The 57,230-nt window shown below is 66.1% G+C and carries 51 protein-coding genes, 1 tRNA gene and 2 pseudogenes (1 of these 54 running past the window's edge); 19 read left to right on the plus strand and 35 right to left on the minus strand.

What is annotated here, in order from left to right:
- The 3 genes and pseudogenes from AC5RVB_RS10950 to AC5RVB_RS10960 all read right to left on the minus strand — a co-directional run.
- Positions 1–958: pseudogene (locus tag AC5RVB_RS10950) on the minus strand (hypothetical protein); the annotation flags it as partial.
- Positions 955–4,575, minus strand: a complete 3,621-nt coding sequence (locus AC5RVB_RS10955) for a glycosyltransferase (RefSeq protein ID WP_494142717.1) — start codon at positions 4,573–4,575, stop codon at positions 955–957. The pseudogene AC5RVB_RS10950 and the gene AC5RVB_RS10955, both read right to left, overlap by 4 nt.
- Positions 4,575–5,117 (minus strand): WhiB family transcriptional regulator, encoded by a 543-nt coding sequence (locus tag AC5RVB_RS10960; protein WP_231709980.1) that lies wholly within the window; start codon positions 5,115–5,117, stop codon positions 4,575–4,577. The genes AC5RVB_RS10955 and AC5RVB_RS10960 overlap by 1 nt, the downstream gene beginning before the upstream one ends.
- A 365-nt stretch (positions 5,118–5,482) precedes the next feature.
- Between AC5RVB_RS10960 and AC5RVB_RS10965 the strand changes: the two genes are divergently transcribed.
- The gene (locus tag AC5RVB_RS10965; RefSeq protein WP_227904231.1) at positions 5,483–6,205 is read left to right on the plus strand and encodes a TIGR03089 family protein; all 723 of its coding nucleotides are present in this window, start codon (positions 5,483–5,485) and stop codon (positions 6,203–6,205) included.
- 130 nt (positions 6,206–6,335) lie between these two features.
- On the opposite strand, the pseudogene AC5RVB_RS10970 reads toward AC5RVB_RS10965, so the two are convergent.
- Positions 6,336–6,902: pseudogene (locus tag AC5RVB_RS10970) on the minus strand (GtrA family protein); the annotation flags it as partial.
- 229 nt (positions 6,903–7,131) lie between these two features.
- Here AC5RVB_RS10970 and AC5RVB_RS10975 point away from each other — a divergent pair.
- Genes AC5RVB_RS10975 through manA form a run of 4 tightly spaced genes read left to right on the plus strand, consistent with a single transcriptional unit; the run spans position 7,132 to position 11,805 of the window.
- Entirely contained in the window at positions 7,132–8,250 is a 1,119-nt protein-coding gene (locus AC5RVB_RS10975) for a 5-(carboxyamino)imidazole ribonucleotide synthase (RefSeq protein ID WP_494142718.1), read from the plus strand.
- Between the two features lie 3 nt (positions 8,251–8,253).
- Positions 8,254–8,784, plus strand: a complete 531-nt coding sequence (gene purE, locus AC5RVB_RS10980) for a 5-(carboxyamino)imidazole ribonucleotide mutase (RefSeq protein WP_227904229.1) — start codon at positions 8,254–8,256, stop codon at positions 8,782–8,784.
- Between the two features lie 9 nt (positions 8,785–8,793).
- On the plus strand, positions 8,794–10,443 hold the full coding sequence (locus AC5RVB_RS10985; protein ID WP_494142697.1) for an LCP family protein: 1,650 nt from the start codon (positions 8,794–8,796) through the stop codon (positions 10,441–10,443).
- A gap of 48 nt (positions 10,444–10,491) precedes the next feature.
- Complete coding sequence (gene manA / locus AC5RVB_RS10990; RefSeq protein ID WP_494142698.1) at positions 10,492–11,805, plus strand: mannose-6-phosphate isomerase, class I; 1,314 nt, start codon at positions 10,492–10,494, stop codon at positions 11,803–11,805.
- A 78-nt stretch (positions 11,806–11,883) separates the two neighbouring features.
- On the opposite strand, the gene AC5RVB_RS10995 is transcribed toward manA, so the two are convergent.
- Entirely contained in the window at positions 11,884–12,912 is a 1,029-nt protein-coding gene (locus AC5RVB_RS10995; protein WP_227928891.1) for a lipid II:glycine glycyltransferase FemX, read from the minus strand.
- Between the two features lie 98 nt (positions 12,913–13,010).
- Between AC5RVB_RS10995 and AC5RVB_RS11000 the strand changes: the two genes are divergently transcribed.
- Complete coding sequence (locus AC5RVB_RS11000; RefSeq protein WP_227904225.1) at positions 13,011–13,862, plus strand: TspO-related membrane protein; 852 nt, start codon at positions 13,011–13,013, stop codon at positions 13,860–13,862.
- A gap of 58 nt (positions 13,863–13,920) precedes the next feature.
- On the opposite strand, the gene glpX is transcribed toward AC5RVB_RS11000, so the two are convergent.
- Positions 13,921–14,961, minus strand: coding sequence for a class II fructose-bisphosphatase (gene glpX, locus AC5RVB_RS11005; RefSeq protein WP_227904224.1), 1,041 nt, complete (start codon positions 14,959–14,961; stop codon positions 13,921–13,923).
- 164 nt (positions 14,962–15,125) lie between these two features.
- Between glpX and AC5RVB_RS11010 the strand changes: the two genes are divergently transcribed.
- The 5 genes from AC5RVB_RS11010 (at position 15,126) to AC5RVB_RS11030 (ending at position 20,534) form a co-directional block, all read left to right on the plus strand.
- A complete protein-coding gene (locus AC5RVB_RS11010) occupies positions 15,126–15,734 on the plus strand; it encodes a DUF4245 domain-containing protein (protein ID WP_494142699.1) in 609 nt (202 codons plus the stop codon).
- 52 nt (positions 15,735–15,786) lie between these two features.
- Positions 15,787–16,449: a carbonic anhydrase gene (locus AC5RVB_RS11015; RefSeq protein WP_227904222.1), complete on the plus strand. Its 663-nt coding sequence runs from the start codon at positions 15,787–15,789 to the stop codon at positions 16,447–16,449.
- 53 nt (positions 16,450–16,502) lie between these two features.
- Positions 16,503–17,924 (plus strand): class II fumarate hydratase, encoded by a 1,422-nt coding sequence (locus AC5RVB_RS11020; RefSeq protein ID WP_227928890.1) that lies wholly within the window; start codon positions 16,503–16,505, stop codon positions 17,922–17,924.
- 112 nt (positions 17,925–18,036) lie between these two features.
- Complete coding sequence (locus AC5RVB_RS11025) at positions 18,037–18,765, plus strand: TetR/AcrR family transcriptional regulator (protein ID WP_227904220.1); 729 nt, start codon at positions 18,037–18,039, stop codon at positions 18,763–18,765.
- A complete protein-coding gene (locus tag AC5RVB_RS11030; RefSeq protein ID WP_494142700.1) occupies positions 18,762–20,534 on the plus strand; it encodes an MDR family MFS transporter in 1,773 nt (590 codons plus the stop codon). Before AC5RVB_RS11025 ends, AC5RVB_RS11030 begins: the two co-directional genes overlap by 4 nt.
- Positions 20,535–20,634: 100 nt before the next feature.
- Here AC5RVB_RS11030 and AC5RVB_RS11035 read toward each other — a convergent pair whose 3' ends face one another.
- The 4 genes from AC5RVB_RS11035 to AC5RVB_RS11050 form a co-directional block, all read right to left on the minus strand.
- Entirely contained in the window at positions 20,635–21,117 is a 483-nt protein-coding gene (locus AC5RVB_RS11035) for an NUDIX hydrolase (protein ID WP_494142701.1), read from the minus strand.
- A gap of 5 nt (positions 21,118–21,122) precedes the next feature.
- Positions 21,123–21,644 (minus strand): prepilin peptidase, encoded by a 522-nt coding sequence (locus AC5RVB_RS11040; protein WP_494142702.1) that lies wholly within the window; start codon positions 21,642–21,644, stop codon positions 21,123–21,125.
- Between the two features lie 73 nt (positions 21,645–21,717).
- Positions 21,718–23,028, minus strand: a complete 1,311-nt coding sequence (gene phoH2 / locus AC5RVB_RS11045) for an RNA 5'-3' helicase PhoH2 (RefSeq protein ID WP_227904564.1) — start codon at positions 23,026–23,028, stop codon at positions 21,718–21,720.
- A 240-nt stretch (positions 23,029–23,268) separates the two neighbouring features.
- Positions 23,269–24,030 carry an isoprenyl transferase gene (locus AC5RVB_RS11050; RefSeq protein WP_227904216.1) on the minus strand — a complete coding sequence of 254 codons (762 nt, stop codon included), beginning with the start codon at positions 24,028–24,030 and terminating at the stop codon, positions 23,269–23,271.
- Between the two features lie 287 nt (positions 24,031–24,317).
- On the opposite strand from AC5RVB_RS11050, the gene trhA reads away from it, so the two are divergent.
- Positions 24,318–24,968 carry a PAQR family membrane homeostasis protein TrhA gene (gene trhA, locus AC5RVB_RS11055; RefSeq protein WP_494142719.1) on the plus strand — a complete coding sequence of 217 codons (651 nt, stop codon included), beginning with the start codon at positions 24,318–24,320 and terminating at the stop codon, positions 24,966–24,968.
- A gap of 57 nt (positions 24,969–25,025) precedes the next feature.
- Here the strand turns inward: trhA and AC5RVB_RS11060 are convergent, their stop codons facing one another.
- Genes AC5RVB_RS11060 through mca form a run of 3 tightly spaced genes read right to left on the minus strand, consistent with a single transcriptional unit; the run spans position 25,026 to position 28,565 of the window.
- On the minus strand, positions 25,026–27,251 hold the full coding sequence (locus AC5RVB_RS11060; protein WP_494142703.1) for a thioredoxin domain-containing protein: 2,226 nt from the start codon (positions 27,249–27,251) through the stop codon (positions 25,026–25,028).
- Between the two features lie 10 nt (positions 27,252–27,261).
- Positions 27,262–27,603, minus strand: a complete 342-nt coding sequence (locus AC5RVB_RS11065) for a hypothetical protein (protein WP_227928886.1) — start codon at positions 27,601–27,603, stop codon at positions 27,262–27,264.
- A gap of 50 nt (positions 27,604–27,653) precedes the next feature.
- Positions 27,654–28,565, minus strand: a complete 912-nt coding sequence (gene mca, locus AC5RVB_RS11070; protein WP_227904213.1) for a mycothiol conjugate amidase Mca — start codon at positions 28,563–28,565, stop codon at positions 27,654–27,656.
- 56 nt (positions 28,566–28,621) lie between these two features.
- Here mca and AC5RVB_RS11075 point away from each other — a divergent pair, with 56 nt between their 5' ends.
- Both AC5RVB_RS11075 and greA read left to right on the plus strand, forming a co-directional pair.
- Positions 28,622–29,086 (plus strand): DUF4307 domain-containing protein, encoded by a 465-nt coding sequence (locus AC5RVB_RS11075; protein WP_494142704.1) that lies wholly within the window; start codon positions 28,622–28,624, stop codon positions 29,084–29,086.
- A gap of 217 nt (positions 29,087–29,303) precedes the next feature.
- Positions 29,304–29,840: a transcription elongation factor GreA gene (gene greA, locus AC5RVB_RS11080; RefSeq protein WP_290245443.1), complete on the plus strand. Its 537-nt coding sequence runs from the start codon at positions 29,304–29,306 to the stop codon at positions 29,838–29,840.
- 30 nt (positions 29,841–29,870) lie between these two features.
- Here the strand turns inward: greA and AC5RVB_RS11085 are convergent, their stop codons facing one another.
- The 6 genes from AC5RVB_RS11085 to AC5RVB_RS11110 form a co-directional block, all read right to left on the minus strand.
- Positions 29,871–30,464, minus strand: coding sequence for a rhomboid family intramembrane serine protease (locus tag AC5RVB_RS11085; RefSeq protein ID WP_494142705.1), 594 nt, complete (start codon positions 30,462–30,464; stop codon positions 29,871–29,873).
- Positions 30,457–31,698 (minus strand): threonine ammonia-lyase, encoded by a 1,242-nt coding sequence (gene ilvA / locus AC5RVB_RS11090; protein WP_227904209.1) that lies wholly within the window; start codon positions 31,696–31,698, stop codon positions 30,457–30,459. Before ilvA ends, AC5RVB_RS11085 begins: the two co-directional genes overlap by 8 nt.
- On the minus strand, positions 31,695–32,993 hold the full coding sequence (locus AC5RVB_RS11095) for an AI-2E family transporter (protein WP_227904208.1): 1,299 nt from the start codon (positions 32,991–32,993) through the stop codon (positions 31,695–31,697). Before AC5RVB_RS11095 ends, ilvA begins: the two co-directional genes overlap by 4 nt.
- Positions 32,994–33,041: 48 nt before the next feature.
- Positions 33,042–33,998, minus strand: coding sequence for an aldose 1-epimerase family protein (locus tag AC5RVB_RS11100; protein WP_227904207.1), 957 nt, complete (start codon positions 33,996–33,998; stop codon positions 33,042–33,044).
- Between the two features lie 30 nt (positions 33,999–34,028).
- Positions 34,029–34,736 carry a GAF and ANTAR domain-containing protein gene (locus tag AC5RVB_RS11105; RefSeq protein ID WP_290245446.1) on the minus strand — a complete coding sequence of 236 codons (708 nt, stop codon included), beginning with the start codon at positions 34,734–34,736 and terminating at the stop codon, positions 34,029–34,031.
- A 277-nt stretch (positions 34,737–35,013) separates the two neighbouring features.
- On the minus strand, positions 35,014–35,850 hold the full coding sequence (locus AC5RVB_RS11110) for a Bax inhibitor-1/YccA family protein (RefSeq protein ID WP_227904205.1): 837 nt from the start codon (positions 35,848–35,850) through the stop codon (positions 35,014–35,016).
- Between the two features lie 348 nt (positions 35,851–36,198).
- Here AC5RVB_RS11110 and AC5RVB_RS11115 point away from each other — a divergent pair, with 348 nt between their 5' ends.
- From AC5RVB_RS11115 to AC5RVB_RS11130, 4 genes are all read left to right on the plus strand, one after another.
- Positions 36,199–37,506, plus strand: a complete 1,308-nt coding sequence (locus AC5RVB_RS11115; RefSeq protein WP_227904559.1) for a branched-chain amino acid ABC transporter permease — start codon at positions 36,199–36,201, stop codon at positions 37,504–37,506.
- Between the two features lie 13 nt (positions 37,507–37,519).
- Entirely contained in the window at positions 37,520–38,500 is a 981-nt protein-coding gene (locus tag AC5RVB_RS11120) for a branched-chain amino acid ABC transporter permease (RefSeq protein ID WP_227904204.1), read from the plus strand.
- 119 nt (positions 38,501–38,619) lie between these two features.
- Positions 38,620–39,567 carry an ABC transporter ATP-binding protein gene (locus AC5RVB_RS11125; protein WP_227904556.1) on the plus strand — a complete coding sequence of 316 codons (948 nt, stop codon included), beginning with the start codon at positions 38,620–38,622 and terminating at the stop codon, positions 39,565–39,567.
- Complete coding sequence (locus tag AC5RVB_RS11130; protein ID WP_227904203.1) at positions 39,564–40,310, plus strand: ABC transporter ATP-binding protein; 747 nt, start codon at positions 39,564–39,566, stop codon at positions 40,308–40,310. Before AC5RVB_RS11125 ends, AC5RVB_RS11130 begins: the two co-directional genes overlap by 4 nt.
- Before the next feature lie 199 nt (positions 40,311–40,509).
- On the opposite strand, the gene AC5RVB_RS11135 is transcribed toward AC5RVB_RS11130, so the two are convergent.
- A complete protein-coding gene (locus AC5RVB_RS11135; protein ID WP_227904202.1) occupies positions 40,510–41,907 on the minus strand; it encodes an ABC transporter substrate-binding protein in 1,398 nt (465 codons plus the stop codon).
- A gap of 210 nt (positions 41,908–42,117) precedes the next feature.
- On the opposite strand from AC5RVB_RS11135, the gene AC5RVB_RS11140 reads away from it, so the two are divergent.
- Entirely contained in the window at positions 42,118–42,657 is a 540-nt protein-coding gene (locus AC5RVB_RS11140; protein ID WP_494142706.1) for a hypothetical protein, read from the plus strand.
- 119 nt (positions 42,658–42,776) lie between these two features.
- Here AC5RVB_RS11140 and AC5RVB_RS11145 read toward each other — a convergent pair.
- The 15 genes from AC5RVB_RS11145 to AC5RVB_RS11215 all read right to left on the minus strand — a co-directional run.
- Positions 42,777–42,850, minus strand: a tRNA-Leu gene (locus AC5RVB_RS11145).
- 113 nt (positions 42,851–42,963) lie between these two features.
- The gene (locus tag AC5RVB_RS11150) at positions 42,964–44,349 is read right to left on the minus strand and encodes an NAD(P)/FAD-dependent oxidoreductase (RefSeq protein WP_227904200.1); all 1,386 of its coding nucleotides are present in this window, start codon (positions 44,347–44,349) and stop codon (positions 42,964–42,966) included.
- Between the two features lie 65 nt (positions 44,350–44,414).
- Complete coding sequence (locus AC5RVB_RS11155; RefSeq protein ID WP_494142707.1) at positions 44,415–45,824, minus strand: S8 family serine peptidase; 1,410 nt, start codon at positions 45,822–45,824, stop codon at positions 44,415–44,417.
- The gene (locus tag AC5RVB_RS11160; RefSeq protein WP_227928878.1) at positions 45,821–46,804 is read right to left on the minus strand and encodes a Ppx/GppA phosphatase family protein; all 984 of its coding nucleotides are present in this window, start codon (positions 46,802–46,804) and stop codon (positions 45,821–45,823) included. The genes AC5RVB_RS11155 and AC5RVB_RS11160 overlap by 4 nt, the downstream gene beginning before the upstream one ends.
- Complete coding sequence (locus tag AC5RVB_RS11165) at positions 46,801–47,484, minus strand: DUF501 domain-containing protein (RefSeq protein ID WP_227928877.1); 684 nt, start codon at positions 47,482–47,484, stop codon at positions 46,801–46,803. Before AC5RVB_RS11165 ends, AC5RVB_RS11160 begins: the two co-directional genes overlap by 4 nt.
- A 63-nt stretch (positions 47,485–47,547) precedes the next feature.
- The gene (locus AC5RVB_RS11170) at positions 47,548–48,261 is read right to left on the minus strand and encodes an FtsB family cell division protein (protein WP_494142708.1); all 714 of its coding nucleotides are present in this window, start codon (positions 48,259–48,261) and stop codon (positions 47,548–47,550) included.
- A 160-nt stretch (positions 48,262–48,421) separates the two neighbouring features.
- Positions 48,422–49,702 carry a phosphopyruvate hydratase gene (eno, locus tag AC5RVB_RS11175; RefSeq protein ID WP_494142709.1) on the minus strand — a complete coding sequence of 427 codons (1,281 nt, stop codon included), beginning with the start codon at positions 49,700–49,702 and terminating at the stop codon, positions 48,422–48,424.
- A 145-nt stretch (positions 49,703–49,847) separates the two neighbouring features.
- Positions 49,848–50,552, minus strand: a complete 705-nt coding sequence (locus AC5RVB_RS11180) for a MazG nucleotide pyrophosphohydrolase domain-containing protein (RefSeq protein ID WP_494142710.1) — start codon at positions 50,550–50,552, stop codon at positions 49,848–49,850.
- Entirely contained in the window at positions 50,545–51,693 is a 1,149-nt protein-coding gene (locus AC5RVB_RS11185; protein ID WP_227904194.1) for an adenosine deaminase, read from the minus strand. Before AC5RVB_RS11185 ends, AC5RVB_RS11180 begins: the two co-directional genes overlap by 8 nt.
- A 19-nt stretch (positions 51,694–51,712) precedes the next feature.
- Positions 51,713–52,378 (minus strand): DedA family protein, encoded by a 666-nt coding sequence (locus tag AC5RVB_RS11190; RefSeq protein ID WP_494142720.1) that lies wholly within the window; start codon positions 52,376–52,378, stop codon positions 51,713–51,715.
- A 136-nt stretch (positions 52,379–52,514) separates the two neighbouring features.
- Entirely contained in the window at positions 52,515–53,804 is a 1,290-nt protein-coding gene (locus AC5RVB_RS11195; protein WP_494142711.1) for a thymidine phosphorylase, read from the minus strand.
- Positions 53,805–53,810: 6 nt separating this feature from the next.
- On the minus strand, positions 53,811–54,215 hold the full coding sequence (locus AC5RVB_RS11200) for a cytidine deaminase (protein ID WP_227904183.1): 405 nt from the start codon (positions 54,213–54,215) through the stop codon (positions 53,811–53,813).
- A 91-nt stretch (positions 54,216–54,306) separates the two neighbouring features.
- Positions 54,307–55,596: an ABC transporter permease gene (locus AC5RVB_RS11205; RefSeq protein ID WP_227904182.1), complete on the minus strand. Its 1,290-nt coding sequence runs from the start codon at positions 55,594–55,596 to the stop codon at positions 54,307–54,309.
- Positions 55,593–56,942 carry an ABC transporter permease gene (locus tag AC5RVB_RS11210; protein ID WP_423723763.1) on the minus strand — a complete coding sequence of 450 codons (1,350 nt, stop codon included), beginning with the start codon at positions 56,940–56,942 and terminating at the stop codon, positions 55,593–55,595. The genes AC5RVB_RS11205 and AC5RVB_RS11210 overlap by 4 nt, the downstream gene beginning before the upstream one ends.
- Positions 56,939–57,230 carry the final stretch of an ABC transporter ATP-binding protein gene (locus tag AC5RVB_RS11215; RefSeq protein ID WP_227904181.1) on the minus strand. Its footprint extends 1,268 nt past the window's final position, so 292 of the gene's 1,560 nt are visible here — the last part of the coding sequence; its start codon lies off the right edge, out of view; the stop codon is at positions 56,939–56,941. Before AC5RVB_RS11215 ends, AC5RVB_RS11210 begins: the two co-directional genes overlap by 4 nt.

Genomic DNA, 57,230 nt, shown 5'->3' on the forward strand with positions numbered 1-57,230 from the left:
CTGCCAGCGGCGGCGTATCCGACGTCCCCGCGGACAGTTCGGCCAGCGAGGCACCGTCAGCAACCTTGGCCAAACCGGCAGCGGGCAGCTGCGTTCCGGCCGCCGCGAGCACAGCCGCGTTGACAACGCTGCGGGCAGACGTGGACTCAGCACTGAATTCGGCATCGGTACCCGCAACGTTGCCCGAAAGCAGGCGCAACGGTTCAGGACAGACACCGGTCAGTGGTCCGGCGGGGACCTCAGCGAACGGCACTTCAACGCTTTGGGCTGACGCGCCGATACCGGCAACCCCGGCCCCTGCCGCCACTGCGCCGGTGCAGGCGAGCAGGAGGATCCCGGCGGCCCATCTTCCGGTGCTGCGCCGTGCGGAGCCGCGTTTCCGTTCCCGGGACCCTACGGCCCCGGACGCAGATGCGGGGCCGGCAGCCGGCGCGGGACCGGAGGCCGGCGCGGGCCCTTCCGCCCGGTCCGCCTTACCGGCCGCAGCTATCGGCGGGTCTGCCGGTTTGTCCTGCGTCTTTTCCGGTCCATCAGCTGCGGCGGAACTGCCTGTGGCAGCGGTATTCTCCGGCGAGGCAGGCTCACCGGACGGTGCAGGCTCACCGGATGGTGCAGGCTCACTGTCCGAAGCACGACCCTCGGTAGATGCAGGCTCACCGGCCGAAGCACGACCCTCGGTAGATGCAGGCTCACCGGCCGACTCGGAGTCACCGGGTGATGCGGTATTTCCGGTCGCTGCCGACTCACCGGCCGCAGCAGGCACCCCGGTTGACGCAGTGTCGCCGGGAGCATCGGTCGGAACAGACTCCCGGGCTGATGCGGTGTCACCGGCCGGTGCGGTGTCTTCGGCCGGTGCGGTGTCTTCGGTCGAAGCAGTATCTGCCGCGGTGCGGTCGGCGGCGTCCTTCTCCCGCTGCCGGGCCGCCCGGCGGCCGCCTCCGAAACTCTCGGTACTCATGGCTTGCTTCCTTCCGAGGCACGCTGTTCCGGGTGGGGGGCGGCTCCGGAGTGGACCGGCGCCCGGTTGGTGGACTCAGGGGCGGAGGCCACCGTCTGTTCGGACGAAGCCGGCGTCGTGCTGCCGGAAGCGGAAACCACCGCCATATGGCTGGCGGGCGGCTGCGGCAGTGCGCCCGCAGAAGCACCGCCCGTTTCCGGCGGCCCTTCCCGGCGCTGCGGCGCGTCGCGCCTGCCCGGCAGCCGCACGGTGCGGCCGGCGGCCGGCGTGGGCAGTGCCAGCAGCACCGTCAGGCCAATCACCAGCAGCTGCAGTGCTTCCACCCAGGGTTCCCACGGACTGGAGTAGGCCACCTCCAGCTCGCCGCCGTCGGCCGGCAGTTCGAAGGCCTGGGCCCACTCACTGTCCACGGCCGTCAGCTGCCTGCCGTCAAGGCTCGCATGCCAACCGGCGTCTGCGCGTTCGGCGAGCACCAGCTGCCGTCCCTCCCCACCGGCAGGAATGGACGCCCGGACGCCCTCGGTACCGGACGGGACCGCTGCAGCCGTGCTGCCGTCTGCGTTGAGGATGCGTACCCGTGAGCCCACGCCGGACTGCGTTTCAGTACCCGCGTCATTCAATGGTTCGGTAACCCGCCAGAGCCAACCGGATTCGGTCTGGCCAACGGCAGCGAGGCCGGGAACGGAGTCCATGCGGCCCGCCAGCAGCTCCGCCGCCGTATCCGATTCCTGCAACACCACAAAGGCAACGCCAAGGCGGGCCAGGTCCGGACGCGGGTCCACCCCGGTACCGGCGGTAATCACCGCCACCGCCCGCCGGAGGTCAGCCGTGGCGGGGTCATCTTCGGCCGGTACCCCCGGCATGCCCTCCAGGGTGCGGGCAGCATAAATGGTGGAGAACTGTTCCAGAGTTGTGCCTCCGCCGCGCATCAGGGCCGCAGTGACATTACCCTGTTCATCTGCCCGCAGGACCAGGCTGCGTGACTGCGCTTCACCATTGCCTGCGTCCGCAGCGGTAGCCGGCAGGCTGCGCGCCGGAGCACCGTCAATGTCGGTGGTGAATCCGGGGAGGATACCGGCTGCGCCGGCTTCAGCTTCGGTGGCGTTCCCGGTAAACCCGCTGCCGGTGAACTGTGGAACAGCCCACAGGGCCAGGCTCGCGGCGGGGCCGGCCGCCAGCACCGTACCCAGCACCAGGGCCAGGGCCCGGCGCGGACGGCGTGCAGCCGGAGCAGTTGCGCCCTCCGGAGCGCGCGCCCGGGAGACGGACCGGGCAGGACGGCCCAGCAGGTCCCCCGCCGCCGCCAGAGCGGCGCAGAGCAACAGCAGCACCGCGGCGGAGACCAGTGGCCCGGTAAAGGGTGTAACTACGGCCTCGGGAGCCGCAGCGGTGCCCACATACGAGGCAGCCAGGTTCAGGAGGAGCGCCAGCAGAACCAGCAGCCAGGTCAGCCGCCCCAACGGAGCAGTGGCCGAGCGGAAGAGGGACACGACCGCCAGCAACACCACCGGGGCTCCGATAACCAGCGCCAGCAGCAGGTGCCAGGGACCCTGGGGAAGCAGTCCGCCGAGGGTTCCCTCGACGTCGAAGGCCACCGGATAGCCCAGCAGCTGCTGCCACGGTTCGGCGCGGTCGAACGCGAGCGGAAGCCCTGGATCCGCAAGGAGGCTGCGGAGATTCGGCGCAGCCGAAAGAACCTGCGGCAGGAGCATGGCAATCGGTGGCAGCAAGGCCCACCAGAGCGTTCGCGCCCTGCCCCGCAGGGCGAGAGTCAGCAGGAAGACGGCAAAAACCGCAAGGGCAAACGTCAAAGGTGCGGCGGCGGTGAGCACAGCCAGGAGCAGGCCGGCAACGGCCGCGGCGGTCCAGGACGGGGCACCGGCCGGCCGGGTTTTCCCGCCTGCCTGTCCCCGTATCGCGGCTCCGGCCGGTCCGGCGGCAGTCTCCGGGTTGCTTCCCAACCGGGCAGCGGAGCCGGCGCCCACGGCCCGGGCAACGGACAGCACCGTCAGGGGCAGCAGGATATGCACCAGGATGGCGCCCAGTCTGCCTTCGCCCAGGGCAATCTGGAAGGCGGGGACTGCAGCCCAGAACATGGCCGCCCAGAAACGGAGTCCGCGGTGCGCGGTGAACGCTCCGGCGGTAAACCATGCGCTCAGCCCTGCCAGCGGCAGGGCAAGCATCACAAGTACCAGCACGGCGGCGCTGCCGTTGCCGAAGCCGGCCAGGGCAAGCAGGGCCAGAACGTAGGTGAACGGATCGGCATGGGCGGGATATCCGGACCCGATCTGCGCCCACCAGCCGGTTGCTGCGGTCCAGACCGTGCCAACACCCTGGCCAAGGGGCGCGAGGGCTCCCCCGGCAAGGGCCGAGGCGCCCAGGAAACGGTGCAGGGCGGCGAGCGAGGCACCGGTCAGGAGCAAGGCAGCCGTCAGCGCGCCGATGCCAACCCAGCTGCGGCCGGGGCCTTCAAGAGCGGCAAAGTCATCATTGGCGTCACCGCTGGGAACATACTCCTGGCCACCGGTTGACGCGGTTTCCGGCGCCAGCGCAGCGGCCCGGGCTTCGGTCAGGGACCGCCGGTGCTCACGGACCTCGCGGGGACCGCTTCGGAGGGCATTCACCGCGTTGCGCGGACGACGCCGGGTTGCCGCGGCCTGTTTGCGTGAACGGTACAAGTCCACGGGCCTGAAGACGGCGGCGGTGCTGGTCAGCAGCGCCGCCGCGGCATAACCGGGGTCCTTGGCCAGCATCCCGAGGAAGAAACGTCCGATCCCGCCCAGGACGGCGCCAACCATCAGGAAGGGAACCTGCCAGAGCGGGGCGTGCTTGAGCCGCAGGAAAATTTCCGCCCGGCGGGCAGTCGAGGCGGCGCCTGCTGGGTTGGGACGGTTACCGGCATGGCGGACGCGGGCGGCGGGGACCACCACAACGCGGTTTCCGGCCAGCCGGTTCCGCCAGCACAGGTCAATGTCGTCGCCGCTGCCAGGCAGGGCAGGATCGAATCCGCCCAGCTGGTCCCAAACATCACGGCGGATCAGCATCCCGGCCGAATTCACGGCAAAGGTGTCACTGCGGAAGTCATACTGGCCCTGGTCCAGCTCATCCGCGTCAACCATGGTCAGCCGCTCGGCCCACCGGTTGACCGTGATGCCCACGTCCACGAGCCGGCGTTCGTTATCCCACTCCACCTGCTTGGTGCCGGCAATAGTGACGGACGGCGCCCGCTCCACTGCCAGGAGAAGCTCGTCGAGCGCGCCGGGATCCGGGGCGGAATCGTCATGCAGCAGCCAGATCCACTCGTGCTCCGGATCGGGATCCGCTGCGCCTTCGGTGTTCGCTCCGGCGCCGGCGGCACGGCGGTGTTCAGGGAGCTCCGCCAGGCCGGCCTTCACTGCCGCACCGAAACCGCTGCGGGCCGGTGCGGCAATGACCGGGCTTCCTACCGGCAGGCCGAGCTGGAGCACGGAGGCGCTGGCGTCGGTTGATCCGGCGTCGACGCCGATAAAGAAGTCCGGCTGCCGCGTTTGTGCGGTGAGGGCGGACAGTGTTTCAGGAAGATATTGGGCGCCATTGTGGGCTACGACAATGGCGCAGACATGGACTTGCGAAAGAATTAGACTGCCTGCTTCCGAAGCCGGCGGCGTTCACGCTCGGACAGTCCGCCCCAGATGCCGAACCGCTCATCGTTGGCGAGTGCGTATTCCAGGCACTGCGAGCGCACATTGCAGGCTGCGCAGACCTTCTTGGCATCCCGCGTGGAACCGCCCTTTTCGGGGAAAAAGGCTTCAGGGTCCGTCTGCGCACACAGTGCATCGGCCTGCCACCCGAGTTCGCCTTCATCGGCGTAGTCCTGGCCCAGACCGGGCAACCCGATCCACACCGGGCGGTCTTCGGCGGGAGGACCGGAAAAGAGGGAGACCGGCGGATCCAGTACCGGTTCGGTTTCCTCGGGAACGTCCGCCAGTGCCTCATGGGCGGCCAGGAAAGCCGTGGCCTGGTCATCCAGCGATCCCGCCGCCTCGCGGCGGTACCTCTCTGCGGCTCCCGGGTCCGCAGGATCCACGTACCAGTCAACTGGTACGCCTCTGGAACCGTAGCTCGCCGACGCCTGTTCGGCTATGACGCTGCTGTCCCGGTTGTGTTCTGCTTGCCCCATGGAGTCCTCCCGGTGTTATTGCCCCAGCAGCGGCTGTGTGGCGGGACCGCAGGCATAACCCGCGGGTCCTCCCTTGTGGCTGGAGCAAATCCGATACCTAATTACACGTGTGTAATACGGCTCCGTCAAGCTGTTCAGGCATCCTATAGAGTTCAATCGGCAGATGCGGGGAACGCCACGCCCGGGATTTTCTTCATTTTCCCGGCGCGTCGGACTTTACACCCGGCACGCCGGCAGCCGGAACTTTTTCGGCTGCCCCGGACTTTTCCCGGGCGGCCACGTGCAATGGCCTTCGCTGAAGCCCGGCAGCCCGCAGTACGGCACTTCGAGAGCAGTACGGCACTTAGAGAAAGAGGCTCCACCGAATGACGACGTCCGCAGTAAGCACCCTCCTGTCCAACCTGCGCACCCGGCAGGCCACCTCCCCTGCGCTGATCTGGTACGGCGACGCCGGGGAGCGGATCGAGCTGTCGGGGAAAGTCCTGGACAACTGGGTTGCCAAAACCTCGAATTTCCTGATGGATGAACTGGATGCCGAGCCCGGCATGCGCGTCCGGTTGGATCTGCCCGTGCATTGGAAGACCCTGGTGTGGGTGCTGGCAGTCTGGCAGACCGGCGGCACCGCGGTGCTGGGTGATGGCGGCACGGCGGCAGAAGTGACGGTGACCGATTCACCTGAACCCGATGCGCAGGGCACGGTGGTCGCAGTGGCTCCGGGGGCACTGGACCTCTCGTTCCCGGGGGACCTGCCTGCCGGCGTGGTGGATTATGCCGCCGAGATCCGGTCCTACGCGGACACCTACGTATCAGAAGGAGCACCGGAGGCGGCCGGGGCGGCCCTGGAGGTGCACGCCGCAACGGCGTCGGCGGAACTCAGCGGAACCGTAACCTATGCTGCACTGCCCGTGAAGGCGGAGGATGGATCGGCCGAGGTCCTGCTGGCAGCCTCAGCTGACTTGCCCCTGGTCCTGGCCGAAGCGCTGCGGATCTGGGCGGCGGGCGGCTCCGTGGTGCTTACCCCGGCCGGCACGGAGCCCGGCGAACGGCTGCTCGCTTCCGAGCGGGTGACTAGGCGTTTGGAGGCCTGACAGGGTTCCCGGTCCGGGTGTTTTCCGGAGCCGGGGACTCGGCAGAGGCGTTGTTGAGGGCACCGGTGTTCAGCGCGCCCGTGTTGACCACTCCGGCGTCGACGGTGCCGCGGTTGCCCGTGCCGGCTTCGGGCCCCGGCGCCGGGCTGTCTACGGTGCGGGGAACGCCGACGGCGCGGGCGCCGCGTGCTGGGCGCTTGGCTGCCGGCTCTTCCAGGAGTTCGTAGTCCTGCTCGAATCCGGGTTCCTGGTCCAGTTCGGCGTTGAAGACCCAGAACCGGTAGGCGAAGAAGCGCAGCACGGTGGCCACGCAAATGCCGAGTACACCGGCCAGGAACAGCAGGTTCTTGTCCTGGATTCCCATCGGGTACCGGGCCACCCAGGTAAAGCCGGTGGAAATCAGGATGCCCACACCGTTGATGAGGACAAACAGCCCCAGTTCGCGGGCAACTTTGTTCTGGTTCCGGCGGCGCCGGAAGGTCCAGTAACGGTTGGCAACCCAGGAGAACAGGGTGGCGGTCACCGCACCGACGAAACGGGCCTTGACCTCGCTGCCGGACATCGGCCCGTGCATCAGGAAAAGGGTCAGGCCGTTATCGATGACGAAGGCCATCGCACCTACGGTTCCGAACTTGGCAACTTCCCGCCAAAACAGGGAAACAAGGCCCCGAAGACGGGATTGCAGCGATGTAAACATGACCCTCCGAGGCCGATCGGTGACAGCGGCCGGTAGAGACGGCGACTGCCCATAGCCGTCGCGCGGACGCACGGCGGTCAAGAGGCGATCTTACCGCTCCTTGGTGGGTGTTTGCTTGGTAACGCCAAGGACAGCGGCGTAGCAGAGCGGGATCTGCAGGCCTTTTCGGTACCCTTAAGGCGTGGATTTTCCAATTATCGGTGTGATAGGCGGCGGCCAGCTCGCCCGGATGATGGCCCCGGTGGCCACAGAACTCGGATTTGAGCTGCGTGTGCTCGCCGAGGCTCCCGACGTGTCGGCCGTTGCCGCAGTGGCGAATGCCACAGTCGGTGACTACCGCGATCTGGCAGTTCTTGCCGACTTCGCCGCCGGCGTGGACGTGCTCACCTTCGACCATGAGCATGTGCCCGGAGAACACCTGCACGCCCTCGTGGAGAAGGGGATCAACGTGCAGCCCGGTCCGAACGCGCTCCTGCATGCCCAGGACAAACTCGTGATGCGTTCGGCCGTGGACCGGCTCGGCCTGCCCAATCCCCGCTGGGCGGAAGTGTCCGACGTCCGGGCCCTCACCGCGTTCGGTGACACCACAGGCTGGCCCGTGGTCCTGAAAACCCCCCGCGGCGGGTATGACGGCAAAGGCGTCCGGATTGTGGAGGATGCATCCGCGGCCCTGGACTGCACCGACTGGTTCGGCAACGGCCCGCTGCTGGTTGAAGAAAAGGTCCCGTTCAGCCGGGAGCTGTCCGCGCTGGTTGCCCGCACCCCCGGCGGCAGCAGCAGGGCCTGGCCCGTAGTGCACTCGATCCAGGTGGACGGCGTCTGTGACGAAGTGATCGCTCCCGCCCAGGACCTGGACCCGGAGATAGCGGCCGCGGCGGCAGCAGCAGCCCTGCGCCTGGCCGAAGAGCTGAACGTTACCGGCGTCATGGCCGTGGAGCTCTTCGAAACACCCGGCCGTGGCTGCGGGTTCCTGATCAATGAACTGGCCATGCGCCCGCACAACTCCGGCCACTGGACCATGGACGGCTCGGTGACGGGCCAGTTCGAGCAGCATCTGCGGGCGGTCCTGAACCTGCCTCTGGGTGACACAGCTCTGACAAGTGGTGCGGCCGTGATGAAGAATTTCCTCGGCGGGGAGAACAGCGACCTGTTTTCCGCCTATCCCCTCGCGCTGGCGGCGGAACCCGCCGTCAAGGTACACACTTACGGCAAATCAGTGCGTCCGGGACGTAAGATCGGCCACGTTAATGTCATCGGCAGCACCGACGAGCTTCCCGCTCTTCGGCGCAGTGCCGGCCGGGCAGCGGCCATTATCCGTGACGGCCGCGACCCCATGAAGGAGAACTGAAGCATGCCCCACCGTGCAACCACGCCGCTGGTCGGCCTAGTGATGGGGTCCGATTCCGACTGGCCCGTGATGGACGCAGCGGCGGCGGCACTGGCTGAGTTCGACATTCCCTACGAAGCAGACGTGGTGTCCGCGCACCGTATGCCCGAGGACATGCTTGATTACGGACGGAACGCGCACCGGCGCGGGCTGCGCGTCCTTATTGCCGGCGCCGGCGGCGCAGCGCACCTGCCGGGCATGCTGGCCTCGGTAACGCCTCTTCCGGTGATCGGCGTACCCGTGCCGCTGAAGTACCTGGACGGCATGGATTCCCTGCTTTCGATTGTCCAGATGCCGGCCGGGGTTCCCGTGGCAACCGTCTCGATCGGCGGGGCACGCAATGCCGGCCTGCTGGCAGTCCGGATGCTCGCCGCGGGAACCGACCCGCTGGCCGCACGGCTGCAGGAACAGCTCATCGATTTTGCCGGTGCCCTTCGCCAGACCGCCATGGCCAAAGGTGCCGCACTGCGGGCGTCACTGACCGGCACGGACTAGGCGCCGGCAGTGAACGAGCATTCTGCGGCACCCGGTGCGGGCACCTACACCGACCCTGTCCGTTACCCCCAGTCCGCGCCCCCCGCCGTACGCACCAAGCGGGCCTTCATCCTTTTGCTCCTGACCCTGGTGCTTCCCGGTGCCGCGCAGGTGGTGGCCGGTAACCGGAGGCTCGGCCGGCGTGCCCTCCGGGTGACCTTCACTGTCTGGGCGCTGGTCATCGCGGCGGTCATTGTCGCCCTGGTCAACCGGGCACTAGTCATCGACGTCCTCACCCACGGCTGGGCGTCCTTCCTGATCATGATGGTCCTGGCCCTCCTGGCGGTGGGCTGGGCACTGCTGTTCCTCAACACGCTGCGCATCATCCGCCCTCCCCTGCTGCAGCGTGGTGCACGGCCCATGGTTGCCGCAGCCCTCGTAGCCCTGATGGTCCTGACCAGCGGCAGCCTCGCCTACGGCGCATACCTGCTCAACGTCAGCCGACAGACCTTCGGATCGATTTTCGCCTCCGGTCCGTCCCTTGATCCCGTTGACGGACGCTACAACTTCCTGCTCATGGGCGGGGACGCCGGCGAGGACCGCACCGGGCTCCGGCCGGACAGTATCTCCATGATCAGCGTTGATGCCAAAACCGGCCAGCCTGTCACCTTCAGCATTCCCCGCAACTTCCAGAACGCCCTGTTCCCGACCGACTCCCCGCTGCACGAAATTTACCCGGACGGGTACAACTGCGGCGACGATTGCATCATCAACAGCCTGTACCAGACCGTGGCCGAGAACTATGCGGATCTCTACCCGGGCTCCGCCGACCCGGGTGCAGAAGCCATGATGGACGCCGTCAGCGGCATCCTGGGACTTGATGTCCAGGGCTACGTCATCGTGGACATGGATGGTTTCTCCACGCTCATTGACGCAATGGGCGGCATCACCATCAACGCCGGAGGCTGGGTACCCATCACCGCCGGGGAAATCCCGGGCACCAACCGGCACTACCCGCCGGACGGCTGGATCCCGCCGGGCACGCAGACCATGGACGGCTACCACGCACTCTGGTACGCCCGCTCACGTGAATTCGTTACCGATTACCACCGCATCTCGCGGCAGCAGTGCGTCCAGCAGGCCATGGTGGCACAGATGGACCCTGCCACGCTGCTGACCCGGTTCCAGGCCATTGCCTCGGCGGGCGAGCAGATCGTCAGGACCGACCTGCCGCAGGACCAGCTCGGCAGCTTCGTTGACCTGGCGCTCAAGGCGAAGAACCGGACCATGGAGCGGATGACCATCGGTCCCCCGGACTTCGGAAGCGCAGCGGACAATTTTGTTACGTATCCGGACTTCAACCTGATTCACGCCCGGGTCCAGGAAAAGCTGGCCGCCTCCAATCAGCCTGCCGCACCCGCCGAAGAACCGGCTCCTCCCGCCGGGGAGGCCGCACCGCAGGAAGCCGCACCGCAGGACGGCTCCGATGCGGGGATTGACTCCGGCGCGGACTCCGGGGGAACAGACGGCGAGGCCGCTGACGGCACAGCCATTGTGGAACCCCCGCAGGCCGAAGAGCCGGCGATCACCGTCGAATACCTCCAGTACCTGGCGGAAATCCAGGACGACGCAACCCTGGGTGCACTCCTGAACAACAACGGCGAGTGCAGCCCGGGGTAACCCGCACCCTGCGAGCATCCCATTCCATCCAGCAGCCGAAAGAGACCCATGTACCTGCTCCGGAATACCATTCGACCCTACGCATGGGGATCCACCACCGCGATGGCCGGGCTTTTCGGCCGGGAGCCGTCCGGTGAGCCTGAGGCAGAGATGTGGATCGGCGCCCACTCCGGCGCACCGTCCGTTCTGGTACCTGCCGCCGAGGGCGCGCAAACCCTTGATGAGCTGATCTCTGCGGATCCCGGACCCACGCTGGGCCCGGACATCGCCGCACGCTTCGGCGGCGAACTGCCTTTCCTGGCCAAGATCCTGGCTGCCGGCTCCCCGTTGTCCCTGCAGGTCCATCCCACTCCGGACCAGGCCGCTGCCGGTTATGCCGCCGAGGAGGCCGCCGGCGTGGACCGTGGCGCCCGGGAACGCAACTACAAGGACCGCAACCACAAACCCGAAATGATTTTCGCTCTGACGCCCTTCGAGGCGCTGTGCGGCTTCCGGGACCCGGACGACGCAGCGGAGCTTTTCCGCACCCTCAGCCGGGCGATCGACGGTGCCGGACGTCAGGTTCCGGACCTGCTGGAATGGATCGTTGCCGAGCTATCCTCCGGCCATCCGGCCCCGGAGCGGCTGCGCTCGGTGTTCAGCACTTTGATTGCCGACGGCGACGAGGTGCACACTGCCGTTGAGCTGGCAGCGGCGGCAGCAGCGGTGACCGCCGATGACGGCGCCTACGCCCGGGAACTGGCCACCGTGGCAGAACTGCACGGCTTCCATCCCGGCGACCCCGGGGTTCTGATCTCGCTATTGCTCAACCGCGTATCGCTGGAGCCCGGCGACGCCGTGTATCTGCCTGCCGGCAATGTGCACGCCTATCTGAGCGGGCTGGGTGTGGAAGTCATGGCGTCCTCGGACAACGTGCTGCGCGGAGGGCTGACCTCCAAGCACGTAGACGTCCCCGAGCTGCTGAAAACCGTGGATTTCCATCCCGTGGGCATTCCCTCCGTTGCTGCGGAGCGCACCGGCGCCGGGCAGGAACTCTACCGCCCGCCGTTCGAGGAATTCCAGCTGCAGCGGCTGCAGCTGGCGTCCGGTCCGGACTCGGATGCGGCCCCCGTACCGGTGGCGCAGAACGGGCCCGCGGTCCTGATTGTGGTGCGCGGCAGCATGCTGCTCTCCTCCCCCGCGGGGAGCCTGGTCCTCGAGGCGGGCCAGAGCGCGTTCCTGCCGGCCGCGGATGCGCCCGTGACCGCTGCTCTCGCCACGGACTCCGCCCAGCACGACGACGGCGCGCTGGCGTTCGCCGTCACGGTGGGGTCAGTGGTCGGCCAGGACAGTGGCGAGCCGACGCTGGACGTGTCGGTCTAAGCGGACTCCCCCGCCGTCGGATGCCGTGCGGCTGTGGTTCGGTTCCCGGGGAACGGAGCCGCCGCCGCACGGCGATGGCTAGCGCCCGAGGCGCCCCTTTAGGCCTGCGAGGAGCGTGCGTGCCTTGCGCATCCCTGACTTGGCCAGCGGAAGCGCGGAGGAAAAGAGGGGATAGAGCGGTGACAACGGCTTGTCCCAGGTGCCTGCCAGCTGGTCCTCGTGCTTGGCCCACCCCATCTTGAACTTGGACACTCCGTCATTGAGCAGGCCGTTGAAGTCATAACGGGTGATGCCGCGTTCCTTCATGTCGGAAATGGCGTGCCATTTCAGGGCGTAGTTTGCCCGAAGCCGCTCCCCTTCCTCGGTCATGCCGCCGTAGAGCTCAAAGGAGGTGTAGCCGCTGGTGGACAGCCAGAGGAAGGCCACGACGTCCTCGCCCTTGAACGCGGCATACACCGGGGAATCTTCGCCCAGGTTGTCGAAGATGTCCAGGTAGTAGGAATCTTCGTGGATCCCGAAATTCGCCCGCTGGGCGGTGAGCTTGTAGACGGCCAGGCACTTGGCAATCTCCTCGCGGGTTACCCTCCGGTAGTCCAGGTCCTCGCGTCCGGACTTGCGGATGTACTGCCGGTGCTTTTTGCTCATGTCCCCGGAGAGCTCGTCCAGGCTCCGCCGGAGGTCCAGGATCAGGGTCCGGCCAATAAGGATGGTGTTATCGCTGCTGCGGTAGCCCAGGCCCGGCAGGCCGGCGGCCAGCGGCCCTTCAGCGTCCCAGTCGGGTTCGATGGACAGCGCGACGGCGTGATGGGTGTTCTTTACGTACCCGCCCACCGCGTCCAGGACGTCCAGTTCCCGTCCCGGCAGTCCCTGCGGGCCGCGCGGGATGTAGGCCAGGGCCCGGAAAGGGAAGGGCAGGGCGCGAAGCAGCACCTGCGCGCTGCCCAGCACAGTCCCCGCTTCATCTGTGACGAGGACCCGGTCAACGCGCCAGCCATGCTGGGCTTTGGTTTTTCCCCAGCCCCACAACTGCTGGGGGTGTCCGCTGAAGCGGTTGACGGTTTCATTCCAGGAAGCGGCATCGGAGCAGGGGGTAACGCGCAGTGTCATGCCTTCCAGCCTACTTCGCCGTGCCGCAGGGCTCCGAAACGGTATGCGGCACCTTCCAGGGGACTGCGCTCTGCAGGCCGGCTTTGTTACGGTCGACTATGAGTACTGAAGCTTCCAGCCCCCGTACAGCGCGAACCGGTTACCGTGGACCGGACCTCGCCCGCCAAATCACGGTGACGGTCTGCTTCCTGGTCTGCATCGTGGGTTCCATGATCGGAGTGGGCGTGTTCGGAGGCACACCCATCGCGGAGGCAGCCGGCGGCGCCCTCAGCGCCGACGCCACCTATCTGGCTCCGGCCAGCCCCGCATTCTCCATCTGGTCCGTCATCTACACCGGCCTGGGCCTCTACACGCTCTACCAGTGGTTCCCTTCCCAGCGCAGCTCAGACCGCCAGCGTTCGCTCGGCTGGCTGGTGGCGGCGTCCCTTCTGCTCAATGCCGCGTGGATCCTCACAGTGCAGGCCGGTGCGGTAATCCTGAGCGTGGTGGTGATTGTTTTGCTGCTGGTTGTCCTGGCGGTCTGCTTCCGCCGGTATGTCACCACACGCGCCGGCCGCAGCTGGCCGGAGTGGATTGCCGTTGACGGCACGCTGGGCCTCTACCTCGGCTGGGTGTGCGTGGCCACGGCAGCCAATACCGCCTCCGCCCTTACCTCGGAAGGATTCCGGGGATTCGGGATAGCGCCCGAGATCTGGGCCTGGGGTGTCCTGGCCGTGGCGGCCGGCATTGGAGTGGCGCTGGCTGCCGCAGGCCATGGCCGCCTTGCCCCCGCGGCCTCCCTGGCCTGGGGTTTGGCCTGGATCGCCGTCTCCCGGCTTAACGGCGGGCTTGAATCGACGTCGACGGCGGTGGCCGCCATCGCTGCCGCCGCCGTTGTGGTGCTGGCGACGGTCCTGCTGCGCGTCCGGCGGGGCGCCCGGGATTCCGGGGCGCAGCAACGAACAGCCTAAAAAAACAGCAGGCGGCCGGGGAATTCCCCCGGCCGCCTTCTGTTTGAGCCCGCGTGGATTAGTTGGAGCGGGCGTAGGACTCCCATTTGTGCGCCTGGTGTTCGCCGTCCACCACGCGGATGGTGCCGGACTTGGAGCGCATCACGATGGACTGGGTGAGCACGCGGTCCTTCTTGTAGCGCACGCCGCGCAGCAGGTCACCGTCGGTGATGCCGGTGGCCGCGAAGTAGCAGTTGTCGCTGGTGACCAGGTCATTGGTGGTCATCACACGGTCAAGGTCGTGTCCGGCGTCGATCGCCTTCTGCTTCTCATCATCGGAGGTGGGCCACAGGCGGCCCTGGATGACACCGCCCAGCGTCTTGATGGCGCAGGCGGTAATGATGCCTTCGGGGGTGCCGCCGATGCCCATGAGCGCATCAACGTCGGTACCTTCGCGTGCGGCCGCAATGCCGCCGGCAACGTCGCCGTCCATCAGCATCCGGGTGCGGGCACCGGCGTCGCGGATTTCCTGCACCAGGGGCTTGTGCCGGTCGCGTTCCAGGATCATCACGTTGAGCTGGTTGATCTTCTTGCCCTTGGCCTTGGCGATCAGGTGCAGGTTCTGCTTGACCGGCAGGCGCAGGTCAACCATGTCGGCTGCCTCGGGCCCGGTGACCAGTTTTTCCATGTAGAAGACTGCAGACGGGTCGAACATGGTGCCGCGTTCGGCCACGGCAAGCACTGCCAGGGCGTTGTTGATGCCCAGGGCGGTGAGGCGGGTGCCGTCGATCGGGTCCACCGCCACGTCGCACAGGGCGCCGGTGCCGTCACCCACGTGCTCACCGTTGTACAGCATGGGGGCTTCGTCCTTCTCGCCTTCACCGATGACTACGACGCCGTTGAAGTGGACGGTGGAGATCAGGGAGCGCATGGCGTCGACGGCAGCGCCGTCGGCTGCGTTCTTGTCACCGAAACCCACCCAGTGGCCGCCGGCAATGGCCGCGGCCTCGGTGACACGGACCAGCTCGAGGGCCAGGTTCCGGTCCGGCTCGGAGTCCCCGACAGCCAATGCGGGGGAAAGAGTTGAGTACTGGGCACCTTTGGACACGTCAAACCTCATCTTCGAAATTTCGATGTAAACCGTCTGCGGACACCGGCTAAGGAGCAGAAGGCGTTTGTCCGATCATAGTCTGCGTGTTCAAAGCCACCACCCCGGGCACGGACCGGAGCACGGCGAACAGGTGCGAAGTAGGACTTCTTACCCGTATAAGCGATCATGGAGGGGTGAGTGAAACGCAACCGGATCCAAAGCAGCAGATCAACACTTCCGAACCGGAAACAGTGACTCCGGTCCTGACCGGCAAACAGGCCAAACGTGCCAACGCCACGGTCATGGGGATGCTGATCGCCACCGGGCTCACACTGGCGCTGTGCCTGGTTCCGGTGCTGATGAACCCCGCCCCCAAAATGCAGGCGCGGGACGTTGATGTGGCAGCTGTTGCCAACCAGGCCGCCGGCGATGCCGGTTACAGCCCGCTGGCTCCGGAGCTGCCCGAAGGCTGGACAGCGAACTATGCACGCTGGAACACCGGAAGCAATGACGGCGTAGCCACCTGGGAGGTGGGATATCTCACTCCCTCGACCGAGTTCATCAAACTGGTCCAGACGGACGCCGCCAACCCCACATGGCTCTACCAGAGCACCGGCGATTCAACTGTGGCCGGTGAGCGCCCGGCCGGCGGCGTGACCTGGGAACTGCGGGACTCAAAGAACGGTGAGGCAGCCATGGTGGCCGACATCGAAGGCCAGACCCTGGTGCTGTCCGGTTCCGCTGACCTGAGCGAGTTTGATGTCCTCGCCGAGCACGTGGTCCGGGAGCTTCGCGGCAACTGACCCCGCCGTCACTTTCCCCGCCGGCCGGGTCCGGTGGAGTAACCTCGAAAACGTGGAATCAGCAACCGGAAGAACATTCACCCCCGCACAGGCCTGGCAGAAGCTGCGTGAAGGCAACGAACGCTTCGTCGCAGGTACCGCCAACCACCCGAACCAGGACGCCCCGCGGCGAAGTTCCCTGGTCAATGAACAAAACCCTTTCGCGGTCATCTTCGGCTGTTCCGACTCCCGCCTTGCTGCTGAAATCATTTTCGATCTTGGCCTTGGCGATGCCTTTGTGGTCCGCACCGCGGGCCAGGTCATTGATGACGCCGTCCTCGGATCCCTGGAATACAGCGTGGGAACCCTGGGCGTACCGCTGATCGTGGTCCTTGGACATGACAGCTGCGGCGCCGTGACCGCCGCCAAAGCCACCGTGGAAACCGGCGAAATGCCCGGCGGCTACGTCCGCTCGCTCGTGGAACGCATCACGCCGTCCGTACTGGCGGCCCAGCGCAAGGACCTGCACGACGTCAACGACATGGTGGTGGAGCACACCAAGCAGACGTCCGAGCTGCTGGTGGAAAGCTCCCGCACCATCTCCGACGCGGTGGATGAGGGCCGGGTTGCCGTCATCGGCCTGTCCTACCGGCTGGCCGAGGGACGCGCAGACCTGGTCTCCGGTTTCGGAGCCCTGGAGCACCCTGCCGTGCAGCGCTCGGCAGCGCCCAAGTAGCAGTGCGTACCGTGGTTTCAGCTGCAGCGCCCGGGCAGATTAGGCTTGGGGGCATGACTTCTGACACCTCCGATTACCGCATCGAACACGACACCATGGGTGAGGTCCGCGTCCCGGCCTCCGCCCTCTACCGCGCCCAGACCCAGCGCGCGGTGGAGAACTTCCCCATCTCCGGCACCATGCTGGAACCCTCGCACATCGAAGCGCTGGCCCGGATCAAGAAGGCCGCTGCCACTGCAAATGCTGAACTGGGTGTGCTCGACGACGAGCGTGCCCGCGCCATCGAAAAGGCCGCCGACGCCGTCGCCGCCGGCACCCACAATGGCCAGTTCCCCATCGATGTCTTCCAGACCGGTTCCGGAACGTCCTCGAACATGAACACCAACGAGGTCCTGGCCGAACTCGCCACCCGCGCACTCAAAGAGGCCGGCAGCGAGACCACCGTGCACCCGAATGACCATGTGAACGCCTCGCAGTCCTCCAACGATGTGTTCCCGACCTCGGTGCACGTTGCTGCCACCTCGGCGCTTATCAACAACCTGATCCCGGCCCTTGAGCACCTGGCCGTGTCGCTGGAGCGCAAGGCCGAGGAATTCAAGGACGTGGTCAAGTCCGGCCGCACCCACCTGATGGACGCCACCCCGGTGACCCTCGGCCAGGAGTTCGGCGGCTACGCGGCCCAGGTCCGTTACGGCATTGAACGCGTCCAGGCTTCCCTGCCCCGCGTGGCGGAAGTACCGCTGGGCGGCACCGCCGTCGGGACCGGCATCAACACCCCCGCGGGCTTCCCGCAGCGAGTGATTGAACTGCTCGCCAAGGACACCGGCCTGCCGCTGACCGAGGCCCGCGACCACTTCGAGGCACAGGCCAACCGGGACGCGCTCGTCGAGGTCTCCGGCATGCTGCGTACCATCGCCGTTTCCTTCTCCAAGATCGCCAACGATCTGCGCTGGATGGGTTCGGGCCCCAACACGGGCCTGGGCGAAATCGCCATTCCGGACCTGCAGCCGGGTTCCTCCATCATGCCGGGCAAGGTCAATCCGGTCATTTCCGAGGCTGTCCTCCAGGTCGCAGCACAGGTTGTCGGCAACGACGCCGCCGTGGCCTGGGCCGGCACCTTCGGCTACTTTGAGCTGAACGTGGGCATTCCGGTCATTGCCGCGAACCTGCTTGAGTCCATCCGCCTGCTGGCCAACTCCTCGCGTGTGATGGCTGACAAGATGATCGACGGCATCGAAGCCAACGTTGAGCGCGCCCGTTACCTTGCCGAGGCCTCCCCCTCCATCGTGACCCCGCTGAACAAGTTCATCGGCTACGAGAACGCCGCAAAGATCGCCAAGTACTCGGTCAAGGAAGGCAAGACCATCCGCCAGGCCGTGGAAGATCTCGGCTACCTTGAGCGCGGCGAACTGACCGTTGAGCAGCTGGACAAGGCACTGGACGTCCTCTCCATGACCAAGCCGCCGCAGGCCTAGTTCCATCCCGGAGGCATCCGGGAAGCAGCTTTCCCAAGTTGTTTCCCGGATGCCTTTTTTTGCGCCCGAAGATTATTTGCACTCTATGGCCCAGAGTGTAAAACTTTACCTCGTGAAGAATAGTGCAGAGATGAGCGGCGGCCTGCGGGAACGGAAACGGACCGCTACAAAACTCGCCATCATCAAGGCTGCGCGGTCCCTGACCGCCGCGCACGGGGTCAACGGCTTCACCGTCGAGGAGCTATGCACGGAAGTCGGCATTTCGCGGCGCACCTTCTTCAATTATTTCCCGGCCAAGGAGGACGCCATCCTCGGCTCGCCGGCGGATGAAATCCCCGCTGACCTGGCCGAAGCCTTCATTGCCGGCGGGCCTGCCGCCGGCAGCAGCACAGGCTCCCTTTCCGACTCCCTGCTGGCGGACTTCCTGGACTTTGCCGTCGCCCTGATGGACCGGATGACCATGTCACGGACCCAGATGACAGCACTCCAGGACGCCGTTGCCGCCGAGCCGCGGCTATTGCAGAAAATAATGCACGGCACCAGGGACGCCGAGGACACCTTCGCTGCGATCCTGTCCGCCCGCGAGAAAGTGCCGGCAACGGATCCCCGCATCCGGGCGGCGCTTGGTTTGTTCAGCTGCCTCACCCAACGGGCCGGACCGGCATTCTTCGCGCCCGGCAACACCCTGTCCTACCGGTCCCTCCTCACGGAGGAGGCTGCCACCCTGCAGGACCTGCTTGCCGGCATGACGCCGGTGACCCGGGATTCCCTTCCCGCGGGTACCTTCACCCCAACTCCCCCACCAACTCCCCCACCGCCCTCTCCCAAGGACCACCCATGACCACCACCGCAGCGCCCGCGTCCGGGCCGCTCCTGCTGACCCAGAGACGCATCTGGATCATCTTCTCCGCCCTTATTGCGGGCATGCTGTTGTCCAGCCTGGACCAGACGATTGTCTCCACTGCCATGCCCACGATCGTGGGTGAGCTCGGCGGCGTCGAGCACCAGACCTGGATCACCACCGCCTATCTGCTGGCCACCACCATCGTGATGCCCATCTACGGCAAGTTCGGTGACGTCCTGGGGCGGCGCAACCTGTTCCTCTTCGCCATCGCCCTGTTTACCGCAGCATCCGTGGGCTGTGCCTTTGCCACGGACTTCTGGGGTTTCGTGGTCTTCCGCGCCATCCAGGGCCTGGGCGGCGGCGGTCTGATGATCCTCTCGCAGGCGATCATCGCCGACATTGTGCCGGCGAACCAGCGCGGCAAGTACCTGGGCCCGCTGGGCGGCATCTTCGGCCTGTCCGCCGTCGCCGGGCCCCTGTTGGGCGGTTTCTTCGTGGACCACATGACATGGCAGTGGGCGTTCTACATCAACATCCCCATTGGCATCATTGCCTTCCTGATCGCCTTTTTCACCTTGACCCTGCCGAGCAAAAAGGCGCAGAAGCGGATCGACATCGGTGGCGTGGTTTTCCTGTCCATCGCCACCACCTGCCTGATCTTCTTCACCGACTTCGGCGGACGGGCTGACCACGGCTGGTCGGATCCGCTCACGCTCGCCTTCGGCGCCGGAATGCTGCTGGCTGCCCTGATTTTCGTCATGATCGAACGCCGGGTGGAGGACCCGATCATTCCGCTGGGCCTCTTCAGGAACCCCATCTTCGTAAACAGCACCGCCATTGGCTTCACCCTGGGCATGGGCATGTTCGCCGCGCTGGCCTTCGTCCCGACGTTCCTCCAGATGTCCACAGGCACCTCGGCGGCTGTCTCCGGCCTGCTGATGCTGCCCATGATGGTGGGCATGATGGGTACCTCCATCTACTCCGGCCTGGCGATTACCAAAACCGGGACGTACAGGAAGTACCCCATCATGGGTGCAGCGCTTGTTATTGCCGCAATGCTCTGGATGACCACGCTGTCCGCGGACACCCCGGTCTGGGTCATCTGCGCCCAGCTGTTCGTTTTCGGCGCCGGCCTGGGCTACATCATGCAGGTAGTGGTGCTGGTAGTGCAGAACTCGGTTCCCGTGGACCAGATCGGCACCGCGACTTCCAGCAACAATTACTTCCGCGAAGTCGGCGCCTCTCTGGGTGTGGCCATCTTCGGCGCGATGTTTACGTCCCGGCTCGCTGAGAACCTGAAGGAAACCTTCGCCGGGGCGGGGCTCGACGCCTCTGCTGCAGGCGAGGCAACGGCAACGCTGCAGCCGTCGGTCCTGAAAACCCTCCCCGAGCCGCTGCAGGAGGGCATTGTTACCGCCTACGCGGATTCACTGGCGCCGGTGTTCTGGTACCTGATTCCGTTCCTGGTGATTGCCCTGGTGCTGGCCCTCTTCCTCAAGCAGATTCCGCTCTCGGATGTGGCCGGCATGGTGGCCCGCGGCGAAGCAGTCGGCGGGCCCGAAGCGGACCTGCTGGAAGCCGAGCGGCTGGCCGGACTCAAGTCCGGCACAACCGGCAGCGACGCCAGTGCCGGCCGTGCCGCCCCGGACGGACCGGACGGACCGGACGGACCGGACGGACCGGACGGACCGGACACGCAGGACGCTGGCACACAGGACGCTGGCACACGGGCCCCGGATAACCCGTACCGCGATACCGGCCGCTGACCTTCATCAGCCGGACGAACGGGGGAAGTCCGGTGGCAGGGTCCGTCCGGCCGCACCTTCAGGGTGCGGCCGGACGGGCCCTGACGCCTTCCCGGGGTCTTTACCCGGCGCCCTGGCCTTCGAACACCGGTATGCCGTTGGAGGACTGCGCCAAAGCGATGAGCATCCGGTGCCGTTCACTCAGGTCCGGCAGGGCGTCGAGGGCGTACCAGCCCACGTCGGTGGACTCGTCGTCGTTTACCCGCGCCGCTCCACTGACGTACCGGCAGCTGAAGGCAAGGTTCAGGAACGAGCAGACGTCCCCGTTGGGAAAGGTGACGGGTCCGTGGGCGCCCACATGGATCAGGTGCACCAGTTCAGCGCGGACGCCGGTTTCCTCCTCGACCTCACGCAGTGCCCCCGGGCCCGGCTCCTCGCCGGGGTCCAGCATGCCGGTGATCAGCGTCCATCGTCCGTCGTCGGCACGCCGGCCCAGGAGCACCTCGTGTTCTTCGTTGAACACCACTGCGGTCACGCCGGGAAGCCAGAGCGGATCGTGTCCGATCCGCTCCCGCAGGGTCAGGACAAACTCAGGGGTAGGCATGGTTTCTACTGTAGGCCAGGGGCCAGCATGGCCACCGTAGCCCCCAGGAACAGGAACGGGCCGAAGGGCACGGCGGTCCTCCCGGTTCCACGGCGGCTGAGGATCAGTCCCGCTCCCCAGAGGCCTCCGGCGACAAAGGTGGCCACCACGCCCGCGAAGACGTGCCCTGCCCCCAGGAAACCCAGGTACAGCCCCAGCAGCCCGGCCAGCTTGACGTCCCCGAACCCCAGTCCCGCAGGGTTCAGCAGCCGGAGGGCAAAGAAACCTCCCCACAGGGCTGCAGAGCCCATCAGCAGCCAGCCCACCCGCTCCGGCTCCCCCGCAGCCAGCGATGCCCCGCCCAGGAGCAGCCCGGCGGCGGGATAGGACGGCAGGATCAGGGCATTCGGGAGCCTGCGGGTACGGATGTCCGCCAGGCTCAGGCGAACCGCCAGGACACCGAACCAGCCCAGCGCCAGGCATAGCAGCAGCGCCGCCGCCGCGCCACCGGCGCCCGCAGAGCTGTATTCCGCCAAAACCCCCAGCATGGCCATAACCTAGCCCAGCCCCGGGGGCCAGGGATCCGGGAAGCCTTTCCTGTGGACAACCGGCCGGGCCGGGCTAGCCGATCTGGCCCTCCTCAAGGAGTTCCGTAACCAGTGCGGCGATAGGCGAGCGCTCGGAACGGGTGAGGGTAATGTGCCCGAACAGGGGATGTCCCTTGAGTGTTTCCACCACCGCCGCGACACCGTCGTGCCGTCCCACCCGCAGGTTGTCGCGTTGGGCAACGTCGTGGGTCAGGACCACCTTGGAGTTCTGGCCGATTCGGGAGAGCACCGTCAGCAGCACGTTCTTCTCAAGCGACTGCGCCTCATCCACAATCACGAAGGAATCGTGGAGGGAACGGCCGCGGATGTGTGTCAGGGGCAGCACCTCCAGCATGCCGCGGTCCAGCACTTCCTCCACCACTTCGGGCGACACCAGCGCTTCGAGGGTGTCGAACACCGCCTGTCCCCAGGGTCCCATTTTCTCGGACTCCGATCCCGGGAGGTAGCCCAGTTCCTGGCCGCCCACGGCATACAGCGGCCGGAACACCACCACTTTGCGGTGTTCCCGGCGCTCCAGCACCGCCTCCAGCCCTGCACACAGGGCCAGGGCCGATTTCCCGGTCCCCGCCCGCCCGCCCAGCGAGACAATGCCTACCTCGCGGTCCATCAGCAGGTCGATGGCCAGGCGCTGCTCCGCCGACCGGCCATGCAGGCCGAAGACATCCCGGTCACCGCGCACGAGCCGCAGACGCTTGTCGGTTCCCACCCGGCCCAGGGCGGATCCCCGGCCGGCCATCAGGACGGTGCCGGTGTTCACCGGCAGCTCGGCAGCTTCCGGGACAAACACGGGCTGGTGTTCATACAGCAGCCCCATATCGGACTCGGAAATATCCAGCTCCGCCACTCCGGTCCAGCCGCTGTCCCGTACCAGTTCGTTGCGGTATTCGTCCGCGGCCAGGCCCATTGCCGAGGCCTTGAGCCGCATGGGCAGGTCCTTGGACACCACGGTGACGTTCCGGCCTTCATCGGCCATGCTTTTGGCGACGGCCAGGATCCGGCTGTCATTGTCGCTGCCCCGGATCCCGTCGGGGAGAACGTCGGTGGAAATGTGGTTCAGTTCCACCCGCAGCGTACCGCCGCTTGGACCGAGGGGAATGGGTGCGCTCAGCCCGCCGTGCTGCACCCGGAGATCATCAAGCAGCCGCAGGGCGTTGCGTGCGAAATACCCCAGCTCGGGGTCCTGCCGTTTGTTTTCGAGTTCGGTCACCACCACCAGGGGCAGAATGACCTCGTGTTCGGCGAACCTCAGGATGGCCCGGGGATCGGAAAGCAGCACCGAAGTGTCCAGGACGTAGCTGGCCCGATCCGTATCGGTGCCGGAGATGGGAGCCGGAGATGCCGCGGCCCATCCGTGGGGAATTTCTTCTGACTGCCTTCTTGCGTCCTCGTGGGGCACGTGGAACTCCCGTCAGGGGCCACCACCGGCAGCCCCGGTCGCTGGATGCAGTGCTTCCGGAGCGCACAACTCGCCCGGCAGCTGCGAACGGCCGGCACCGGGCGCGGCCGATAAGCACCAAAGTACGCCCGCAACGGCCGTCACCGCAGCAGGACACGGTCCCGAATCTCAGGAACCGAAGCGCCGCTGCCGGCTCGCGTAGTCGCGCAGGGCGCGCAGGAAGTCCACGCGACGAAAGTCCGGCCAGAGCGCCTCACAGAAGTAAAACTCGCTGTAGGCGCTCTGCCACATCAGGAAACCGGACAGGCGCTGCTCTCCGGAGGTCCTGATAACCAGTTCCGGGTCCGGCTGGCCGCGGGTGTAGAGGTATTCGGAGATCCGTTCATCACAGATTTCCTCGGTCACGTCCGCGATCCCCTTGCCCTGGGCTTCGGCGTCGCGGAGCAGTTCCTTAACCGCGTCCACGATTTCGCGGCGCCCCCCGTAGCCGATCGCCACGTTGACGTGCAGTCCCTCGGCATCGGCAGTGCTTTCCCCGAGGCCGGTGAGCTGCTTGGCCAGGTTCTGCGGCAGGATCTCCAGCGCCCCCACGGGCTGGACCCGCAGATCACCCTTTTCGGCCAGCCGGTCCATGGTGTTGCCGATGATGTTCAGCAGGGGTTCAAGCTCATCCGCGTCCCGGTTCAAGTTGTCGGTGGAGAGCATGTACAGGGTGACGGTGCGTACCCCCAGTTCCTCGCACCAGCCCAGGAACTCCAGTATCTTGTCCGCACCGGCCTGGTGTCCGTCGCTTGTGGGTGCACCCGCCAGCTTGGCCCAGCGCCTGTTTCCGTCCACCATCACGCCGATATGCTGGGGAATACGGTCTCCGCTCAGGGACCGCCTGAGCTTGCGTTCATAGAAGGCATAGACGACTCCGGGGAATCTCATAGTCTGCCTCACCTGCCTCAGGTCGGGAGCGGAACCGGAGGGGCCGCAAGGGCGGCTCCGTCTTTGTCCGAAGTGGAAAAATCTTCTCCTAGGCTACCGCTAGCTTGTCCCCTGGTTGCGCCGGGAAGGGGTGCGGCTCAGCTACCCAACCGTAAGTTACCGGATCGTAGGTTAGAATTTCCGTTATGGATTCGTCACCATCGTCCGCCCGGACTCCCGGCATTCCCGCCCAGCACGATCCGGAGTCCCGGACCACTCCCGGCCCGCTTGAAAGCGCCGTTGAAACCGTGGCTGCAGAGCTGGAAATCAAACCCCGTCTGCGCGGCTGGCTGCATGCCGGCGCGGCCCCCCTGGCATTGGCAGCGGGAATTGTCCTGGTGGTCCTCTCCCCCACCGCCGGTACCCGGATTGCCTCGGCCATCTATGCCCTGACCGGTGTCCTGCTGTTCGGCACCAGTGCTGTCTACCACCGCGGAAACTGGTCGCCGAAGGTCAAGGTGGTGCTCAAGCGGCTGGACCACACCAACATCATGCTGGTTATTGCCGGCTCCTACACACCGCTGGCATGGTCACTGCTGCCACGGGACAGCGCGGTGACCCTGCTGTGGATCATCTGGACGGGCGCGCTTCTTGGTGTCGCCTTCCGGCTCCTGTGGCTGCACGCCCCGCGCTGGCTGTACACCCCCGTCTACATTGCGCTGGGCTGCGCCGCGCTCTTTTATATTCCGGAGTTCTACGGGGTCAATCCGACCGCCGCAGTGCTGATCTGCGTGGGTGGTGCCATGTACATTACCGGCGCAGTCATCTACGCCATGAAACGGCCCAACCCCTCAGTGGAGTGGTTCGGTTTCCATGAGATCTTCCATGCCTTTACGCTGGCCGGTTTCACCGCCCACTACATTGCCATCCTGTTGGCCGTGCTCTCGGTCGGCGGCTAGGCGCCAGCCGACCGCCCCCCCAAAAAAACACACAGCTGCTCAGCACAGGGACCGGGCTCAGCGCAGGGACTGGAACTGCGCAGTGAGTTCAGCCGGGTCGGATACCGGCCGGCTGCACACCATTCCCTGGCACAGGTACGCCAGCGCCCCGCCGTCGGGTGCCTGCCGGTTCCGGAGCAGCGGCACGCGGGATTCGTCCCCGGCACCCGCGCCGAAGGCCATCACGACGCCGGGGCCTCCCGCTGCACGCCCGGCCCGCAGCAGCCGGTCAACTGCTGCTTCATCGGTTCCGCAGACGGCCAGTTCGAGGGGTCCCTCCAGCGCCTGGGCCAGGACGGACATGGCCCAGCCTCCGGCCCGCGGTGCCCGCGCCGCCACCAACTGCACATGGGCCAGAAGGGATTCTGCCAGGGCCCGGTGCCGGCTCGAGCCGGAGTACGCCGCATATGTCACCAGCACTCCGGCGAACAAGGCCGTGCCGCTGGGAGCCGGCCCGTCCAACGGGTCTGCCGCGGCGAGGGAACCCTGCGCGGCTGCGAGCTGGACTGTTGGTACGGCGGTGTCCTGCAGCACGCCGTCCACAATGAAGCGTTGTTCCGCCGCCAGGACCAGTTCCTCGGCGGCGAGATACCAGCGTTCCTCCCCCGTGGCGGCGAAAAGGGCGAAAAGACCCTCTGCCACCCCGGCATAATCCTCCAGCAGTCCTTCGAAGCCTGCCGCAGCACCATCATGGGAAACCCGCAGCAGTACGCCGTCACGGTAGTGGACGCGCAGCAAATAGCCGGCGGCGTCCCGGGCCAGGTCAAGCAGCCGGGCGGCTGCCTCGGCTCCGCCGTCCGTAGCGCCGCCGGCCATGGCACCGTTGTCTCCGCCGTCGCCGTCATCGCCCCCATCGCCGGAACCGCCGCCGGAGGAACCGGCATCGGCAATGGCCAGTGCGGCATCAGCCAGCCCCGCCACCGCTAGCCCGTTCCAGCCCGCCACCACCTTGTCATCGCGGTCGGGCTGCGGCCGGAGGTTCCGCGCAGCCCGCAGTGCCGGACGCAGCCGGAGCCAGAGACTTTCCTGCTCCGGATCCAACCGGCGGCCGAAATGCAGTGTCGAGCCTCCCTCGGGCATGGCTCCGGTCTCCAGGTCCAGGAGCGAGAGCAGGGCGTCTGCTTCCGTGTCCGGCACGGCGGCGGAAGCCAACGCCGAGCGGAGCTGATCGCCGGTCCACACGTAGGTGGCGCCTTCGCGCCGTCGGCCGTCCACTACTGTGTCAGCGTCCAGCGAGGAGGCAAAGCCGCCGCCGTCCACGCGCAGCCTCTGCGAGAGCCACCGGGCGGTATCGGTGCAGACGCGCAGCGCCAGGCTGCGCTGTTCCCCGGTGGCGGCCGTCCTGCTCCAGTGCGCATAGAGCCGCAGCAGCTGCGCATTGTCGTAGAGCATTTTCTCGAAGTGCGGGACGGCCCAGGCCCGATCCACGGTGTAGCGGGCAAAGCCGCCTTCCAGCTGGTCATACAGCGCGCTGCGCGCCATGGTTTCCAGTGTGCGGCCGGCTATTCCGGCTGCGGTGCCTGCTGCGGGTGCGTTGCCTGAACCGTAGCCGAGCAGGAACTTCAGCAGGGGCGACGGCGGGAATTTCGGTGCGCCGCCCAGCCCGCCAAACCGGACGTCCTCCTGTTCGGCGACTTCTTCAACCGCCGTCGCCAGGACCTCGCCCGACAGACCTGTCCGGGACGCCGCGCCGGCGTTGTCCGTATTCAGGTCCAGCGCTCCCACGAGCCTCCGGTTCCCGTGCTGCGCCGAAGCAAGGTGCTCCGCAATCTGCGCTGCGCTGGCGGCTACCTCGTCCGGGCGGTCCCGCCAGGCCGTGGACACCGCTTCCAGAACCTGCCGGAAGGAGGGCGTCCCCTGCATCTGCCGGGGCGGGAAGTAGGTACCGGCATAGAAGGTCCGGCCGTCCGGAAGCGTGAACACGCTCATGGGCCATCCGCCCTGGCCGGTTAGCGCCTGGGTGGCTGCCATGTACACGGCATCGACGTCGGGCCGCTCCTCGCGGTCCACCTTCACCGGGACGAAGTTCTCGTTGAGGTACCGTGCGGTGGCGGCGTCCTCGAAGGACTCGTGCGCCATCACGTGGCACCAGTGGCAGGCGGCATAACCTACCGAAATGAAAACCGGTACGCTGCGGCGCCGGGCTTCGGCAAAGGCTTCATCCCCGAACGGCCACCAGTCCACCGGGTTGTCCGCGTGCTGGCGCAGATAGGCCGATGCCTGGTCCCTCAGTCGCTCGGCCATGGCTGGTCCGCTACCGCGGGAAGGTGTTTCCGGTGTCGGAGGGCTCCCCGGCAGCGGGGGCGTCCGGGGAAGGAACGCTTCCGGGCGCTGGTTTTGCTCCGTCGGCGGATTCACCGGGTGCCTGCATACCGGCTTCGCGTTCCGCCAGAGCCTGTGCGGCCTGCTCGCGGTAACGCACCCGGCGGATGCGCTTGGTCATGTCGCGGATCAGGAAAATGATCGCGAGGGCCAAAACCAGGGTGAAGATGAAGCCCAGCAGGCCCGGTGTGACATCTTTTTCATCGACCCCCGGGGCGAGGGTGGAGTCCGGAGCCGGGGTTACGGCAAGAGCCAGGCTGTACAGGAAGTTCACGGTATATCTCTCTCTTAGCCAGTGCGGCGGCGGAACAGTGTTCCCAAGCTCTATCGTATGCCAGCAAACAGGTCTGTCTCAGGGAGGACGGTTTCCACCCGGGACTCAATCAGGGAGTAATCCTCCCAGGGCCAGACCTCGCGCTGCATCTGGGGGCTGACGGCAAAGAAGAAGCCTTCCGGGTCCACCTGGGTCCGGTGGCTGCGCAGTGCTTCGTCACGGGCCTCGAAAAAATCTCCGCATTCAACCTGCGTGGTGGTGGGGTGCAGCGGGGCCGGCGGCTGGTGGCCCTCGGTATCCGCTTCCTGCCAGGCGGCGAGCCGCTCGGCGTACGGGGACTGCAGCCCGGCCGCTTCGAGGGCAACGTGCAGGGCACGGAACCGCTCCGGGTTGAAGGCGCGGTCATAGTAGAGCTTCAGGGGTTCCCAGGCTTCGCCGGTGCCCTTGTAGCGTTCCGGGTCGCCGGCGGCGGAGAAGGCTTCCACCGCGACCTTGTGCGCCATGATGTGGTCCGGGTGCGGATAGCCGCCGTTCTCGTCATAGCTGACAATGACGTGCGGGCGGAACTCCCGGACGAGCTTCACCAGGGGCGCAGCCGCGCGTTCCAACGGCTGCAGGGCGAAGCAGCCAAAGGGAAGCTCCGGCAGCGGGTCACCTTCGGGAAGGCCGGAATCCGCGAAGCCCAGCCAGCGGTGCCGGATGCCCAGCGCGGCCCTGGCTGCCTCCATTTCCCGCCGGCGGAGTCCGGCGAGGTCCCGTTTGCCGGCCGGGTCATCAGCGGCTCCGGGGTTCAGGATGGACCCCTGCTCGCCGCCGGTGCAGGTAGCCACCATGACGTCGACGCCGGCCGCGGCGTAGGCAGCCATCATGGCAGCTCCCTTGCTGGCCTCGTCGTCCGGATGGGCATGCACGGCGAGCAGGCGCAGCTCGGTCCGGGATTCGGTGCTTTCGCGGGCAGACAAGGCAACTCCTGAGATCAGCGGAACGGGGCGATGAATACGGCGGCTAAAATAGGCGTGTGAGCACTTCGGAAGGTCAACCCGAGACAACGGCACCCCAGCAGCCGGACGCTTCTGCGTCCGAGTCCAGATTAGCCAATCGCTACGGTGCCCCCAAGCGGAGCGTGCCGCGGCGTGCCCGCATTATCGGGGCCGGCGTGGCCGTGGCCGCTGCGGTGGTCGCCGTCGCGGTCTACAGCATCCCCAGCTCCGCAGGAACCGTGAGCTTCAAGGATGTCGGCTTCAGTTTCCCGGAGGAGGGCATGGCCACGGTCGAGTTCAACGTCGACAAATCCGAAGGAAGCACCGCTGCCTGCGCCGTCCAGGTGCTCAATGAAAGCTATGCCATTGTGGGTTGGAAAACCGTGGTTCTGGGCCCCGAGGTGCCTGAAACGAGCACGCAGAACATCGGCGTCCGTATCGATTCCCCTGCTGTCACGGGCGGTGTGAACACCTGCTGGATCGTCCCGGAGGATGAGGCCTGAGACCCGTTTGCCGACATCGCCCGGCGTATTGGGTTAAACCCGCCGGGCCACTAGTATGGAGAGCACGACATGCCCCGCCCAGGTGTCCGGCTATGCTCTGGTGAACTTCCCGCTGGAAGTCGCAGAAGGGTTTCAGAGATGGAACTCACAGAGCAGTCCGGTCCCGCACGGCGGGGTCTTTGCTTGTCAGGCCAATCCGGCCGGCGGGCGTTCAGCCATGCCGGACCAACAGGTGGTCCGGACGTTACATAAGGAGATACCCGTGTCAACCAACAGCGCATCTGTCGCCTGGCTCACGCAGGAGTCTTACGACCGCTTGAAGACGGAACTCGAGCACCTCTCCGGCCCCGGGCGGACAGAGATTGTTGCCCGCATCGAGCAGGCGCGCTCGGAGGGAGACCTCAAGGAAAACGGCGGCTACCACGCTGCCAAGGAGGAACAGGGCAAGGCTGAGGCCCGTATCCGGCAGCTCACCCAGCTCCTTGAGAACGCGCATGTTGGTGAATCCCCCGAGGACAACGGGGTTGTTGAGCCCGGCATGCTGGTGGAAGCGCGCGTTGCCGGAGACGTGGAAACCTTCCTGCTGGGCAGCCGTGAAATTGCCGGCGACAGCACTATCGACGTGTACAGCGAAAAGTCTCCCCTTGGCGCATCCATTTCCGGTCTGAAGGCCGGGGACAGCACCACCTACACTGCGCCGAACGGCAAGAGCATCTCCGTGGAGATCATCTCCGCCAAGCCGTACGCCGGCTAATACCAGCTGCACTTTCCAAAAGCGGGCCTTCTACCGGAGGGCCCGCTTTTGCGTACGGGTCTCCGGGCTGCCGCGCAGCACCAGCGCCGCAATCACGCCACCGGCTGCCCCGAACAGATGCGCCTGCCAGGAGACGCCAAGCTCGGTGGGGAAAAGCCCCCAGAGGATTGAACCGTAGACCAGGAACAGCACCGCACTGAGCAGGATCTGCGCAATGTTCCGGTTATAGAAGCCCCGGACCATCAGGTACGCAAACAGGCCGAACACCACGCCGGAGACACCCACCGTCAGTCCGCTGCCGAAGAGCCAGACGCCAATTCCGGAGACAAGCCAGGAGATGGCCAGCACCGCTGCGAACCGCCGCACCCCTTCCAGCAGGACAAGGAAGGAGAACACCATCAGCGGCACGGTGTTGCCCAGGAGGTGGGACGGACCGGCATGGAGCAGCGGCGCGAAGACCACGCCGTCGATCCCTTCGAGCTGCCGCGGCAGGATGCCCAGCAGCCGAAACAGGACCGGGGCGAACAGCGCCGTCAGCAGGTACACCAGCCACAGGATCCCGGCAAAGGCTACGGAACCGGCGAGAGCCGTTTTGGCCCGTTGCGCCAGCAGCGGCTTATCCATGGATGACTACGGGTTGGAAGCCGTCGGCCCGGAGGTTCTTCAACACGAGCTCGCAGTGCTCATGGCCCTTGGTTTCCATGTTGATGGTGATGGCAACATCTCCCATGCTGATGGATCCTCCTACCCTTGTATGGTCCACCCCGGTAACGTTCGCATCCGATTCAGCGATAATCCGCGAGATAGTTGCCAGGGATCCCGGGCGGTCATCCAGCAGGATGCGGACCACCAGGAAACGTCCGGCAGCGGCCAGGCCCCGCTGGATGACCTTCAGCATCAGCATCGGGTCGATATTGCCGCCGGAGAGGATCACGGCCGTGGTGCCGGGGTTCTCAATCTTCCCGTCCATCAGGGCAGCCACCCCCACCGCGCCGGCGGGTTCCACGACCATCTTGGCACGCTCCAGCAGGAAAATCAGTGCCCTGGCCAGGGAATCCTCGCTGACGGTCACAACATCATCAACCAGTTCCCGGATGATCGAAAAGGGCAGCTGGCCGGGACGTCCGACGGCGATGCCGTCGGCAATCGTGGAGACCCGGGTCAGCGGTACCAGCGCATCCGCTGCCAGCGACGGCGGATAGGCCGCCGCGTTTTCCGCCTGCACCCCGATGATGCGGATTTCCCGGCCCAGTTCCCTGGCCCGGGCCTTGAGGGCGACGGCGACTCCGGCCAGCAGTCCGCCGCCGCCGACACCCATCAGTACCGTGTCCAGGTCCGGGACCTGTTCGAGCAGTTCCAGGCCGATGGTGCCCTGACCTGCAACCACGTCCACGTTGTCGAACGGGTGCACAAAAACGGCGCCGGTCTCGTCGGCATACCGCTGGGCTTCGGCCAGGGCCTCGTCCACGGTGTGCCCGTGCAGGATGACTTCCGCGCCGTGCCCCCGGGTGGCGGCGAGTTTGGGCAGCGCGACGCCAAGCGGCATGTAGATCCGGGCAGTGATGCCCAGCCGCGCCGCCGCCACCGCCACACCTTGGGCGTGGTTACCGGCAGAAGCCGCAACCACACCCCTGTCCTTCTCGGAGGGGGAAAGTTTGGCCATGCGCACATACGCACCCCGCACCTTAAAGGAACCGGCGCGCTGCAGGTTCTCGCATTTGAAGTAAACGGGGGAACCGGTTTCGCGTGCCAGCGCCCGGGACATTTCCACGGGGGTATGGGCAATAACGCCGTCAAGCAGCTTCGCGGCCGCCTGGATATCGTCGAGGGTTACGGGAAGGTTCGGCAGGTCTGTCAAGGTGTGGGGTCTTCCTGTGTGTCCGTCGCATCAGCGTTTGTTTTATCCCGGCTGCTGTCCCCGGATCCCTCCGGGCTGCTGTTTTCCGGTTGGGGCGCAGGATCATCGTCCTGCCCGTTCCCCGGGTCGGGGTCCCTCCCCCGGTCCCCGAAGACTCTGTCCTCCCGCAAACCGGGATCGGTTTCCCAGCCGCGGGCGGCGATATACCGCACCATGGTGTTCAGGATGGCCAGCAGCGGAACCGAGAACAGGGCACCCGGGACGCCGGCGGACAGTGTTCCGCCGGTCACCGCAAGGATCACTGCGAGCGGATGCAGCGAGACTGCCCGGCCCATAATGAAAGGCTGCAGGATGTGGGACTCAAGCTGCTGGACCACCAAAACGATGCCCAGCATAAACAGTGCATTGACCCACCCGTTGGCTACCAGGGCCAGCAGGACTGCCACGAAACCGGTAAGGAAGGCACCGATGAGCGGTACGAAGGATCCCAGGAAGACAAGCACTGAGAGCGGCAGCGCCAACGGCACTCCGATGAGCGCAGCTCCTCCGCCGATGCCGATGGCGTCGATGAGTGCCACCACCACCTGCACGCGGACGTAGTTCACCATGGATTCCCAGCCGTGGATCCCGGCGCCGTAAGCGGCGGGCCGGGCCCGCCGGGGCAGCAGCCCGGCAGTGAACCGCCAGATCCGGCGCCCGTCCAGCAGGAAGAACACCAGCGCAAACAGGGTCAGCAAAATGCCGGCGGCGAAGTGGCCCGCACTGCTGCCGACACTCAGGGCACCGGAGAGGATGTTGGCCGAATTCTGCTGGAGGGCGGTGGTTGCTTCCTCGAACAGCGAGTCCATCTGCCCGGCACTGATGTTCAGCGGACCGGAGGACAGCCAGTCCTGGACCTGCCGGACCCCTTCCTGCGTTTCTCCCCACAGATCCCGGAATCCGAGGGCCAGCTGCCGGCCTACCAGCGCCAGTGCTGCGGTGATGAGCCCCAGGAAGGCCACGATGGTGACGGCAACCGACAATCCGCCGGGAAGCCTGTTGCGCCGGAGCCAGTTTGATACCGGTGAGAGCAGGCCCGCCAGCAGGGCAGCGATCATCAGCGGGATGATCAGCAGCGAGAAATGGCTGAGAACCCAAACCAGTCCTGCTCCTACAATCAGGACAACGCCCAGGCGCCAGGCCCATGCCGCGCTGACGCGCAGGGCGAACGGAACATCATCGCCGTTACGTCCGGGGGCCGTCGCTGCCGCCTGCAGCACACGGGGCGCCGCGGAACGGTGTGCGTAGGGTTTCATTGGGCCATCTTTCCACACGGAACCCTGCCGGGAGCGGAGTTTACGCACCTAGACTCCGCTGTTACCGGAGTGGGGCCCGTCGGTTCCGAGGTCGGCATGGACACCCCACTCGGCGGTGAAGGTATCACCCGGTTCAAGCCATACCAGGCCCTCGCCGGAATTCAGGGCGTTGGCCGGCGCGGTCATCGGTTCCAGCGCCACCGCACGGGCCTGTCCGGGATACTTATCGGTGACGAATACGTGAACGTATCCGCATTCAGGCCCGGACCACAGACTCACCGAGCGGCCGTCCGGTGCCGTCAGGGTGTGGCGGTAGACACCGTCGCCGGTCGGTTCAAGGTCCGTGTAGGCGCTGTCCAGCTCCAGGTCGCCCACGGGGGTGCCGTGGTTCAGGTCCGCGGCCCCGGAGGCAGGCCGCCGGCCGTTGGGGATCAGCCGCTCATCAACGGTCAGCACTGTGCGGGCTCGCACCGTGAGTATGAGCTCTTCCGTGGGGACGTCCCCGAGGCGCAGGAAAGGGTGGGCGCCCAGGGCCACGGGGGCCTCGGCTGACCCGATGTTGGTCAGGCTCTGCCGGACCCGCAGGCCTCCGGCCTCCCCCAGGCTGTACCCGGCGCGGTGGAGCAGGTGGAACGGATACCCGTGCTGGGGGAAAATTTCTGCCTGCAGCACTACGGCGCCTGGTTCCCGGTCCTGCAGGACGTACCCGGTGTTGCGCAGCAGGCCATGGCTTGCATGCCCGCGGGACGGTTCGGTGATGTCCAGCTGCTGGGGTTCCCCGGCGAGCGTCCACCGGCCGTCGGCCACACGGTTGGGCCAGGGCGCCAGCAGGATACCGCTGGCCGACGGCGGAATACTGCTGTCGGGGTAGGTCTGCACGAGGTCCGTGCCACCCAGGGTATATCGGCGCAGTGCCCCGCCCAACGAACCGATAACGGCACGGGCGATGCCCCGGCTGATCTCATATTGAGCACCGGTAGCGGGTACCGGTTCCGTTAGGTCCATGCCCTCAAGGTTACCCGCGGAGGCCGGTGATTACTCGTCAAAGTGGGTATTGACGCGGTCGCTGACAGCCGAAACCACACCGGCTGCCACATTGCGGATTTTGATGTTCCTCGTGTTGGAGACGCTCCGCAGGATGTCGATGGCTGCCTGCTGGCTGCAGCCGTTCTGCCCCATGATGATTCCCGCTGCCAGGTCCACCACCGTGCGTGATTCCAGGGCAGCCTGCAGGTTGGCGGCCCGGTGCGCCCGGGCGTCCAGCAGGAGCGCGAGGCGGAGCACTTTCGCAGTTTCGGCAGCATGTTCCTTCGCACGTTCGGTTTCCCTTTCGTCGAAAAGGCCCGGACGGTCGGAATAGCAGCTGAGCGCTCCCCGGTTGCCGTGCAGCGGCAGCACAACAGCGGACCGCAGCCCGGCCGCCGCGGCGCCGGTACCGGGCCACTGCTGATCGGCGGCGAGGTCCCGGATAACGACGCCGGGCCCCCCGCCCAGCACGGTGTCACCGGGGCTTCCGGCCCCGTACTCGAGGTCCGGCGCCGGGCCGGACAGCCCGAGGCTGGGTGCGGACAGGCGGGGCCGGCGGATGCGTTCCACGGCTATCGAGCAGCCCCCGGGTGCCGCCAGGCCGAGCCGTTGCGCGGAGATCTCCGCGGCTGCGGCAAGGAAGCCTTCCAGTTCGGGTTCCAGGAGCAGCGCGTCGAGGAGTTCCTCGTACACGGTTTGCCGGACGTTTTCGGCCACTGAAGACTCCTTATCCAGCCCGGCACTCCTCACGGCAGTATCAGCACAACGCACCGCAGCGGTCCTGCCCGGCTGCTCCCCATGCGGAGATTATCCCCGCGACGGCAATGCTATGTCCGGGGCCCGGGGGCTGCCAGAGTACCCTGTCTCTTTGACTCCCCAAGTCCCCGGATTGTCTGCCGGCTCCGGTCAGAACCCGCAAAAAGCGGAAGGACCGCAGGCATGATGCCTGCGGTCCTTCGTTCACAGCCGGATGTCCGTCCTGCTGCTGTTGCGTTTAGTCGTCGCCCCTGAGGATGGCCAGCAGGCGGATGATTTCCACGTACAGCCAGACCAGGGTCACGGTGAGCCCGAAGGCAGCGGTCCAGGAGTAGCGCTCGGGGGCGCCGGCCTTGACACCCTGCTCAATCGAGGTGAAGTCCATGATCAGGGAGAAGGCTGCCAGGCCGATGGCCAGCACGCCGATGAAGACGCCCATCGGAATGCCGAAGAGTTCCACGCCGCGAAGACCCCACGGGTCCTGCACGCCGCCGAAGATCATCAGGCCAACGTTGATCAGCGAGAAGACGGCGTAGCCGATGATCGCGATCATGAAGAAACGTACTGCCTTGGGTGTGGCGCGTACCTTGCCGCTGCGGAACAGCACCAGGGTCACCGCGAAGACGGCGAGGGTGCCCAGCACGGCCTGCAGGCCGACGCCGGGGTACATTGCGTCAAGGACAGCGGTCAGGCCGCCGAGGAACATGCCTTCAAGGAAGGCGTAGGCCAGGATGAGTCCCGGAACGGGCTCGCGCTTGAAGGAGTTCACCAGGCCCAGCACAAAGCCGCCCAGTGCGCCCAGGATCATCAGGCCGGTGGCCATGCCGGGCAGCACGAATACGGGAACCGCAGCACCCACCAGCACGACGGCGAGGCAGAATACCGTCTTCATGATGACGTCGTCGTACGTCATCCGGCCCATGTCCGAGGCCTTGGCCGAGGGGGCCGTATAAAGATCCTGCAGCTGCTGGGGCGTCATGTAGTTGTTATCCGTTGCCACCGAACCCCGGGCTGCGCCCTGGGTCTGGGAACGGAAGTTCTTTCCGTTGAATACCGGATTTCCGCCAAGTGCCATTGAAATATGTCCTCCATCTGGGGGGCTGTTTCAGCCCAGCCTACCAATGCCAACGAACGGATGCGGCGGCGGATTCCCGCAGAAACAGTGGATCCGGTAACGGTTTGGTACAGAACGGCTGCACCGGGACCTGCAGCCTTGCCTCCCCGGCAACAAAGTCGTTACCCGATCGCGACATTCGGGCGGAGTGAAACGTCACTGCCGGAAACAATCAGTGGGTAGCATGTTCCCCAATCGGTGACCTGTGTCACATCTACCCGTCTGCCAGTACCGGACCAACGGTGCCGCAGCCCTGCGTGGAGGTTTTGGAATTTGCTAAGAACATCGGCGCTGACCCGGTATCTGGGGATGCTGGCGGCGGTGGTAGCGATGTTTGCTGCCCTGCTGCTCGCAGCACCTGCCGCTTCCGCAACAACAGCCACGCCATCGGACGGAGCTTCGGCCCCCGCCTCCGGTACGGGCGCCACAGACGGCGCCGAATTTGCCGACCGCATCAGCGGTGTCGTCCGGAACCAGGGCACTCCCATAGAAGGGGTGAAGATCACTGCCACCGGCAACGGCTACGAAGGCGAAGTGGTCACCGGAGCCAACGGGTCCTGGTCCATCGGCGTCCCCGAACAGGGCGCGTATGAGGTGGAGCTGGACGAGTCCACCCTGCCCGACGGCGTCGAGCTCGCGGAGGGTCAGCAGAACCCCCGCACGGTGACCTTTGCAGGCACCACCAACATCACTACGCTCTTCCTTCTCGGTGAGGGCATTGTGCTCCAGGAGGAGAGCTTCGCCTCGCTGCTCACCGAGCGTGCGGTGGCCGGCCTGAGTTTCGGACTGCTGCTGGCGCTGAGCGCCGTCGGCCTGTCCCTGATCTTCGGCACCACCGGGCTGACCAACTTTGCGCACGGTGAAATGGTGACTCTGGGAGCCGTGCTGGCCTTCGGATTTGCGGCACTGGGGCTGCCGGTCTGGGTGGCTCTCCCACTCGCGGTGGCCGGCGGTGCCGCGTTCGGCTACGCGCAGGACGCCGGAATCTGGAAACCGCTGCGGCGGCGCGGCACCGGGCTGGTGCCGATGATGATTGTCAGCATCGGCCTCGCGGTGGCGGTCCGCTACACCGTCCTGTTCTTCTTCGGCGGCGGCACCAAGCAGCTGCCCGGTGCCCAAAGCCCCATCCTTGAGCTGGGCCCGATCTCCATTCCCCGGAACACGCTGGTCTCACTAATCGTCTCCCTGGCCGTCATCCTGGTGGTGGCGATGCTGCTGCTGCGCACCCGGATCGGCAAGGCCACCCGCGCGGTGGCCGACAACCCGGCACTGGCCGCGGCATCCGGCATCGATGTGGACGCCGTCATCCGGCTGGTGTGGGTCATCGGAGGTGCCCTGGCAGCCATGGGCGGCATCCTGTGGGCGTACTACCGCCCCGGCGTCTCGTTCAACATGGGCCAGCAGATCCTGCTGCTGATCTTCGCCGGCGTCACGCTCGGCGGACTCGGGACCGTGTTCGGCGCCCTGATCGGGTCAGTCCTGGTCGGTCTTTTCGTGGAAATCTCCACTCTTTGGCTGGAGGCGGACCTTAAATACGTGGGCGCCCTGGTCATCATGATTCTTGTCCTGCTGGTCCGGCCGCAGGGACTCCTCGGCCGCCGCGAGCGCATAGGTTAGGGGCTTAGTTCAGATGGATTTCAGCAACATTCTTCTCGGCGCGCTGAACGAAATAATCAGCCCCACCACGGCCGCGTACGCCCTGGCCGCCCTCGGCCTGGCCGTGCACTTCGGCTACACCGGCCTCCTGAACTTCGGCCAGGCCGGATTCATGGCCATCGGAGCCTACGGCTTCGCCATTCCCATCCTCTCCTTCAATGCCCCGCTGCCTCTGGCACTGCTGATTGCCCTGCTGAGCTCGGTGGTGTTCGCGGTCATCCTGGGCATACCCACGCTGCGCCTGCGGGCCGACTATCTGGCGATCGTCACCATTGCCGCGGCGGAGATCGTCCGGTACATCGTGACCACAAACTCCATGACACCCGTCACCGGGTCCGCCAACGGACTGGCAGCCTTCACCGGCAGTTTCTACGCCCTCAACCCGGTGCCTGCGGGCAGCTACAACATGGGCCCGTTCACCATGAACGAGCGGGACATCTGGATCCGGCTCGTTGCCTGGTTCCTGGTCATCGTGGCCTGCCTCCTGGTGTGGCTGCTCATCCGCAGCCCGTGGGGACGCGTGGTCAAGGGAATCCGCGAGGATGAGAACGCCGTCCGCGCCCTCGGTAAAAACGTCTACGCCTACAAGATGCAGGCGCTGATCATCGGCGGCCTGCTCGGCAGCCTGGCCGGCATCATCTTCACCCTCCCCCGGGACGCCGTACAGCCGGCCAACTACGGTACGGAACTGACCTTCTACCTGTACACCGCCCTGCTGCTGGGCGGCATGTCCACCGTGCTGGGTCCGGTCATCGGGTCCATGATCTTCTGGGCCATTCTTTCGCTCACCCAGGGCGTGCTCTACGGTGCCATTGAATCCGGGTACATCACCTTCATCACCACGTCCCAGGCCGGACAGATCCGCTACATCCTGGTGGGTGTGGCACTGATGCTGCTGATGATCTTCAGACCCCAGGGCATCCTCGGAAACAAGAAGGAGCTGGCATTCGCATGAGCCACCAGGCAGACGAACCCCAAACGCCTGTACGGGCCAAGGGCGCCCATGCCGCGTCCCCGGCAGGGGCACCGGCAGGGGCACCGGCGGCCACGCCGGCAGCCGGCGCCAACGAGTACATGAGCGACACGCGCCCCATAGCCGTCGGAGACATCGGACCCGGCTGCAGCAAACGCGATCCCATCCTGGTGGCGAAGAATGTGACCCGGACCTACGGCGGAATCAACGCCGTGGACGTGGAACACGTAGAAATCCCGCGCCACAAGATCACTGCCCTGATCGGCCCCAACGGTGCCGGCAAAACCACCCTCTTTAACCTGCTGACCGGTTTCGATACACCGCAATCCGGTGAGTGGCAATTCGAGGGAAAGGGCCTCGCCGGGGTGTCCGCGTACAAAGTGGCCCGCCTGGGCATGGTGCGCACCTTCCAGCTGACCAAGGTCATGGGCAAGCTCACGGTCATCGAGAACATGCGCCTGGGCGCTGCATCGCAGCCCGGGGAATCCCTCTGGCGGGCGCTGCTGCCGCCGCTGTGGCGCAGCCGGGAACGTGAAATCACCGAACAGGCAGATGTCCTGCTGGCCAAGTTCAAACTGGATACCAAGCGCAGCGACTATGCCGCCTCGCTCTCCGGCGGGCAGCGCAAGCTGCTGGAGATGGCACGGGCACTGATGGTCCGGCCCAAGCTGGTGATGCTGGACGAACCCATGGCCGGCGTGAACCCGGCGCTGACCCAGTCCCTGCTGGACCACATCAAGAACCTGAAGGCGGAGGGTATGACAGTGCTGTTCGTGGAACACGACATGCACATGGTCCGCCACATCGCTGACTGGGTGGTGGTGATGGCCGAAGGCAAGGTCGTGGCCGAAGGTCCGCCCGAAGACGTCATGAAGGACCAGGCCGTCATTGACGCGTACCTGGGCGCCCATCACGACGTCGACCTCGCGGATTCCGAAGGCTTCGAGAAACTCGAGGCGGAACTGGAACACGACGCCGAGTCCTCGGTGGGCATGGAACCTGACGGCGTGGTCGGCAGGCGGATTGACGAACGGAAGGAACAGGCATGACCGGCGAGGCATTCGACGGAGATTCCGTTGTCAAGGTAACCGATCTGGTGGCCGGCTACATTCCGGGGGTGAACATTCTCAACGGCTGCAGCATTGAGGCACGCCGGGGAGAACTCATCGGGATTATCGGCCCCAACGGCGCCGGCAAGTCCACGCTCCTGAAAGCCATGTTCGGGCTGGTGAAGGTGCATTCCGGAACCGTGGTGGTCCGTGGCCAGGACCTCACCGGGCTGAAGGCGAACAAGCTGGTGAGCCGCGGTGTTGGTTTCGTTCCGCAGAACAACAACGTCTTCCCCTCCCTCACCATCGAAGAGAACCTGCAGATGGGCGTGTACCAGGCGCCCAGGACCTTCAAGGACCGCTTCGAATTCGTCTCCGAGGTTTTCCCCGAACTCCGCAAGCGCCGTGCCCAGCGGGCCGGTTCCCTCTCCGGTGGCGAACGCCAGATGGTCGCGATGGGCCGGGCGCTGATGATGGATCCGGCAGTGCTGCTGCTGGACGAGCCGTCTGCTGGCCTCTCCCCCGTCAAGCAGGACGAAGCGTTCCTGCGGGTTCATGAAATCAACCGGGCCGGGGTGTCGGTGATCATGGTGGAGCAGAATGCCCGCCGCTGCCTGCAGATCTGTGACCGCGCCTATGTCCTGGATCAGGGCAAGGACGCCTATACGGGCACGGGACGGGAACTGATGAAGGATCCCAAGGTCATCCAGCTTTACTTGGGCACACTGGCTGAGACCGCCTGACCGCGTTCCGGCTCCCGGCAAGCAGCCGGGGCGCCCTCCGGTGCCCGGGCAGCTCCCGGGGCGCGGAGCGGCCCGCCAGCCGGCTTTCCATCCCTGCCCCACCGGATCCCCGTCCGTGCTGAGCCATTCGGGACAACCGTCAGCACAAAGGAAGCCCCTGCCAATTCGGCAGGGGCTTCCTTTATGCTTTCTGCTTCAGCTACAGCTGGCCCGCCTCGGAACGGCTCGGCTGCGGCTTGTTGTCGGCGTCGTACTGGTAGATGCCGATGAACGCTTCGGTCGGGTCACCGTTCTCATCGAAGGAGACCGGGCCGGAGTAACCGTCGTAATCGACGTCACCGCCGCCGCGCAGGAGCGTGACGCATCCTGCGAAGTCGAAGCACTTCTCACCGTCCTTGGACAAACCCTCCAGCTCGGCGGCCATCGCCTTGCTGTCCGTGCTGCCCGCAGCCTCGGCTGCCAGTGCAAGCAGGGTGACGGCGTCGTAGCTTTCACCGGCATAGGTCAGATCCGTCAGATCCGGGTCAACGGCGAGCAGGGAGGCCAGGAAGTCCTCCGAGGGGAATGATCCGGGCCGTGTGCCCTGGGCGCCCTCAAGGGTTCCTGCTTCGAAATCCTTGCTGTAGTCAGATGCGTTGCCGTCCACGAAGAACAGCTGGCCCGGGTCGACACCCTTGGCAGTCAGCAGCGGCACAATGCTCTTGGACTGATCAAAGCTGATCACCACAATGGCGTCCGGCTTTGCTGCTACCACCGAGTCCACCTGGCTGCTGAACTGTGAGTCGCCCTCGTTGAACATTTCCTCGATGACAACCTGGCCGCCGGCTGCTTCCACGGATTCCTTGATGTTGCCCTGCAGGCCGGTGCCGTAGGCGTCGTTCAGCACGATCATGCCCACCGTCTGCGCGCCGCACGTCACGATGTAGTTGCCGAGCGTACGGCCCTGCATCACGTCGGACGGTGCGGTACGCCAGTAGAGACCGTTGTCATCCCAGGTGCTGAAGTCAGGCGAGGTGTTCGCCGGCGAGAACTGGATGACACCCGCACCGGTGATATTGCCAATGACCGTCTTGGACACACCCGATGAGGCGGCCCCGACGATGGCACTGACATCCTGGCTGAGCAGATCATTGACTGACTGAGTGGCGATGTCGGTGGTGGTATCACCGGAGTCGCGATGGACTATCTCAATCGGCTTTCCCAGGACGCCGCCTGCTTCATTTATTTCCTTGACTGCCAGATTGGTGCCGGCAATTTCCGGCGGACCAAGGTACGCAAGCGAACCGGTGGTGGGCAGCAGGGTTCCGATCTTCAGTGGTGTCTCGGTGGTGCCTGTGGAAGCCGGCACGGCCGCCGGATCACCCTTGGCACCCGGGTCCTCCCCCGTACCGCCCTGGCTTTCGGGGCAGGACAGGATGGACGCAGCCGCTTCGGTCTCGTTACCCGAGCCCGAGGTTTCTTCTGCGGAGGAATCTGATCCTCCGCCACTGCAGCCGCTGGCAAACAGGGCAAGACCCAAACCGAGGGCGGCAATCCTGGCGGTGCGGGCGTAGCCTTCACCCACCCCAAGACGGCCTGCATTTCGTAGTGCAGTCATAAAAGTTATCTCCCCGATCGAAAGGCGGGTGCCTTTGATGCGAATACCAGGTGTTCCTGATTAGAAGAAAAGCTAGTTGAACATTGTGACGAATATAAGAGTTTGGGGTTACAGCCTTGTAACGCTCGTCACATTACGGCTTATCCACCCTTGCCCGTTTGTGCCCTGCGGACCTATATGATGGCCGTATTACGTTCTCTTGGGGGAAAAATGCACGTTCCGCACCTGGCCACCGCTGTATCCGCACTTCCGCTGGCAGCCCTGTTGCTGCTTGGCCCGGCAGGTCAGGCGCAGGCACTTGAATGCGGCCCCGGCCTCGCTCCCGCGGTGGTGAACGGCACCGAGATCTGCGCTCCCACGCAGTACAGCCCGGGCGACGCAGCGCCGTCCTACAACCCCGGCGAGAGCTACTACAACCCCGAGACCGGCGAATACCACGAGGCCGTTCCGGCAGTCCCCATTCCGGTGGAACCTTCCGCGGCACCCGCACAGGTGCCGACCACTGCGGCGCCGGAACCGGCAACGCCTGCCCCTGCCCCCGCTCCTGCCGGTGGGCCGGAGCCGGCACCCGCCCCCGTTCTCACGCCCTCGCCCAGTACCACCACCAGCCCCACGCCGACGCCGTCACCCGAGTCAGCGGACACGGAACGTACCTCACTGGTACTGCCCGCGGTAGCGGCAGTGGTGATCCTTGGGCTACTGGCCGGCACGCTCCTGCTCAGGCACCGCAACCGCCGCTCACGCGGCTAGGTCAGGGTCCGGGCTCCACCGACACGTCATCCCGGCCGCTGCTGCCCTCCCGGCGCACATACAGGCGCCTGGGACGGGGCAGCGGATACGGCGCGGTGGCATGCCTGTACGGAACGGAGTACCCCAGGTCGGACTCGAACCGACAACACACCGATTTTAAGTCGGTTGCCTCTGCCAATTGGGCTACTGGGGCGCGGCTTTACGCCTTCCCAAGCCTACTGGACAGCCCGGGACGGCAGGAAACACAGGAACGGCGGCCCTCCCGCAGGAGAAGCCGCCGTTCCTGTGTTTTGACTAGGAAGAACCCTAGGCCTTCGCCGCCGGCTTCTTAGCCGGCGTTGCAGCTTCCTCGAAGCCGCGGCGCGGGTGCTTCAGGTTGCGGATGTCCGTCAGGTCGCGACCGTAGGCCACGTTCAGCAGCCAGCCGGAGACCACACGGAACTTGCGCTCGAACATCGGCATGGCCAGGCCGTGGTAGCCGCGGTGGGCCAGCCAGGCCGGGAAGCCCTTCATGCCGAAGCCCATGATGTTGGCAACGCCCTTGTACTGGCCCAGGCCGGCAACGGCACCAAGGCTCTTGTGGTTGTATTCCTCGACGCTGCCGACGCCGTAGCGGGCGGCCATGATGTTCTTGGCCAGCAGCTTGGCCTGGCGGACGGCGTGCTGTGCGTTCGGAACGCAGAACCCGCCAACGCCGCCGCCGGAGAGGTCGGGAACGGCGGAAACGTCGCCGGCAGCCCAGGCACCGTCGATGGGGCCGTCGTCGCCGGTGATCCGCAGTTCGGGATTGGCGCGGACGCGGCCGCGCTCGTCGATCGGGAAGTCGGTGCCGCGAACCATCGGGTTGGCCTGCACGCCTGCGGTCCAGATCAGCGTATCCGTGCCGAATTCTCCGGCCGGGGACTTATCCGCCATGTTGATGAGCTTCAGCAGGCCGCCTTCGGCGGAGGCCAGCGAGGTGTTAAGCAGTACCTCGATGCCACGCGCACGCATGCTGGACACAACCCACTCGGCCTGGTCCGGCTTGACCTCGGGCATAACCCGGCCCATGGCCTCGATCAGGACAAAGCGGAGGTCTTCCTGCCGGACCCGGTCATTGAGGCGGACCGCGTCGCGGGCCATGTCCTCAAGTTCGGTCAGGGTTTCGATGCCGGCAAAGCCGCCGCCGACGACGACGAACGTCAGGGCCCGCTCGCGCTCTGCGCCTGCGGGCATCAGCGATGCGGTTTCAATGCGCTCGAGGACGTGGTTGCGGGTGGCCACGGCTTCTTCAATGCTCTTCATACCGATGCCGGCCTCGGCGAGGCCCGGGATCGGGAAGGTGCGGGTGATCGAACCGGCGGCCAGGACAACGTCCTGGTAAGGCAGCTCGAACGGTTCGCTGCCGTCGCCCGGTTCAACGGTGGCGGTACGGGCAGCATGGTTGATGGAAGTAACCTTGCCGGTGATCAGCTCGGTGTTCTTCAAGTGCATGCGGTGGGATACAACGGCGTCGCGGGCTTCAATGGTGCCTGCGGCTACCTCGGGAAGGAAGGGCTGGTACGTCATGTACGGCAGCGGGTCCACTACCGTAACAATGCCGCCCTGTGCCTTGACCTTCTTCTGGAGATCCTTGGCTACATACAGACCGACGTAACCACCGCCGACCACCAGAACGCGGGGACGATCAGAAAACTGTTTGTTCGATGCCATACCCCTCATCCTACCCGACTTTGTGAAAGTCTTCACGAACTATTTACCCGTGCCGGTCCGGCGTGTCAGCGGATCCCGGCCTCGTCCAATTGCCCGGTTTCCGGGCTTTCCGCCGATGCTTTCGCCGTATCCCGCTTCCGTACCCGTGTGACATGGATGGTTCCCGCTGCCAGCACCAGGACCAGCAGGGCGCCAAAGCCCAGTACCACTGTGGCGGGCAGGTTATCGCTTTCTACTGCCGGTTCAGCAGCCGCAGGTACGGTGGGCTCGGGCAGGTCCGGGACCGTGGGCGCCGGAATATCCGCGGCGCCGGGAGCCTCTGCGACCCGCCGGTGGACCCGGATCCATTCCTCGATGGTGCCCAGGGGGTTGGTGGTCACGGAAGCCACGTCCGCGTTCACCGCGGCGTTGGCGTCGAGGATGCCGTACCCGTAGATGGTGTCCGTTCCCGGAGCCCCGGCGTCGCGGGCCGTGCTGACAATTCGATTGACAACGTCAGCTGCGCTCAGCTCCGGATGGGCCGAACGGATCAGCGCGGCGACGCCGGCAACCAGCGGTGCCGCACCGGAGGTGCCCTCCCAGCCCGCGTACCGCGAGGTGCCCTCCGGCAGTCCGCCGATCAGGTCTTCGGACGGGGCTGCCACACCGATGCTGATGCCCTCGGAGGACGAATCGTAGCTGGCTTCACCCTCGCGGTTCAGGCCGGCAACAGTGAGCACGCCGGGAATGGTGGCGGGGGCACCCACCTGCACCATGCCGACTCCCCGGTTGCCCGCGGCAGCCACAATCACTACGTCATTCTGCTCGGCGTACAGGAAGGCGTCATCCCAGCTTTCCGGCCAGGCGGTGGAGGTGCTGCCGAGGGACATGTTGATGACTTTAGCTCCGCTGTCCACTGCCCAGCGGACGGCGTTGGGGATCTGTGTATCGATCGGAATACCGCCGGGGTTGGTGCCGCCGATCCAGGCAGACACGGCGAGGATTTCCGCTTCGGGGGCCACCCCGATGATTCCGTCGGGCCTGTCGGCGTCGCTGTCCTTTTTGTCCTCGTCCTTGTCGCCGTCCTTCTTCTCCCCGTCTTTCTTCTTGTCCTCGGGTGCTTCATGGCCCCGGCCGGCGAGCAGGGTGGCTACCAGAGTGCCGTGTTCGGGCGTGCTGCCAAGACCTTTGGTGCCGTCCGGATCACCGGCGCCGGAGACGTCGACGCCGCCGCTGACGGCGCCGGCCAGATCGGGATGGGTTGCATCCACACCGGTGTCGATGACGGCGACCTTCACCCCCGCGCCCTTGCTGGTCTTCCATGCTTCGGTGATGCCGTAGTCGGCCAGCCAGTACTGTTTGTCCCGCCATTCATCGGCGTGTGCCGGTGCCGGTGCCAGGAGCGGCAGTGCTACGGCGGCACAAAGCGCTGCCGCAGCCATTCGAAGGCGTGCCGCCGGCGTGCGGCCGTTCAGGGCGGCGTCGGTGTTTCTCATTCGGCTACGCTCAGGGCGATGCCGTCAAGGATGTCGTGTTCGCTGGTCACGGCCGAAGTTACCCGCCCGTCGGTGAGCTCATCCACCCGGTCCACGATTGTGCGCCAGATCAGGGCGCCTGCCCCGATGACATCCACCCGGCCCGGGTGCATGTAGGGCAGGGCGGCACGTGCGGCGCGGTCCTGCCGGAGCAGGTCATCGGCTGCCTGGTCGATCTGCTCGCGGGTCAGTTCGGTCCCGTGGATGGCCTCCGGGGAGTACTCGGGCAGGTGGAGTGCGGCGGCGGTGACGGTGGTGATGGTTCCGGCCACGCCCACCAACCGGTCGGTGTCGGCCAGCGGGACCGATGCCAGCGCCTGCGCGATCATGTCCAGGATGTCCGCCCGGGCCACGGTGATCTCGGCTTCGGTGGGCGGATCGGAGCGCAGATGGCGTTCCGTGAAACGGACGCAGCCCATGTCGGTGCTTTTGGCTGCAAGCACACCGGTGGAGTCGCCCAGGACAAATTCGGTGCTGCCTCCGCCCAGGTCCACCACCAGTGTTTTGGCGCCGTTGGTTTCGGCGAAGACGCTGGCGGCTCCGGTGAAGGAAAGCGCAGCTTCCTCGTCACCGCTGATCACCTCGGGTTCCACCCCGAGCCGTTCGCGGATGCCGTCAATAAATTCCTGCCGGTTCTCGGCATCACGGCTGGCTGAGGTCGCCACAAACCTGATCCGGGTTGCGCCGTGCTCACTGATCAGGGCCGCGTACTCATCTGCCGCAGCGAAGGTCCGTTCCAGAGCCTCGGGAGCCAGCCGGCCCGTGGCGTCTACGCCCTGGCCGAGCCGGTTCACACGCATCAGGCGCACTACATCGGTGAGCCGGGCGCTGCCGTGCGCGTCCCGGGCCACGTCCGCAATGAGGAGCCGGATGGAATTCGTACCGCAGTCAACAGCCGCCACCCGCACCGCGGTGCCGTTCTCCCGGTCCTGAGCTGTCACAGTTCCCCCTTGGTTGATGCGGCTTCGGCGGTTCCGGCCTGGGCTTCGCCACCCCGGCGTGCCGCTTTTTTGTGTTCCAGTTCTTCCGGGCTCAGGCCCTGGGTTTTCGTATGCCGGCTCAGGTCCCGGGCAGGAGCCGGAGCCGCGGTGTCCCAGGCGCCGTCGCAGTAGCAGCGGTCCCGCGTCCACCATTCGGTGATGGCGTCCAGGGCTTCGTCACCCAGCGGATTTACACCGGGGCCGGCAGCCAGTGAATGACCGACCAAAACGTGCAGGCACTTGACCCGGTTGGGCATCCCCCCGGCGGAAACGCCGTCGATCTCCGGAACGGGTCCGGCGCCGGTACGCTCACCGATTTCGTTCCGGACCTGCAGGTAGCTTTCGTGGGCCTGCCGGTAACGCTCCGCCAGCTCCGGGTCTTCCTCCAGCCGGCGCGTCATCTCCGTCATCAGGCCTGCCGCTTCGAGCCGCGAGACAGCTGCCGTGATCACCGGGTGCGTCAGGTAGTAGGTGGTGGGGAACGGAATGCCGTTGCTCAGCCGGGGGGCGGTGGTGGCCACCAGCGGGTTGCCGCAGACACAGCGGGCGCCGATTTCGACGACGTCGCGCACCGGCCGGCCGAGCTGCCGGCTCAGCGTTTCCAGGTCTTCCTGGGTGGGGGTGAGCTGGTCCTGGGTCATGCAGGTGGTTCCTTCCGTGGGGGCCTGCGCGGCCCCGGGCTGCTTGTACTATCAGCCTCCAGATTACTGTGCCGTGGCGGATCTCTTGACCGAGTCCCAGAGCGAATCGACCCACTGCAGGTCCTCGGGTGCCTCTTCGGCGGCCTTGCGGTCCGCTTCCTCCACACCATTTTCGCCCTTAACCAGATACCGTGTTTCGCCGGGCATCACCAGGAAAATGCGGTCCCTGGCCTGCTGCTTGATGTAGGCCGGATCCTCCCAGCGGCCCAGCTGGACCTCCAGGTCAGCCTGCACTTCCTGCGCCTGCGCAATTTCCGCCTTGGCAGCGGCAATATCCGAACGCTGCTGCAGGTAGGTGCGCACCGAGGGCGCCAGCAGCACGGTGATGGCCACCATCACCATGGCCAGCACCAGCAGCCTGCCGGAGAATGCCTTGGCCGGTACCGGCCGCAGTTCGGCTCCGGGGGTTTCACCGGTTCCTGCAGCGGCCCGTTTCCGGTCCGGATCCGCGCCGTCCTGCCGGCGGATGTCCCCGGAGAGCTGGGAGCGAATGGCAGCGCGCGCGTCAGAGGCTGCCGCCGCGCTTCCCGCCTTGGGGCGTCCCTGGCGGTCCCCGGGCCTTCCGGATTTGCTGCCGGCAGGCTTGGCTCCGGCAGATTTCGGTGCGGCAGATTTCGGTGCGGCGGATTTCGGTGCGGCGGACTTGGTTCCGGTGGGCTCAGTCCCGGCGGATTTGGCTGCAGCAGGCCTGGGTACCTTGGGACGTCGGGTTGGCATGCGGGTCCTTCTTTGCGTTGATCAGCGGTTCCAAGCGGTCTGCGGATTGGAAACCAGTGTGGGCGGGTCTCCTCCAATGAGGTTACCCACCCACGGTGTTGCAGCCGGTTTCGCAACGCCTGCGGTTCACGGGTTACCGCAGGCGTTGCGTAGTCACGGGCTAGGCGTTGAAGCGCGGGAAGGCGCTGCGCCCGGCGTAGCGGGCGGCGTCGTCGAGCTCTTCTTCGATCCGCAGCAGCTGGTTGTACTTGGCAACGCGCTCGGAGCGGGCCGGGGCACCGGTCTTGATCTGGCCGGCGTTGGTGGCAACGCAGATGTCGGCGATGGTGGTGTCTTCGGTTTCGCCCGAACGGTGCGAGGTGATGGTGGTGTACCCGGCACGCTGGGCCATGGTGATGGCGTCCAGGGTCTCGGTCAGGGTGCCGATCTGGTTGACCTTCACCAGCAGGGAGTTCGCGGCGTTGTTCTTGATGCCGGTCTCCAGGCGGGCCGGGTTGGTGACGAACAGGTCGTCGCCCACCAGCTGCACCTTGTCGCCGAGGCGGGCAGTGAGTGCCTGCCAGCCGTCCCAGTCCTCTTCGTCCAGCGGGTCTTCGATGGAGACCAGCGGGTAGTCGCGGACCAGTTCCTCGTAGTACGCGGACATTTCCTCGGCGCTGCGGTTCTGTCCTTCGAAGACGTAAGCGCCGTCCTTGTAGAACTCGGAGGAGGCAACGTCCAGGGCCAGGGCAATGTCATTGCCGGGCACGTAGCCGGCACGCTGGATGGCTTCCACAATCAGGTCCAGGGCTGCACGGTTGGAGGGCAGGTTCGGTGCGAAGCCGCCTTCGTCACCCAGGCCGGTGGAGAGGTTCTTTTCCTTCAGCACAGACTTGAGGTTGTGGTAGACCTCCACGCCCCAGCGCAGGCCTTCGGAGTAGGTCTGGGCGCCCAGGGGAACAATCATGAATTCCTGGATGTCGACGTCGGAGTCGGCGTGCGAGCCGCCGTTGAGGATGTTCATCAGCGGCACGGGGAGGATGTGCGCGTTCGGGCCGCCGAGGTAGCGGTACAGCGGCAGGGCGGCGGACTCGGCAGCGGCGCGGGCCACGGCGAGGGAGACGCCGAGGATGGCGTTGGCGCCCAAGCCGGACTTGTTCTCGGTGCCGTCCAGGTCAATCATGGCCTGGTCGATGGCCCGCTGGTCAGCGGCGTCAAAGCCGAGCAGCGCGGGCTGGATCTGTTCGATGACGGCTTCGACGGCCTGCAGCACGCCCTTGCCCTGGTAGCGGTTCTTCTCTCCGTCGCGGCGTTCGTTGGCTTCGAAAGCACCAGTGGAAGCACCGGAGGGAACAGCGGCCCGGCCGAAGGTGTCGTCGTCGAGCAGCACCTCCACCTCAACGGTGGGGTTACCGCGGGAGTCGAGGATCTCGCGGGCATGGATGGCATCGATGATGGCCATTGAATTGCTCCTGTTCGTTGGAACGATGGTGGAAGAACTTACGTCCTGCCTATGCGGCAGGCCACGGTGTCTGCCTCTTAGCCTAATAGAATCGGGGCCGCGGGTAAGGTCCGGGCGCCGAATACGTGCGCTCAGCGGCCGTGGATCAGTCCGCTTTGCCCCGGCCGGTGTCCGTGTACCGGCGGACTGCCGCACGCAGCGCCGCCTCGGTATCCAGTCCCTGTTCCGATGCGCGGCGGACCATCTCCAGCAGCGCATCCCCCAGTTCAGTTTCCCCGGCAAACGGCGCTTCCGGGTTCGTGGCGGGCGCCGGGACGGGCGGCAGCGGAAGGCCCGCCCTGCGGGCGCGGCTTAGTGTTTTGGCGGCCAGCAGCAGGGCCGGCATGGACGCGGGGATACCTTCAAAGGCCGAGGCCCGGTCCGGGGTTTCGGTCTTTTTCGCCTCGTCCCAGGCGGCTTCGATGGTTGCGATGTCCGCTGACCCTGCGCCCTCCCGGAGAGAGCCGTCGGGGTGGAAAACGTGCGGATTGCGGCGAATCATTTTGGCCGTGAGCGAATCCACAACGTCGGCCACGGAAAAGCCGCCGGTTTCCTGCTGCAGGCGGGCGTGAAGCAGTACCTGCAGGAGCAGGTCGCCCAGTTCCCCGCGCAGTTCGGCGGCCCGTTCCGGACCGGCTGTACCGCCTTCCACCGCTTCGATGACCTCGTAGCTTTCCTCCACCAGGTACTCCAGCAGGGATTCGTGGGTCAGCGCCGCGGTCCAGGGACACCGTTCACGCAGGGTGCCGATGACCTGGGCGAGCCGGCTGAACCGTTCGCCCAGGTCATCGGGGAGGTCGGTTTCAGCCACGGGCGCGGTTGAATCCCTCGGTAACGAAGGCGGACAGTGCGGCACGTTCATCCAGGGGAAGGAACGCAGCGTTCACCGCATTCATGGTGAGCTCCAGCAGGTCATCAAGGTCGTAGTCGAAGGTGTCCATCAGCAGCTCGAACTCGCCGGTGAGGCTGACGTTGCTCATCAGCCGGTTGTCGGTGTTTACCGTCACGGCGAAGCCGGTCTGGTAAAGCAGGTCAATGGGGTGGGTCTCGATGTCCTCGCCGAAGGAGGCGACGGCCCCGGTCTGCAGGTTCGATGACGGGCAGACCTCCAGGGCGATTCCGCGGTCCCGTACCCAGCCGGCGACCCGGCCAATGCTCACCATGCCCACTTCAGGCTCATCCGGGGACGCGGCGTCGTCGGCTTCGAATTCAACCGTGATGTCCTCGGCGATCCGCACGCCGTGCCCCAGCCGCAGGGCCCTGCCGTGCACCAGCGCGTCAACAATGCTCTCGATGCCTGCTGCCTCGCCGGCGTGCACCGTGGCGGGGAACTGGTTTTCGGCCAGGTAGGTGAACGCGTCCTTGAAACGGGAGGCCGGGAAACCGTCTTCGGCGCCGGCAATGTCGAAGCCCACGGCCCCCGAATCCCGGTGCCGCACGGCCAGTTCGGCAATTTCCATGCCGCGGTCCGCGTGCCGCATGGCCGTGATCAGCTGGCCCACCTGGATGAAGCTGCCTGCCGTTTCGGCGTTCATCACGCCTTCCTCGAGTCCGGCCTGGACTGCTTCCACGGCCTCGTCCAGACTCAGTCCGCCGCTCAGGTGCTGTTCGGGTGCCCAGCGGATCTCGGCGTACACCACGCCGTCGGCCACCAGGTCTTCCACGAACTCGCGGGCAACGCGGGTCAGCCCCTCGCGGGTCTGCATCACGGCAATGGTGTGGTCGAAGGTTTCGAGGTAGCGCGGCAGCGACCCTGAATCCGCTGACTCGCGGAACCACTCCCCCAGGGCCACCGGGTCGGTGGCGGGAAGCTGGTGGCCGACGGCTGCAGCCAGTTCGATGATTGTTGCCGGGCGCAGGCCGCCGTCCAGGTGGTCATGGAGCGAGACCTTCGGCAGGCTGCGTACGTCGAGTCGGGAAGTGTTTACGGAGGAATCTGTAGGCTCAGTCACACGGCAACTCTACGGCGTTTCAGGCGGCCTTCCGTGTGCTTTCGTCATTTTCGGCCTGCTCTGTGTCCTCCACCGGACGCGGTGCTCCGGGCGCCGTACCGCGGACCATGGTGATGATGCGGTCGATGACCAGGCCCAGGACCAGCGCGCCGCTGACTCCAACCACCACGCCCAGCAGGTGGTGTTCGGTGAACCAGGCGCCGGCTATCGCGCCGATGGCCACGCTGTACGCGGCCCAGACGGCCCCGGAGATGGCGGTCAGGAAAACGAAGCGCCGGCGCGGGAACCCGGTGGCCCCTGCCGTCAGGTTCACCACCACCCGTCCCACGGGGATGAACCGGGCCACGAGGATCAGGGACACCGAGCGCTTCTCCAGTTCGTGCCGGGCCCAGGCAAAGGACCGGCGCGTTTTGGGCCGGCGCATCCAGGCGAACCGGTCCATGCCGATCCCGCGTCCCATCAGATAGGCGAGGTTGTCGCCCAGGAACGCGCCCAGGGCGGCGGCCGGGATAATCAGCCAGATGTTCACGCCGGCGCCGCTCATGGCGAGTGAGGCCAGGGCCACCACGAGGGACTCGCTGGGGACCGGCGGAAAGAAACCGTCAATCAGGCAGCACAGGAAAAGACCGATATACACCCACGGGGAGCCCGCGGTGGAGAGGATGAAACTGTTGATACCGTCCACCGTCACACTGAGAAAGTCCAACAGTTGCCGCTCCTTGGGTTGGGCTATCGATCCTCTACAAGCATGCCACGAACGCAGAGGTGCCCGTGGCGGATCGCCACGGGCACCTCTGCGGTTCCAGCAACCGGGGAAGCTGCTAGCTGATCCGGTCGATGATCAGCCGGCGTGCCGGGCGTGAGCCCTCGGGCGCAATGACGACGGCGTCCGCCAGGGCCTCGCGGGCCCGGTCAAATTTCTCCGGCGAATCGGTGAGCAGCGTCATCAGCGGCTCGCCGGCCCGGACGGTGGCACCGGGCTTCGCATGCATCACGACGCCGGCCCCCGCCTGCACGGCGTCCTCCTTGCGTGCACGGCCGGCCCCCAGGCGCCAGGCGGCGACGCCCACGGACAAGGCATCGAGCTCCACCAGCACACCGTCGGCGGGTGCATAGATGGTTTCGGATTCCTTCGCCACGGGCAGTTTCGCATCCGGATCTCCGCCCTGCGCCGAGATCATCCGGCGCCAGACGTCCATGGCCCGGCCGTCCCTGAGCGCTGCTGCGGGATCGGCGTCGCGCACCCCGGCGGCGGTCAGCATTTCCTCGGCGAGGCGGACAGTCAGCTCCACCACGTCTTCGGGCCCGCCGCCTGCCAGCACGTCCACGGATTCCTGGACTTCGATGGCGTTGCCGGCAGTGAGTCCCAGCGGGGTGGACATGTCGGTCAGCAGGGCCACGGTGTTGACGCCGGCGTCCTTGCCCAGGGCGACCATGGTTTCGGCCAGTTCCCGGGCCATGGCCTCGTCCTTCATAAACGCGCCCGAGCCCACCTTCACATCCAGCACCAGGGAGTCGGTGCCTTCGGCGATCTTTTTGCTCATGATGGAGGAGGCAATCAGGGGAATGGCTTCCACCGTGCCGGTCACGTCCCGCAGCGCGTAGAGCTTTTTGTCAGCCGGTGCCAGGCCCGCACCGGCTGCGCAGATGACGGCACCGACGTCGCGCAGCTGGTTCATCAGCGCGCTGTTGCTCAGTGAGGCCTGCCATCCCGGGATGGCTTCCAGCTTGTCCAGGGTGCCGCCGGTGTGGCCCAGGCCGCGGCCCGACAGCTGCGGAACAGCCACGCCGAACACGGCCACCAGCGGGGCCAGCGGGAGGGTGATCTTGTCCCCCACGCCTCCGGTGGAGTGCTTGTCCGCGGTGGGCTTGCCCAGCGAGGAGAAGTCCATGCGCTCACCGGAGGCAATCATGGCCGCGGTCCAGCGGAAGATCTCCTCGCGGTTCATGCCGTTGAGCAGGATCGCCATGTTCAGGGCGGCCATCTGCTCGTCGGCAATGGTGCCCCGGGTGTAGGCGTCAATGGTCCAGTCGATCTGCGCGGCCGAGAGGACACCCTTGTCCCGCTTCGTGCGGATGATGTCTACGGCATCAAAGTCTGTGCTGTTCATGTGCATTTACCCTTCCAGGTGTTGCGGTCCAAAAGCGTCAGGCAGGACCTCGTCCATGCTGCGGATGCCGCTGACGGTCATCAGCTCCATTCCGGGAGCACGGAATTCGTAAAGCAGCTGCCGGCAGCGCCCGCACGGCATCAGCACCGCACCGGCGCCGTCTACGCAGGTGAACGCCACCAGGCGCCCGCCGCCGGTCATGTTCAGCTGGCTGATCATGGAGCATTCGGCGCAGAGCGTCAGTCCGTAGGAGGCGTTTTCAACGTTGCAGCCGGAAACAATCCGGCCGTCGTCGGTCAGTGCCGCGGCACCCACCGGATACTTCGAGTACGGCACGTAGGCGTGGGTGAGGGCTGCGCGGGCATGCTCCAGGAGCACGTCCCAGTCCGCCTGGGGGGTCTGAGCGGTCATGTCTTTCCTTCCGGTTGCGCCCCGGTCCGGTGCGGACCGGAAACGACGGCGGGACCGGCGGCCGGTGTTCCGGCCGCCGGTCCCGCTGCGGTTATCCCTTGATGTACGGCACGCCGCTGGCGGCCGGTCCGCGGGAGCGGCCCACCACGCCGGCGACGGCAAAGATGGTCACCACGTACGGCAGCATGGACAGGAACTGGCTGGGCACCGGTGTACCCAGCAGGCCCAGCACGTACTGCAGGTTGGTGGCGAAGCCGAACAGCAGGGCTGCTGCGGCGGCGCCCAACGGGTTCCAGCGGCCCAGGATGAGGGCTGCCAGGGCAATGTAGCCCTGGCCGCCGGTCATGTCCTGGCCGAAGCTGGACACGGAGACCAGGGTGAAGAAGGACCCGCCGATGCCGGCAACTGCGCCGGCCAGCAGCACGTTGGTGAAGCGGGTGCGGTTGACGTTCACGCCCAGTGTGTCAGCTGCCTTCGGGTGTTCGCCCACGGCGCGGGTGCGCAGGCCCCAGCGGGTGCGGAACAGCCCGAAGTAGACGGCGGCGACGGCGAAGTACATCAGGTAGCCGATCAGGGACTGGTCAAAGAGGATCGGACCGATGATCGGAATGTCCGCCAGGAACGGAATCCTGATGTTCGGCAGGCGGGGGGCCGTGTTCAGTTCGGCGGCGTTCTTGCTCAGGACCGTGGAGAACAGGAAGCCGGTGAGGCCGGAGACCAAAACGTTCAGCACCACACCCACAATCACCTGGTTCACGATGTACTTGATGCTGAATACCGCCAGGACCAGGGAAACGAGCACACCGGCGATGGCTGCGGCGAGCAGGCCGATGAACGCGTTGCCGGAAAGGGAACCGGCCACCGCGGCGGCAAAGGCGCCGAAGAGCAGCTGGCCCTCAATGGCAATGTTGACCACGCCGGAGCGTTCGCAGAGGACGCCGGAAAGCGAACCGAAGACCAGCGGTACGGCCAGCGTCACGCTGCCGGCCAGCAGGCCGTACAGGGCAACATTCGGGTTACCCGTGCTGCCGACGGACCAGGCCAGGAAGCCCGAGACGAAGACGACGCCGAAAATGATCGGCAGCCACAGGGGCAGCCGCCGGCCCGAACGGACCAGGACAAAGGACCAGGCAGCAAGCAGGACAAGCGCGATGGCGCCGGCCCAGCCAAAGGCCCGGGCTGAGAAGACCAGGTTAGGCAGCGTGATGGCCGCTTCCGGGTCGGTGAGACGGAAAGTGACCTCGGTGTCCGGTGAGAGGAACGCGAAGAAAACCAGTCCGAGTATGGCCAGGACGCCCAGCAGAATGGGTGTTTTCCAGCTGCGCACTACTGTTTCCGGCGCCGGGGACGGCGCGGGGGCTGTGGTGGTTGCGGTGCTCATGCTGCTCCTCCGGCGGCTTCGGCGCTCTTGCGGGTGGTGCGGAAGGCTCCGGGTGGCGGGATCCTGAACAGGGAACGCACCAGCGGCGGGGCGGCAATGAACAGGACGATCAGGGACTGGACCACCAGGACAATGTCAATGCTGGTCCCGGTGTTGGTCTGCATGGCCACGCCGCCGGCGCGGAAGGCGCCGAACAGCAGGCCTGCTGCAAAGGTTCCCCACGGCGTCGAACGCCCCAGCAGCGCCACGGTGATGGCATCGAAGCCAAAGCTCGCGGCGACGTCGGCGGTCAGCACGCGTTCGGTGCCGGAAACCTGCGAGACGCCGGCCAGGCCGGACAGTGCACCGGCGATCAGCATGACCACCACGTAGCCCTTGGTGGTGCTGATGCCGGCGTTGCGGGCGGCGTCGGGGTTGGCGCCTACTGCGCGGAGTTCAAAGCCGACCGTGGAGCGGTTCAGCAGCCACCAGACAAACACGGTGGCGGCGATCGCCAGCACAAATCCCCAGTGCAGCCGGAAACTGTCGCCCAGGAGTTTGGGGAACATGGCGCTTTCGTTCAGCTGGGGGCTGATGGGGTTGTTCGATCCCTCGCGCTGGAAGCCCGGCGTGGTCAGCAGGTATGCCACCAGCTGGATGGCGACGTAGTTGAGCATGATGGTGACAATGACTTCATGCGCACCGGTCCGGGCCTTCAGCAGGCCGGCAATGCCGCCCCAGATGGCGCCGCCGAGCAGGCCGGCGACGATCACCAGCAGCAGGTGCAGTGCCATGGGCAGCTGCCAGGTGAACCCGACCCATCCGGCCAGTGCGGCGCCGATGATGATCTGGCCCTGGGCACCGATGTTGAACAGGCCGGCGCGGAACGCCAGCGCGACGCCGAGGCCGGCGCAGATCAGCGGAGTGGCGGTGGTCAGCGTCTGGGTCAGGGGATAAATCGCTCGCGTGAAGCTCTCCGCCTCAACGTTGACAATCGAGCCCTGGAAGAGCGAATAGTAGGCTCCGGCGGCAGCGTCCCACGCGGCGGCGAAGAAGTCTCCGGGCCGGTTGAAGAGGTAGCCGGCCGCAGCGGTGGTGTCCTCGTCGGTCAGTGCGATCAGCACCCCGCCGACCACCAGCGCCATCAGGACAGCCAGCACGGACACCAGACCGCTGCCGGTCACGATGCGCTCAAGCACTCCCGGTGCCGCATCGGGGGCGGGCTTGATGGTGGTTCCTACCGCAGCGGCGGGCGGAGGCAGCTGCCCTCCCGCGGTTTCGGCCGCAGCTTCCAGTCGAAGCTCTTCGGCTTCGGACGTTTCGCGGTCTGCGTTGTGCCCACCTTCGGTGGACTTTTCCGGGCTCACAGGGCCCCTCCCTCGGTATTGTTCTCTTCTGACGCTGCTTCGCGGGCCAGTGCTTCTTCGGCCGTCATTCCGGCCATCATCAGGCCCAGCACGTTGCGCGAGGTGCCTCCGGGCACAATGCCCATAAGACGTCCGCCGTACAGCACGGCAATGCGGTCGCCCAGTTCCAGCACTTCGTCCAGTTCCGTGGACACGATCATCACCGGCGTGCCGGCATCACGTTCGGCGATGATCCTCCGGTGCAGGAACTCGATGGACCCGACGTCGACGCCGCGGGTGGGCTGGCTG

It is taken from the genome of Arthrobacter sp. Y3225209 (genome assembly GCF_059090685.1).

What these genes read in the sequence shown, in the direction of transcription:
- AC5RVB_RS11150 (WP_227904200.1), bottom strand. Translation starts at nt 44,349, where the DNA reads ATGGCATCGAACAAACAGTTTTCTGATCGTCCCCGCGTTCTGGTGGTC.
- purE (WP_227904229.1), top strand. Translation starts at nt 8,254, where the DNA reads ATGCCCCACCGTGCAACCACGCCGCTGGTCGGCCTAGTGATGGGGTCC.
- AC5RVB_RS10965 (WP_227904231.1), top strand. Translation starts at nt 5,483, where the DNA reads ATGACGACGTCCGCAGTAAGCACCCTCCTGTCCAACCTGCGCACCCGG.
- AC5RVB_RS10975 (WP_494142718.1), top strand. Translation starts at nt 7,132, where the DNA reads ATGATGGCCCCGGTGGCCACAGAACTCGGATTTGAGCTGCGTGTGCTC.
- AC5RVB_RS11155 (WP_494142707.1), bottom strand. Translation starts at nt 45,824, where the DNA reads ATGAGAAACACCGACGCCGCCCTGAACGGCCGCACGCCGGCGGCACGC.
- AC5RVB_RS11100 (WP_227904207.1), bottom strand. Translation starts at nt 33,998, where the DNA reads ATGGACCTAACGGAACCGGTACCCGCTACCGGTGCTCAATATGAGATC.
- AC5RVB_RS11040 (WP_494142702.1), bottom strand. Translation starts at nt 21,644, where the DNA reads ATGCTGGGGGTTTTGGCGGAATACAGCTCTGCGGGCGCCGGTGGCGCG.
- AC5RVB_RS11095 (WP_227904208.1), bottom strand. Translation starts at nt 32,993, where the DNA reads ATGAAACCCTACGCACACCGTTCCGCGGCGCCCCGTGTGCTGCAGGCG.
- AC5RVB_RS11110 (WP_227904205.1), bottom strand. Translation starts at nt 35,850, where the DNA reads ATGGCACTTGGCGGAAATCCGGTATTCAACGGAAAGAACTTCCGTTCC.
- AC5RVB_RS11140 (WP_494142706.1), top strand. Translation starts at nt 42,118, where the DNA reads ATGCACGTTCCGCACCTGGCCACCGCTGTATCCGCACTTCCGCTGGCA.
- AC5RVB_RS11030 (WP_494142700.1), top strand. Translation starts at nt 18,762, where the DNA reads ATGACCACCACCGCAGCGCCCGCGTCCGGGCCGCTCCTGCTGACCCAG.
- AC5RVB_RS10960 (WP_231709980.1), bottom strand. Translation starts at nt 5,117, where the DNA reads ATGGGGCAAGCAGAACACAACCGGGACAGCAGCGTCATAGCCGAACAG.
- AC5RVB_RS11135 (WP_227904202.1), bottom strand. Translation starts at nt 41,907, where the DNA reads ATGACTGCACTACGAAATGCAGGCCGTCTTGGGGTGGGTGAAGGCTAC.
- AC5RVB_RS11205 (WP_227904182.1), bottom strand. Translation starts at nt 55,596, where the DNA reads ATGAGCACCGCAACCACCACAGCCCCCGCGCCGTCCCCGGCGCCGGAA.
- greA (WP_290245443.1), top strand. Translation starts at nt 29,304, where the DNA reads ATGCCGGACCAACAGGTGGTCCGGACGTTACATAAGGAGATACCCGTG.
- AC5RVB_RS11050 (WP_227904216.1), bottom strand. Translation starts at nt 24,030, where the DNA reads ATGAGATTCCCCGGAGTCGTCTATGCCTTCTATGAACGCAAGCTCAGG.
- AC5RVB_RS11120 (WP_227904204.1), top strand. Translation starts at nt 37,520, where the DNA reads ATGGATTTCAGCAACATTCTTCTCGGCGCGCTGAACGAAATAATCAGC.
- AC5RVB_RS11195 (WP_494142711.1), bottom strand. Translation starts at nt 53,804, where the DNA reads ATGAACAGCACAGACTTTGATGCCGTAGACATCATCCGCACGAAGCGG.
- AC5RVB_RS11060 (WP_494142703.1), bottom strand. Translation starts at nt 27,251, where the DNA reads ATGGCCGAGCGACTGAGGGACCAGGCATCGGCCTATCTGCGCCAGCAC.
- AC5RVB_RS11115 (WP_227904559.1), top strand. Translation starts at nt 36,199, where the DNA reads ATGCTGGCGGCGGTGGTAGCGATGTTTGCTGCCCTGCTGCTCGCAGCA.
- AC5RVB_RS11165 (WP_227928877.1), bottom strand. Translation starts at nt 47,484, where the DNA reads ATGACCCAGGACCAGCTCACCCCCACCCAGGAAGACCTGGAAACGCTG.
- AC5RVB_RS11085 (WP_494142705.1), bottom strand. Translation starts at nt 30,464, where the DNA reads ATGGATAAGCCGCTGCTGGCGCAACGGGCCAAAACGGCTCTCGCCGGT.
- AC5RVB_RS11035 (WP_494142701.1), bottom strand. Translation starts at nt 21,117, where the DNA reads ATGCCTACCCCTGAGTTTGTCCTGACCCTGCGGGAGCGGATCGGACAC.
- AC5RVB_RS11170 (WP_494142708.1), bottom strand. Translation starts at nt 48,261, where the DNA reads ATGCCAACCCGACGTCCCAAGGTACCCAGGCCTGCTGCAGCCAAATCC.
- AC5RVB_RS11020 (WP_227928890.1), top strand. Translation starts at nt 16,503, where the DNA reads ATGACTTCTGACACCTCCGATTACCGCATCGAACACGACACCATGGGT.
- AC5RVB_RS11000 (WP_227904225.1), top strand. Translation starts at nt 13,011, where the DNA reads ATGAGTACTGAAGCTTCCAGCCCCCGTACAGCGCGAACCGGTTACCGT.
- AC5RVB_RS11125 (WP_227904556.1), top strand. Translation starts at nt 38,620, where the DNA reads ATGAGCGACACGCGCCCCATAGCCGTCGGAGACATCGGACCCGGCTGC.
- glpX (WP_227904224.1), bottom strand. Translation starts at nt 14,961, where the DNA reads ATGAGGTTTGACGTGTCCAAAGGTGCCCAGTACTCAACTCTTTCCCCC.
- eno (WP_494142709.1), bottom strand. Translation starts at nt 49,702, where the DNA reads ATGGCCATCATCGATGCCATCCATGCCCGCGAGATCCTCGACTCCCGC.
- AC5RVB_RS11130 (WP_227904203.1), top strand. Translation starts at nt 39,564, where the DNA reads ATGACCGGCGAGGCATTCGACGGAGATTCCGTTGTCAAGGTAACCGAT.
- manA (WP_494142698.1), top strand. Translation starts at nt 10,492, where the DNA reads ATGTACCTGCTCCGGAATACCATTCGACCCTACGCATGGGGATCCACC.
- AC5RVB_RS11200 (WP_227904183.1), bottom strand. Translation starts at nt 54,215, where the DNA reads ATGACCGCTCAGACCCCCCAGGCGGACTGGGACGTGCTCCTGGAGCAT.
- AC5RVB_RS10995 (WP_227928891.1), bottom strand. Translation starts at nt 12,912, where the DNA reads ATGACACTGCGCGTTACCCCCTGCTCCGATGCCGCTTCCTGGAATGAA.